General features: G+C 33.3%; 50 protein-coding genes. 10 read left to right on the top strand and 40 right to left on the bottom strand.

The features are described from left to right. Positions 1–244: 244 nt before the first annotated feature. The gene (locus tag ACYQ73_RS27120) at positions 245–595 is read left to right on the top strand and encodes a PadR family transcriptional regulator (protein WP_403007324.1); all 351 of its coding nucleotides are present in this window, start codon (positions 245–247) and stop codon (positions 593–595) included. Continuing rightward, positions 582–1328: a permease prefix domain 1-containing protein gene (locus ACYQ73_RS27115; protein WP_403007322.1), complete on the top strand. Its 747-nt coding sequence runs from the start codon at positions 582–584 to the stop codon at positions 1326–1328. The genes ACYQ73_RS27120 and ACYQ73_RS27115 overlap by 14 nt, the downstream gene beginning before the upstream one ends. A 190-nt stretch (positions 1329–1518) precedes the next feature. Here ACYQ73_RS27115 and ACYQ73_RS27110 read toward each other — a convergent pair whose 3' ends face one another. Together ACYQ73_RS27110 and ACYQ73_RS27105 are read right to left on the bottom strand one after the other, a co-directional pair. Continuing rightward, positions 1519–2979, bottom strand: coding sequence for a serine hydrolase domain-containing protein (locus ACYQ73_RS27110; protein WP_427506590.1), 1461 nt, complete (start codon positions 2977–2979; stop codon positions 1519–1521). A gap of 367 nt (positions 2980–3346) precedes the next feature. Further along, entirely contained in the window at positions 3347–3967 is a 621-nt protein-coding gene (locus ACYQ73_RS27105) for a hypothetical protein (protein ID WP_460015296.1), read from the bottom strand. 270 nt (positions 3968–4237) lie between these two features. On the opposite strand from ACYQ73_RS27105, the gene ACYQ73_RS27100 reads away from it, so the two are divergent. Next, positions 4238–4363: a hypothetical protein gene (locus ACYQ73_RS27100; protein WP_460015295.1), complete on the top strand. Its 126-nt coding sequence runs from the start codon at positions 4238–4240 to the stop codon at positions 4361–4363. A gap of 63 nt (positions 4364–4426) precedes the next feature. Here ACYQ73_RS27100 and ACYQ73_RS27095 read toward each other — a convergent pair whose 3' ends face one another. The 12 genes from ACYQ73_RS27095 to ACYQ73_RS27040 all read right to left on the bottom strand — a co-directional run bounded on the left by ACYQ73_RS27095 (position 4427) and on the right by ACYQ73_RS27040 (position 11668). Continuing rightward, positions 4427–4606 carry a hypothetical protein gene (locus tag ACYQ73_RS27095; RefSeq protein WP_460015294.1) on the bottom strand — a complete coding sequence of 60 codons (180 nt, stop codon included), beginning with the start codon at positions 4604–4606 and terminating at the stop codon, positions 4427–4429. 104 nt (positions 4607–4710) lie between these two features. Continuing rightward, positions 4711–5226 (bottom strand): hypothetical protein, encoded by a 516-nt coding sequence (locus tag ACYQ73_RS27090; RefSeq protein ID WP_460015293.1) that lies wholly within the window; start codon positions 5224–5226, stop codon positions 4711–4713. Between the two features lie 140 nt (positions 5227–5366). Continuing rightward, a complete protein-coding gene (locus ACYQ73_RS27085; RefSeq protein WP_460015292.1) occupies positions 5367–5708 on the bottom strand; it encodes a hypothetical protein in 342 nt (113 codons plus the stop codon). A 97-nt stretch (positions 5709–5805) separates the two neighbouring features. Beyond that, positions 5806–5961, bottom strand: a complete 156-nt coding sequence (locus ACYQ73_RS27080) for a Spo0E family sporulation regulatory protein-aspartic acid phosphatase (protein ID WP_460015291.1) — start codon at positions 5959–5961, stop codon at positions 5806–5808. A gap of 746 nt (positions 5962–6707) precedes the next feature. Next, positions 6708–7415, bottom strand: coding sequence for a Fic/DOC family protein (locus ACYQ73_RS27075; RefSeq protein WP_460015290.1), 708 nt, complete (start codon positions 7413–7415; stop codon positions 6708–6710). 91 nt (positions 7416–7506) lie between these two features. After that, positions 7507–7719, bottom strand: a complete 213-nt coding sequence (locus tag ACYQ73_RS27070) for an antitoxin VbhA family protein (protein ID WP_460015289.1) — start codon at positions 7717–7719, stop codon at positions 7507–7509. A 44-nt stretch (positions 7720–7763) separates the two neighbouring features. After that, positions 7764–8678 (bottom strand): zeta toxin family protein, encoded by a 915-nt coding sequence (locus ACYQ73_RS27065; RefSeq protein ID WP_460015297.1) that lies wholly within the window; start codon positions 8676–8678, stop codon positions 7764–7766. Between the two features lies 1 nt (position 8679). Beyond that, positions 8680–8958, bottom strand: coding sequence for a hypothetical protein (locus tag ACYQ73_RS27060; protein WP_460015288.1), 279 nt, complete (start codon positions 8956–8958; stop codon positions 8680–8682). Positions 8959–9005: 47 nt separating this feature from the next. Continuing rightward, a complete protein-coding gene (locus ACYQ73_RS27055) occupies positions 9006–9242 on the bottom strand; it encodes a DNA-binding protein (protein ID WP_460015287.1) in 237 nt (78 codons plus the stop codon). Positions 9243–9498: 256 nt separating this feature from the next. After that, complete coding sequence (locus ACYQ73_RS27050) at positions 9499–9645, bottom strand: hypothetical protein (RefSeq protein ID WP_460015286.1); 147 nt, start codon at positions 9643–9645, stop codon at positions 9499–9501. Positions 9646–9766: 121 nt separating this feature from the next. Then, complete coding sequence (locus ACYQ73_RS27045) at positions 9767–10135, bottom strand: hypothetical protein (protein WP_460015285.1); 369 nt, start codon at positions 10133–10135, stop codon at positions 9767–9769. A gap of 957 nt (positions 10136–11092) precedes the next feature. After that, positions 11093–11668 (bottom strand): hypothetical protein, encoded by a 576-nt coding sequence (locus ACYQ73_RS27040; RefSeq protein WP_460015284.1) that lies wholly within the window; start codon positions 11666–11668, stop codon positions 11093–11095. 148 nt (positions 11669–11816) lie between these two features. On the opposite strand from ACYQ73_RS27040, the gene ACYQ73_RS27035 reads away from it, so the two are divergent. Further along, positions 11817–11990: a hypothetical protein gene (locus tag ACYQ73_RS27035; RefSeq protein WP_460015283.1), complete on the top strand. Its 174-nt coding sequence runs from the start codon at positions 11817–11819 to the stop codon at positions 11988–11990. A gap of 80 nt (positions 11991–12070) precedes the next feature. Here the strand turns inward: ACYQ73_RS27035 and ACYQ73_RS27030 are convergent, their stop codons facing one another. The 18 genes from ACYQ73_RS27030 to ACYQ73_RS26945 all read right to left on the bottom strand — a co-directional run bounded on the left by ACYQ73_RS27030 (position 12071) and on the right by ACYQ73_RS26945 (position 31027). Next, a complete protein-coding gene (locus ACYQ73_RS27030) occupies positions 12071–12823 on the bottom strand; it encodes a TolB-like translocation protein (protein ID WP_460015282.1) in 753 nt (250 codons plus the stop codon). A 55-nt stretch (positions 12824–12878) separates the two neighbouring features. After that, positions 12879–13154, bottom strand: coding sequence for an AbrB/MazE/SpoVT family DNA-binding domain-containing protein (locus tag ACYQ73_RS27025; protein WP_460015281.1), 276 nt, complete (start codon positions 13152–13154; stop codon positions 12879–12881). 51 nt (positions 13155–13205) lie between these two features. Continuing rightward, the gene (locus ACYQ73_RS27020; protein WP_460015280.1) at positions 13206–13709 is read right to left on the bottom strand and encodes a helix-turn-helix transcriptional regulator; all 504 of its coding nucleotides are present in this window, start codon (positions 13707–13709) and stop codon (positions 13206–13208) included. 45 nt (positions 13710–13754) lie between these two features. Then, positions 13755–15593: a VirD4-like conjugal transfer protein, CD1115 family gene (locus ACYQ73_RS27015; protein WP_460015279.1), complete on the bottom strand. Its 1839-nt coding sequence runs from the start codon at positions 15591–15593 to the stop codon at positions 13755–13757. Positions 15594–15650: 57 nt separating this feature from the next. Next, positions 15651–15866 (bottom strand): Maff2 family mobile element protein, encoded by a 216-nt coding sequence (locus ACYQ73_RS27010; RefSeq protein WP_460015278.1) that lies wholly within the window; start codon positions 15864–15866, stop codon positions 15651–15653. A 182-nt stretch (positions 15867–16048) separates the two neighbouring features. After that, positions 16049–17617: an InlB B-repeat-containing protein gene (locus ACYQ73_RS27005; RefSeq protein ID WP_460015277.1), complete on the bottom strand. Its 1569-nt coding sequence runs from the start codon at positions 17615–17617 to the stop codon at positions 16049–16051. A 4-nt stretch (positions 17618–17621) separates the two neighbouring features. After that, a complete protein-coding gene (locus ACYQ73_RS27000; RefSeq protein ID WP_460015276.1) occupies positions 17622–18137 on the bottom strand; it encodes a hypothetical protein in 516 nt (171 codons plus the stop codon). Further along, positions 18137–18802, bottom strand: a complete 666-nt coding sequence (locus ACYQ73_RS26995; protein ID WP_460015275.1) for a CD1107 family mobile element protein — start codon at positions 18800–18802, stop codon at positions 18137–18139. Before ACYQ73_RS26995 ends, ACYQ73_RS27000 begins: the two co-directional genes overlap by 1 nt. Then, a complete protein-coding gene (locus tag ACYQ73_RS26990; RefSeq protein ID WP_460015274.1) occupies positions 18786–19055 on the bottom strand; it encodes a hypothetical protein in 270 nt (89 codons plus the stop codon). The genes ACYQ73_RS26995 and ACYQ73_RS26990 overlap by 17 nt, the downstream gene beginning before the upstream one ends. Before the next feature lie 27 nt (positions 19056–19082). Beyond that, positions 19083–21845: a bifunctional lytic transglycosylase/C40 family peptidase gene (locus ACYQ73_RS26985; protein WP_460015273.1), complete on the bottom strand. Its 2763-nt coding sequence runs from the start codon at positions 21843–21845 to the stop codon at positions 19083–19085. 3 nt (positions 21846–21848) lie between these two features. Continuing rightward, a complete protein-coding gene (locus tag ACYQ73_RS26980) occupies positions 21849–24263 on the bottom strand; it encodes a VirB4-like conjugal transfer ATPase, CD1110 family (protein ID WP_460015272.1) in 2415 nt (804 codons plus the stop codon). Continuing rightward, positions 24205–24606 (bottom strand): PrgI family protein, encoded by a 402-nt coding sequence (locus ACYQ73_RS26975; protein ID WP_460015271.1) that lies wholly within the window; start codon positions 24604–24606, stop codon positions 24205–24207. Before ACYQ73_RS26975 ends, ACYQ73_RS26980 begins: the two co-directional genes overlap by 59 nt. Then, entirely contained in the window at positions 24599–24961 is a 363-nt protein-coding gene (locus tag ACYQ73_RS26970; RefSeq protein ID WP_460015270.1) for a hypothetical protein, read from the bottom strand. The genes ACYQ73_RS26975 and ACYQ73_RS26970 overlap by 8 nt, the downstream gene beginning before the upstream one ends. Position 24962: 1 nt before the next feature. Next, the gene (locus ACYQ73_RS26965) at positions 24963–25844 is read right to left on the bottom strand and encodes a VirB6/TrbL-like conjugal transfer protein, CD1112 family (RefSeq protein WP_460015269.1); all 882 of its coding nucleotides are present in this window, start codon (positions 25842–25844) and stop codon (positions 24963–24965) included. 14 nt (positions 25845–25858) lie between these two features. Beyond that, positions 25859–26479, bottom strand: a complete 621-nt coding sequence (locus ACYQ73_RS26960) for a hypothetical protein (RefSeq protein ID WP_460015268.1) — start codon at positions 26477–26479, stop codon at positions 25859–25861. 825 nt (positions 26480–27304) lie between these two features. Next, positions 27305–27463: a hypothetical protein gene (locus ACYQ73_RS26955; RefSeq protein WP_460015267.1), complete on the bottom strand. Its 159-nt coding sequence runs from the start codon at positions 27461–27463 to the stop codon at positions 27305–27307. 459 nt (positions 27464–27922) lie between these two features. Beyond that, positions 27923–29062: a hypothetical protein gene (locus tag ACYQ73_RS26950; RefSeq protein WP_460015266.1), complete on the bottom strand. Its 1140-nt coding sequence runs from the start codon at positions 29060–29062 to the stop codon at positions 27923–27925. Positions 29063–29470: 408 nt separating this feature from the next. Further along, the gene (locus ACYQ73_RS26945) at positions 29471–31027 is read right to left on the bottom strand and encodes a primase C-terminal domain-containing protein (protein WP_460015265.1); all 1557 of its coding nucleotides are present in this window, start codon (positions 31025–31027) and stop codon (positions 29471–29473) included. 837 nt (positions 31028–31864) lie between these two features. On the opposite strand from ACYQ73_RS26945, the gene ACYQ73_RS26940 reads away from it, so the two are divergent. Continuing rightward, the gene (locus ACYQ73_RS26940; RefSeq protein ID WP_460015264.1) at positions 31865–33586 is read left to right on the top strand and encodes a helix-turn-helix domain-containing protein; all 1722 of its coding nucleotides are present in this window, start codon (positions 31865–31867) and stop codon (positions 33584–33586) included. A gap of 834 nt (positions 33587–34420) precedes the next feature. Here the strand turns inward: ACYQ73_RS26940 and ACYQ73_RS26935 are convergent. The 3 genes from ACYQ73_RS26935 to ACYQ73_RS26925 all read right to left on the bottom strand — a co-directional run bounded on the left by ACYQ73_RS26935 (position 34421) and on the right by ACYQ73_RS26925 (position 36040). After that, complete coding sequence (locus ACYQ73_RS26935; RefSeq protein WP_460015263.1) at positions 34421–34555, bottom strand: hypothetical protein; 135 nt, start codon at positions 34553–34555, stop codon at positions 34421–34423. Between the two features lie 255 nt (positions 34556–34810). After that, positions 34811–35209, bottom strand: a complete 399-nt coding sequence (locus ACYQ73_RS26930) for a DUF5388 domain-containing protein (RefSeq protein ID WP_460015262.1) — start codon at positions 35207–35209, stop codon at positions 34811–34813. 3 nt (positions 35210–35212) lie between these two features. Then, positions 35213–36040, bottom strand: coding sequence for an AAA family ATPase (locus tag ACYQ73_RS26925; protein WP_427421876.1), 828 nt, complete (start codon positions 36038–36040; stop codon positions 35213–35215). Positions 36041–37571: 1531 nt separating this feature from the next. Between ACYQ73_RS26925 and ACYQ73_RS26920 the strand changes: the two genes are divergently transcribed. Next, the gene (locus tag ACYQ73_RS26920; protein ID WP_460015261.1) at positions 37572–38084 is read left to right on the top strand and encodes a hypothetical protein; all 513 of its coding nucleotides are present in this window, start codon (positions 37572–37574) and stop codon (positions 38082–38084) included. Between the two features lie 305 nt (positions 38085–38389). Further along, the gene (locus tag ACYQ73_RS26915; protein ID WP_460015260.1) at positions 38390–39301 is read left to right on the top strand and encodes a DNA primase; all 912 of its coding nucleotides are present in this window, start codon (positions 38390–38392) and stop codon (positions 39299–39301) included. 331 nt (positions 39302–39632) lie between these two features. Here the strand turns inward: ACYQ73_RS26915 and ACYQ73_RS26910 are convergent, their stop codons facing one another. After that, positions 39633–39818, bottom strand: coding sequence for a hypothetical protein (locus ACYQ73_RS26910; protein ID WP_460015259.1), 186 nt, complete (start codon positions 39816–39818; stop codon positions 39633–39635). A gap of 145 nt (positions 39819–39963) precedes the next feature. Here ACYQ73_RS26910 and ACYQ73_RS26905 point away from each other — a divergent pair, with 145 nt between their 5' ends. After that, positions 39964–40131: a hypothetical protein gene (locus ACYQ73_RS26905; RefSeq protein ID WP_460015258.1), complete on the top strand. Its 168-nt coding sequence runs from the start codon at positions 39964–39966 to the stop codon at positions 40129–40131. 209 nt (positions 40132–40340) lie between these two features. Then, a complete protein-coding gene (locus tag ACYQ73_RS26900) occupies positions 40341–40973 on the top strand; it encodes a hypothetical protein (protein WP_460015257.1) in 633 nt (210 codons plus the stop codon). Positions 40974–41161: 188 nt separating this feature from the next. Here the strand turns inward: ACYQ73_RS26900 and ACYQ73_RS26895 are convergent, their stop codons facing one another. Beyond that, positions 41162–41866: a hypothetical protein gene (locus ACYQ73_RS26895; protein ID WP_460015256.1), complete on the bottom strand. Its 705-nt coding sequence runs from the start codon at positions 41864–41866 to the stop codon at positions 41162–41164. Between the two features lie 227 nt (positions 41867–42093). Between ACYQ73_RS26895 and ACYQ73_RS26890 the strand changes: the two genes are divergently transcribed. Then, a complete protein-coding gene (locus ACYQ73_RS26890) occupies positions 42094–42672 on the top strand; it encodes a recombinase family protein (RefSeq protein ID WP_460015255.1) in 579 nt (192 codons plus the stop codon). A 125-nt stretch (positions 42673–42797) separates the two neighbouring features. Here ACYQ73_RS26890 and ACYQ73_RS26885 read toward each other — a convergent pair whose 3' ends face one another. From ACYQ73_RS26885 to ACYQ73_RS26875, 3 genes are all read right to left on the bottom strand, one after another. Next, positions 42798–43136: a helix-turn-helix domain-containing protein gene (locus ACYQ73_RS26885; RefSeq protein ID WP_460015254.1), complete on the bottom strand. Its 339-nt coding sequence runs from the start codon at positions 43134–43136 to the stop codon at positions 42798–42800. A gap of 340 nt (positions 43137–43476) precedes the next feature. Further along, entirely contained in the window at positions 43477–43797 is a 321-nt protein-coding gene (locus tag ACYQ73_RS26880; RefSeq protein WP_460015253.1) for a type II toxin-antitoxin system RelE/ParE family toxin, read from the bottom strand. A gap of 215 nt (positions 43798–44012) precedes the next feature. Then, complete coding sequence (locus ACYQ73_RS26875; protein WP_460015252.1) at positions 44013–44195, bottom strand: hypothetical protein; 183 nt, start codon at positions 44193–44195, stop codon at positions 44013–44015. Positions 44196–44372 lie beyond the last annotated feature (177 nt).

Here is a 44372-nt window from a genome sequence, read left to right as displayed (position 1 = left end):
GTAGGTCAGTTTTTTTTACGGATTCAAGATCCAAAGAGCTGCCCGACCTATTCTTCACCTCTACTATATAAAAAAATAGTAGTACGAACCAATGCCTTGGTCTGCACTACTAATCTTAGTATGTTTTTTCTTTATTGAACTAACTAAGCAGGTTAATAAAAAAAGAAATAATACCTCTATATAAATTTATACCTTGTATTATAGAGTACCTTGTATTATGTTTAATTTATAGGGGGTGCAAATTTTGGAAATTAACAAAGAGGTTCTTAAAGGGCATATAGATACTCTGATTTTATCTCTATTACATAAAAAGGATATGTATGGGTATGAGCTGGCTAAATTTGTTAGAGATAAAAGTGAAGAACAGTTCGAAATAAAAGAAGGTACACTCTATCTCTCTTTGAAAAGATTAGAAAAAAACGATTGGGTTGAATCGTACTGGGGAGATGAACAAGGACCAGGGGGGAGAAGAAAATATTATAAACTTACCCCACTTGGAAAAGAGTGTTTCGAAGAAAAGCGTTCAGAGTGGCGTTTTGTAAAAAAAATAATGGATTCTTTTTTGGAAGGGGGAGTAGAAATTGAAACAGATTGATGCATTTATAGATTCCGTTTATCAAAAATTCGATGGCAATAAAGACGAGATAAAAGAATTAAAAATGGAAATGAAAAACCATTTAATTGAAGCTGTACACGAATTAAAAATAGAAGGTAAGTCAGAAACGGAAGCAGTTAGGATTGCAATTGAACGCTTCGGTGGAGAAAAAGAAATCCGTACAGTGATTGGTCAATTATTTGAGGTGCAAAAAAAATTTACAAGGTGGCTCCTTTATTTTGCGACATTTTTTCTTGCTTTGGGCCTCCTTACTTTTGGTATCATTATGTCAATTGAAAAAAGCAATCAGAATGAACGGCATAAAATAAATAATGATATTTCTATAATTTTAAGCGATGTTAGTAGTGTCATTTCAAAGGAAAAGCAAAATCAAATTAAGTCTTTGGTTCAAGGTACGAATCAGGTTTCAAAGGTTGAGGTTTACAATATACAGAATGAAAAAGACGTATTTAATTATATCGATACAGCTAAACCAGAGTTCCAGTACGAAAGGAAAATATGGGCCCCCGACATTAGATTCATTGACCTATTTAGAGAAGGTAATGGGGATGGTGAGTGGTTTATCTTTATTACGTATAGGAGTATTGATGATTTAGCTTTTTTATCACTATTATTGGGTATCGCTTTCTCTATTCCTTTATTTTCAATATGGGGAATTATAAAGGTTTATCAAAAAAGGAGCTTAATATTTAAATCTTTAAAGTCCTTGTAGAACTAACGAGTGCAAGAGTTTAAGATCAAGCTGCCAAAGTCAAAGGCAGCTTTTCTTATTGAACTAACGAAGCAGGTTAGTGGAAGAAATAGCAAGTGGGTTTAACTAGGAGAAGTGTCGATGACATTAAAGAAGACACCGAGGTGTCTTATGTTTTTTAAATTAAGAATATTGATAAATTGGAATTTAATTACTTAACATTATACTTATTTTCGGAGCGAGGCATCTTATCGGTGAGTATATACCAAGTAATGCTTGCTGTTAATAATGTTGACGAAATCAAAGCTGTAAGAACACTATATGTTTGCCAAATAAGTATCGTTGACCAATCGAAGGCAAAAAACATTATACACTGGGCAATCGTAGCGATTAGGAAAATAATTGTTACGATTGTTCTCGTTTTTGTCATTGGCTGCTGCTCATTCGTTTTCCTTTTTCTTAACCCTAAGAGAAATAACAGAACGGCCAATAGGCAAAGAATAATTGTGGTAGACGACAAAATGATGTCCAAAAGCTGTGTGCCGCTTATCTCATATGACTGAGTTAGATTGCCGTTTAATATATTTTTAACTTTTAGTACCAGGTTTATATTGGTATTTGCGCCGTTGCTCAGTAAGCAGATGGCTGTTCGTTCATTTGGCAGTATGGCTACTTCGGTTCTAAAATTCGGATTACCCCCAGTGTGTTCTATAAACGTTTGTTCGGCGTTTACCGACCAACCTGCCGCATAATACATATCGTTGACAGCCGAAACAGACATATCACCCCTATGTGATTTTTCGATAACCCTGTGAAATATTTCGGGTATGTCCTGCACGATACCCATCTGTATGCCCATCCAACGCGCCATATCTTTTGTATTAGAAATGATATAGCCGGCAGGTTTATTCCCAGCATAATCCGGAGCGTTAAATGGAGTTGTTATGAAAAAGGAAGAACGGTAGCCCTGCGCTAACTGTCCAGTGGCTTGAGCATCTTCTTTATAAACATACGTCTGGTGAAGACCTAAGGGTAGAAATACCTGTTCCCTCATAAAGTCTTCATAGCTTTGTCGTGATACAATCTCAATAACCAAACCCAATACGTCATAATTAACGGTTCCATAGTTATATTGTTCACCGGGAGAGAACGCCAATTCAGCATCTACCAGCGTTTCCACAGTCTTTTGCAACATATCAGGCGTATTGCCTTGTGGAATATTTTGAGTATGTCTAATATTTGTTAGGCCGCTGGTATGGTGAAGGAAGTTATTTAGTGTAAGGCTTTGCATATCAACAGGTTTACCTTGATACTTTAACGTAAACCAAGGTAAATATTTTTGGATAGGGTCAGTCATTGATAGCAGCCCTTGCTCTTCCAATAGCAGAATCCCCATACCAGTAAAAGCTTTACTCACCGAGGCCAACTCATAGAGTGTATTTTCACTTGCAGACAACCCCTTTTCAAGATCTGCATACCCAGAAGAAAAGTAGAACACTTCATCATTAGCAAGTATTGAGATTGACATTCCAGGCACACCTGATGTACGAGAGGCATCATCTAGCAACGCTTGTATTGCCACAGATTTCGAATCTGACAACGCATAACTTTGTGTTGCGAATCCTGAGAATAATATAAGTATCGTTAATACAAAAACAATAGTCTTTTTCATAAACTCTCCTTTTTGAAGAATTATAAGAGTATAAAAAACTTATTTTTATAATTATAAACTAAATTCTAATTTATATTTCTACTTACCTATATAATATCAAGTAATTGTGAAGAGTTACACTTAAACTAACGGGGTGCTTTAGTTGAACAAGAATTAAACAACTTTATTATTGATTTTTGTCTACAAACACATTTAAATGATTAGAAATTAAACAACTTTAAAGAGCCTTACTACAATATTATTTGTAGCGAGGCTCTTATATTTTTAGATCAGAATTAAATAACTTTATTATCACTTTACAAATAAATCAATATATCCATTTCAAATAAACATTGATATATCAAGTTTTTCAGTATTTACAAATGATTTATTCACGCCAATTTAAATCAACGAAACTACTAATAGCCTCCTTAATCCGATTTACTGGTGAACCTACCTCATCCACTACATGTGCAAGCAAGGATGCCCATGAATGGTGCGACTCACCTGTTCTATTTATATATCTTAATATCTCTTTAAACTCTCTCATTTCTGACTCTGTTAATTCATGCTGTAAGAACTCTTTTATATATGCATTTACAAACTTTGCATGGCTCATGCTGATTTCTAATAGAATTGCCGTTGCTCTTGATACTGTACAATCTAGTGCAAATGCTAATAAAGCAATTGCTGAATATTCTCTTTGAGAAAATCTAATTGTGACTCTTTCTCCCGGTTCATTTATCCGTTTTTCTACTGTTTTATTACTCACATGACCACGAAAAATAGTGGTATCAAACAATAAGTCTCGTTTAAAAAATTGGGACAAGTGTTCAATTATTTTACGATCCTTAAGTACGTACATGCAAAGCGATGGACAAACATCTTTAACTGGTGTGTATGTAATGTGTGATAAACGGTAAATTGCATCTTTTAAATCCAAATTTAGTGTTGGCTTTACATCACGTTTTTTATCTGAGCGTTGACCTCTTTCGCCCTTTTTTTCCACTTCTCTCGGCCCCCAATAGCAAAATATTTTTAGGACAGTGTCCTAGTGTCCCAGGTCCTCTTTTAGTTATAGTCCAATTTATGGCGCTCCGCCCTTGTCCTAGAACATTTATTTTCTTTCTTTTTTCCACTCCCCCACGACCCACAATAGCTTAGTGTCCTAGGTCCTCTTTTAGCTTTATTCCAATTTATGCTCCCCCCTTGTCATGAGGAGTTTAGGGAAAATTTATTTTGGCCATACTCAAAGTAAAAAATAATATGAGGTGGGTACATGAGTACTACAGAAGAAAAAAGACGTAAGATTATCGAAGGTGTAAAAAAACAATCTGAACGTTATGGCTTCCCTACTTATCCTAATAAAAAGAAAAAGAAATCGAAAAAGGATCAAAAGAGTTAATCTCTTGATCCTTTTGGTTTTATATTTAGTAACATACAATATTTAAGTATAAGCAAATTGTACTTAATGTTTTGTTATTTCAACTATATAAGCTTTTGGTATATCTATCTCTCTATCAGGTACATAGTCTAAAATTGTTATACTTTCATGTGATTGACGTACAAAGAAAACTCTATGAAAGTCATATCCTCCACGATTACTAGCGATAGATATTCTGTCATTCACTTTTAAATTATCATACACTCCCTTTACCTCCTTACAAGTATTTTCTTTATATTTAAATCTAGTACATAATACAATTTTAACCCTTCGCTGTTCTAACCGAAAGAAACATAAAATATTCATTTCTATTTACTTTTTATATCATCTCTCCTCTGTTGTCGAATAATCATTGGCTGACGCTTATCTTTTTCCATTTCCGCTAAGTACTTGCCTAAATAAGTATCTGTGATGCGTTGAGGAACATAACCCAATCGCTGACGTATTAGATTTTCAAGTACAAACATTTTGCGTGTGATTTTTTCGTATTCTCTTCCGCTGTATTCTTCAGATTCCTTATACTCCTCAATATTTTGCTGTTTACGAGCATTATAAAAAGTGTTCATAAGTTTATATACATTTGTCCTTTCGGCTCTTGCATATTTCAATAAACTAAGTAACTCAAACGTTGAATATCTCATTAACTCCGGTGTAGTCTTATCCAGATACACATCTAGCGCGAAATCTCTGACACGAACTGAAACACGCTCATGATTTCGTTGCACTCGATCCGCCGGCAATATCATTACACAAAAATCACAATAATACTTCTCACCCTGTTGCTCCATCTCACTTCCACAATATGGACAAGTAATAATACTCATACAAAGCACCCCTTTACATCACCATTTTTATAAATTGTCACCTTCTCGAAAGGAGATGGCGACTGAACCTTTGTCTTTCTAATTGTATATTTGCTTTTTACAGCTGGTCCACAATCAGTTTTTTACTGAATAAAATCTTTCTAAATTAAAGATAAAGTTAATTGCTCGCAGCATATTTGGTTTCCTTTTAAATAATCCCATACACGTTTAGAAAAACTGTCATATGTGCATATTCTTTCGCCTTTAAATTTCCCTGGTATTTCAAAATGAATTTTATTATCCGAACAATGATTAAAACTAACTCTTATCTCATCGCTACAGTGACCATGATAACAATTATAATGAATATTACGCATTTTTGATTTGTAGAGTTCATAATCTTCAAGCTGCAACCAACCCTTTTCTAAGTAATAAAGAATTTCCCCATAAGAATTTACAGCCCAATCAACTAAATAATTTAATTCATGTTCAACCGGTTTCAATAAAATCACTCCTCAAACCCTGTTATGTGTTAAAATAAAGGGACGAGGGGTGTCGCAATCTTTCGTCCCAGTCGGTTGCTTAAAGCAATCGGCTTTTTCACTTTAAATTGGCTTTTTGTGCAAAATACTCATTGATTAAAATATCTAGTTCCTGTGATATAACTAATACTTCCGGAGACTGCAGACCCAATTTTTCAGCTATATTTATCATTTTTTCTCGCTTTTTATTAATTTTTCTACTAAGTTTTTCCATGTTTTGCTCTCCTTTCTTTTAGTTTTTTTGTTCTTTTCGCTTTGCCTGTAGAAGCGAAATCAGTTCCCAAAGGGGATTATTTTTCCCCTTTGACATGGAGAACGAAAAACACGTATAGACAGTTGATCAAGGGGGCTTTCGGTAAAAGTTTTTGCTGTTGCGCAGCGTTCTTAAGCAAAAAGTTTTTCCACCCTTGAACAACTGGCTCGCTGTCTTACTTTCCTGCAGGTGGAGGGCGTAGCCTAGGAGGCTCGACCTGCAGGAAGCTTAGACGGCTTGCGCTGTTTTACGATTCGGAAGGCAAAGGGAAAAAACAAGGAGCATAGCGACGCAATTTTCGGCTTCAGCCGAAAATTTCCTTTCCTTATGTTCTTAAGGTTTTCGGCTCATGGGGTACGGCCGATAGGTAAAAGGATCAGGAACTTAGGGCATGTAGGCGAAGCATGAGCCGTACATACCCTAGTTATCGAACCTTTTAGTGCCACAGTGACACGTACAGAATGTTGATATATGGCTATCTACACGCCCCACCGTAGATGACCATATTTCTACAATCTGTAGTGCTGCCGCCCGAAGTAGATTTTTAATCTTTTAATCAATAAAAAAAGCTCTCAAATGAATGAGAGAAAATAAAAATACGATAATTTATTTCTGGTTGTATCTGAGTGGTCCTTAAGCAGAAGAGCATAAAAGCTTTTTTCTTAAGAAAAAAAGCCCGCCTTAAGGCGAACTTTGCTTATAATCATTTAACGTGATTGGTCTCTTTTCTTTTCTTTAGCTTGGTAATCCTGCTCTTTAATTTTAGCGTCAATCCCTTTAAGACCTTTTAAAGAAAAAATATCTTTGGATGATGATTTAGTTTGTTCGTTTTTTTCTTTAACGCTAACCCTTGCCTTATCCCCACTCTCCATAGCGTCCTTAACAATTCGATTCAAATGTGAGAAGTCAGAGTACTCCCCGATACTCGCCATAACAAGGGCATTTCGAGTAAATGAAGCATTTTGCGCGAATAACTTTTTATCTAAAAATATATTTTGAGTAGCTGCATATTGGACACAAAATTCTGTTACCGTTCGTGTATTACCTTCCCTGAAAGGGTGTACTTGCCATAGTGCGGCCATATTTTTAGAAAATGCTTCAGCTTTCTGTTCATATGTATCTAAATTACTCCAATTCACTTTTTTCAATTCGTTAATGGCTGCTTTAGCTTCAGCAGGAATTTTTTTATTTTGACTATATTGAACACTCATACCTGAAAGCACTGGTTCAGCTTTTTCTATATCCATCAAACGAGGCTGTCCGGCCCACTCATAAATATCACCCAAAATGTGCTTGTGTATATCCATTAAATGCTTATAATCAAAATCCCCTTTAACTTCATTAACTGTAGCTAGTCTAAACTTAGAGATAGCAGATTCAGCTTGATCTAATTCTTCCTGATCAGTAATATTCAATTTGTTTTTTAACACAGAACAATTTGGTATTAAGTACGGATCATTCATAAATATCACGCTCCATATTAATGTATTTCAAAAAGCTCTGAAATTAGTCATTCAGAGCTTTAGGGGATTTTTGGTATTTATTAATCAACATCTGTCCTACTTCCTCAATTTCCAACTCACCATCAATATGCCTCTGGAATAACACCTGATCTTCAGGAGCTACTGGTTTAGCTCCTAAGCTGTTAATTGCTTCTGCTTGGGCCAATCTTTCCGCTCGTTCTTCTCTAGTTGTATTAGCAATACTATATTTACCCATATTCTTCCTCCTTATTTTCATTATGTTATTTGAAATACAGAAATTTAAAGTGATTGTTCTCGTTTTTTATCTTTGGCTTGATCCTGCTGTTGGCCTTTGATATTGGTATCAATTTCTTTCACGCCCCGCAAAGAGAAAATACTTTGTTGGCCTTGATGTTTAAGTTCTTTCTGCCAATTTGAAAGTTCAGGTAGTTGATGATTATTTTGCTTGGCCTGATTAATAATACGCTCAATTTTGTTCAACAAAACATCTCTAGACGGCTTCTCATTTAATGCGTTGGAAATAACCTCTTTAGGGCTAATTGAAGGTGTTTCAACACTGGAATATACTTTAGTTCCCTCTCTTGTAAAAAGACTAATATCAGCGAAGTGATTGCTTTTAAATAGCTCATTTAGATTATCAGGCAAATTAGAAACTATTGTGTCATGAATGGCTTTATCTGTTGATCTAGCAGTTTGCGGATCGGTTAAATACATTGATTCATACCTCTCCAATGTACCTAAATAAGATAAATCTTTCGATACGGCCATAACATAAAGGCTTACTTCATATCCTTTTTCTTTCAAGTCTGTAGCAGTCTTTGTTGGCGTTTCAACAGTTCTCAAAGTACCCTCAATAGTTAAGTTATAACCTCGGTTACTAAAATGTTCAATTAAGGCTTCAGTCATTTTATTTGAAAAAGGTGTAACATGCGCTACATAATCCTTACCATATTTTTCAACCAATAAATCAAAGTTTGGATGCAAAGGTTTAAACGTGTCATTATCAATAGTAATAACATTATTGTTTAATTTATCTTTAATAATTGCATGCAAAGTCGTTTTCCCTGCTCCAGCTTGACCACCTAAAAGGAAAGCAACAGGCTTTTTTTGTGACGTCTTATTTTCACTTAACTTATCTATTGCAAATTTTAAAGTCTCTTTAAATTCATCTTCAGAAAAATATGATAAGCCCATTTTATCCACCTAGATTTCCCCTTTTAATTTCTTTAATGTAACTGTTCATATTTTTCCAATAGCCCTCTAAAGCTTCTAATTCCTCAAATGACATTTTAAAGAGATCTAGATTCAGCATTTTAACAAACTGATCTAACAAGGCAACATAAAAATTATTTTTATCATTTTTATCGATACCACTTTTGATAATAAAATTCACTAAACGAGCATAGACACCATTAGAAAATTCATTTAACAGCTCGATTTTAAAAGTATGCTCATAATTTAAAGGTTTTTCCATTTTTAACACCCCTTTTCCATTTTAAAGAAACTACAACCAGGTATCAATTATTCATATGGTCTATATTTCTTTCGAAGTAATTCGAGCTCATCTTTTTTCTCTAATAACATGCTTTTTAAGAACATTTTAGGTTGTTCTTTCGCAACTATTAATTTTCCATCTTTGACCAATTGTCCCAGTCGGGCCGTTGATATTTCTAATATCAACGCTGCTTCAGCTCCAGACAATAATTCTTCATTTAAAAACCCTAGAAGTTCTTCAGTTGATGCAAATTTATATTCCACAATTTCACCTCACTTTAATTATAAACATAAGCCTTGCAGCGTGGATTGAAATTGTGATCCCATACAGGGCTAGTAATACATTGTCAAAGGTTGAGCGATCTTGAAAATCAACATACTTCAGTATTATAACTGTACTAGCAAATAGCAAGGCCATATTTACATAACCAAATTTTTCGAATACCTTTTTCATATATACAAATAAGTGGATGTGTTATAATTTTATTAAAGAAGGGGGGCTAACCCCCTTCCCGAAATATTAGCGACGGTTCTTCTTAGCGGTGGAACGTCGCTTTTTCTTTTTTCCTTGTTTCATGTCGTGAATGTCTTTAAAGCCTGATGTGAAAGCTTTAAATGCTGTTGCAACAAGTGCGACAAGAGCAAGAACTTTTTCAAATTCATCCACTTATATTCACCTCCTTTATATACTTATTATACAATACCTGTTTACAAATGTAAATAGGTATTGTGTATTTCTTTTACTTTTTTCCATTTTTTCACTTATCCTATAGAAGCCATATCAGTCCTCAAAGAGCTTGTTTTCCACCCACAAAAGATATAGCGTTAGCATCCATAAAATTCGATTGAAAAACCATAACTGCAACAAAATTCTCACCATTTTCAGATACACCATAAAAATAAAAATGTACATTTGGTTGGTCGAAATAATTCTCATGCTCTTGGATTGAACTTTCTTCATCTAAAGAACCGTTATCTGGAATTTCATTTAAAAATTGTTCTTTCATTGTTTTGGCAAATTCAATAGCTTTTTCAAGTTGTAGAAAAATCTCTACTTGTAAATCACCGTAGCTGGCCATATCAAAATTTGCTGTTACTGCGAAAAATCCATTATGAAATACCTCATTTACGCTTAGTGTTTTCGTCATTTCTTTCATTGCTTTTATCCCCATTCTTTTTAGTTTTTTTCGCTTTGCCTGTAGAAGCGAAATTAGTTCCCAAAGGGGATTATTTTTCCCCTTTGACATGGAGAACGAAAAACACGTATAGACAGTTGGTCAAGGGGGCTTTCGGTAAAAGTTTTTGCTGTTGCGCAGCGTTCTTAAGCAAAAAGTTTTTCCGCCCTTGAACGACTGGCTCGCTGTCTTAGCTTCCTGCAGGTGGAGGGCGTAGCCTAGGAGGCTCGACCTGCAGGAAGCTTAGACGGCTTGCGCTGTTTTACGATTCGGAAGGAAAAGGGAAAAAATAAGGAGCATAGCGACGCTATTTTCGGCTTCAGCCGAAAATTTCCTTTTCTTATGGTCTTAAGGTTTTCGGCTCATGGGGTACGTACCGATAGGCTAACGGATCAGGAACTTAGGGCGTGTAGGCGAAGCATGAGCCGTACAGACCCTAGTTATCGAGCCTTTTAGTGCCACAGTGACACGTACAGAATGTTGATATATGGCTAACGGAAAATCACCAACTTGGAAAACCATATTTCTCTGATTGTTTTTTTAGAGCTGCTTGAACAAACGCAAAAAATTGACCAAAATGCATTAAGCAATCTTGGTCATATTATTTTCTCCCTGATATAAACATGCTTACTGCATCTTTAATTCGTCCTACAGGTGTCTTAACTTAGTCCATAATCTGTGATAAAAGGGTGCCCCAAGAGTAGTGTTCACCGTCTAAATTAGCAGTTACAGTGAATTGTTGTTTTAAAGTGCAAAAACGTTGTTTTTGGCTTGATAGGAGATTCCTACGACCTTTACAAATATAGCTGTTATTGTCAAAAAAATAAGCAGCTATATTTGTTGTCGCTTTGCTCGAATTTCAATACAAAAAAAGACCAAGGCTATTTAAATAGCCTTGGTCTTTTTTTGTATATTTTCTTCGTATTATTATTTCAATTTTTAGTCTCTTTTTGGTTTTTCGCATGCGAAATTATATCCACCAATTTTTTTAGCTTCCGTTTCACTAGTTTTTCCTCTTAAACCAGCGTCATCTCTTGAGTCAATTACTGGATTTCCGCCCTGAGCGAAACATTGATCCATATAATTCATTTTTTCTTTATGTGTAAGATATCGATCCCAGAAAAAATACCCAATGAAAGAAACGAGACCAATTCCTGCAAGCCACGCTACAACGGCAAATTCTTGAATTTCACCATTTTCATCTTCTTTATAAATTATGTTGCCATCATAATTTTCCATGTCTATCCCTAATGTTAAAAGTGTGTTATTAACTTCTTCAGGAGTTAATGATTCTAGAGATTCATAATAACTTAATTCTTCATCTGTGAAATTATATATTTCTTTAGCAGCCTCTTCATCAAATTCTAATGTTTGTGTATTAAAGTTATATAATAATGATTCGGCTAAAGCACTCTCTTTACTTTCTAGCTCATTGGCATACGCAAAATTTGGTAAAACTGTAGATACAATTAAAGTAAGTATCAAACTGCAAATAAAAACGTTAAACTTTTTCATTACAACAATTCTCCTTTTTTGTGTATTTTTTTGTAAAAATAATACATTTATAGAAAATTTAATGCATTATTTCCTCCATTATACATAATATCCAAAAGAATGTATACTATATATAGAAAGTGAGGTGTATTGTTTGTATTTCTCGAATATGCAATTATTAATGTTGATATTTGCTTTTATTATTGTGATTTTAAGCTTCATTAAAGTTTATCAAATAAAAAAAGAGTATTTGATTAAGCATAGGGAACTAGAAGTGGAATTGGAAAAAGTCGAATTAGAAAGACAAAAAATAAAAGCTGAGAATATAAATAGCAAAATCTGATGGAGTTACGTTTGGTCTGCATAACTCAATCACCACTCCTTTTCAGCATCGGCAAGACAAAAATAAAAAGAGTAGTTAACCTACTCTTTTCTGTCCTCTTTATTTAGCCAATTGTTAATCCCTTTTTTTTCTGTAATAACTCTTATTGTTCCAGCATATAAGTAGTTATTTGGTAATCTTATTTCTGTCTGATAAAGTTTGTACATATTTATAATTTTATAGTCAATAAGATAATATATTGATCCACCTGTACTATCCCATTTAACCCCATAAACATCCTCATTCTCAAACACTTCAGAAGCATGAGTTGCTTGCATACTTTCTGCCATTTCAAAATGATACATATCTATCCTAGCTGCACCATAATTCCCACATATAAATGCTATTAAATTTTTGTTAGGTGCCCATGCAATTCCAAAAGGTGATTGGTAGCCATCATAATCGGATTGATAACCAATCGTGTCGGACAAATTAATCATTTCACCTGATTCTAAGTTAACAACAAAAATTTTAATTCCACTTTCCACAGCAACATCATATGCTAAAAATCGTTTATCGTAAGAAAGATGAAAACTTTGAATGTTACTATAATTATCAGGCAATGAAACCTCAAATTCTTTATTTTTTGCATTTATAATTAACTTATCATCTACTATTGATAGCTGATAATCACCGATTTCAGTATTATCATTTGTTTCTTGGAATTTAAGGACATGGGGGTTTGAATAATACTTTATTTCACTATGAGTATTTCCTTTTATTAGTAAAATAAAAATAGTCATCATCAATATATATAACTTGATAATATTCCTCACTAATGCTCCTCCAATCACTTATAACAAACATTTCTTAAGAAAAAAGGCCGCCTTAAAGGCGGCTAATTGCTTATTAATGTGTGGCCTGAATTTTCTTAAGCAATTGCAACAAAATTTCCTCTCCTTTAGGACTTAAAACAATGTTTCCATTCGCATATAGCTTGTTTTTGCTTGTTATTTCTCCAGTGACAACACAAGGTATACGATGTTTACTCATTATAATCTGATCATTCTTAACATTTATTTCTATGGGGTCTTTATATTCAATTCTTAGTTTTCTTCGAAGCTCGATTGGAATAGCGATACGCCCTAGCTCATCCACTTTTCTTACTAAACCAGTGCTTCTCATAATGTAACATCTCCTTTAAATTAACTAAAATCGTATATTTGTTTTTTAATTTCATTCGCTACTATCTTGTACACTTATAATTTTTTCAATCTCATTTAGATGATGAACTACTTTTTCTAATCTTTCATAACCTTGTTTTCCTAAAAAAACTCCTTCTTTATCAATTAAGTCCCCGAATGGTTCTAAACTGCCTATTTTAGAAAACAACGTCTTAGCCCTATTCAATAATTCAGTTGGAAAATCACTTAATTCAAGGTAACCAAAATTAGTCTCGCTCACTTTTATATCAGCAAAAATTTCTTCAATTGTTTTATCATTAATGTCTTTCTCTAAACCAGTAAAAATTTCATTATTGAAAAAATCCGAAAGGGTCATATTGAATCCTTTTGCTATTTTAGTGATTGTAATAATTGTTGGAGACTTCGTTTTTCCGCGCATAAACTCTGATACAGTAGGTTGGTGTAAATTCGATCTTCTGATTAATTCGTTTATTGTCCATCCTTCTTCAGACAATAGTTGGTGTATTCTTATTCTTATTGCATCGTTCATGTCCATTAAAATTCTCTCCTTTCAATGGTTCGTCGAAAACAGTTTTTTATTTTACATAGCAACGCTATTTTCATTCCCTGATTCGTCCATAGTTGTAATTGATAATTTCAGTTCTTTTCTTTCTGGAACTACTGCAGCAGCAGCATCATTTTTTGTTGTTTTAGCCTTTCCATTTTCAAGTACGGCCAAATATTTGTCGATGTCAAACCAATATTTATCCCCTATGGAATGGTACTTATATCTAGGGTGTTTTGTTAAATCATATTTTTTGTCTTTGAATGGTCTTTTACCGATGATTTGCACAATGCATGTATCTCGTTCCATTGTTAGTAATTCATCTTGCGTCATTAATTCTCTGCCCAATTTAGAGTAATTTTGACCAAAACTATCGTTATTAGAACGTGTTTTTGATTCGTTATAATCATTAATTGTTTCTTTCCCTAATTCTTCACTTAACGACTTAACCGTTGACTTTTCTTTGCCACCTAAGAATATGGAAGTATCACAGTTACCTATAATCGTGTCTGAATTGTCTTTATAAATCGCTTTAAGTTGAGAGTAGGCTTGTAAGATAATAGTTGCTGAAATATTACGTGAACGGATCGTAGCAATTAATTTTTCAAAGTTCGGGATCAAACCGATATTCGCAAATTCATCTAGCATAAATCGTACATGCGTAGGCAACGATCCTTTGTATTTATCATCAGCAATCGTACAAAGCGTGTTAAACAGTTGGGAGTACATTATAGCGACAATGAAGTTAAATGTTGCGTCAGTATCAGGCACAATAACAAATAATGCTGTCTTGCGCCCTTTATCACCTAACGTTTTTAAATCAAGTTCATCTTTCGACAATAGATCACGAACAGCAGGAATATTTAAAGGTGCTAAACGTGTAGCACATGAAATTAAAATACTCTTGGCCGTTTTCCCTGCTGCTAATTTATAGGCTTTATATTGCTTTACAGCGAAATGGTCACTATCCTCTTCTTCCAGAGCTTCAAATAGATAATCCACCGGATTTTTAAATTCTTCATCATCTTCTTTTACTGTGGAATAAGAAATTAAATCCATCAACGTTGGTAAGTTTTGCTCTTCTTTAGGGAATTTTGCAATGATTAAACTTAAATAAGCTTGATACAGTAGCTTTTCAGCTTTTACCCAAAAATCTTGTTTCTCTGCGCCGTCTGATCCACTTGTATTAGCTATAATCGTTTCTACTAACTTTAATATGTCTTGTTCATTTTCCACGTATTTTAACGGATTGTAACGCATACTTTTTTTGAAATTAACCGTATTCAATATTTTAATTTTGTACTTACCTACATTTTTCAACGCCATTCCAATTTCATTGACGATTGTACCTTTCGGATCGGTGCATACAAAACTTGCGTTCATTTGTAACATGTTTGGTTTAACGAAAAAACGAGTTTTACCACTACCTGAACCACCAATTACACAAACGTTTTTATTACGTCTTACATCAAACGGAGCGTCTTTATCATCTAATAGAATTTTAGTGTTTTGTGAAAACAAAATATTATTATACTCATCTTGTTCATCGTACATATTTTTCAAATCTTTCTGTACGCTGCCCCATTGAGCTGAACCATGTTCAACACCTTTTTTGTATTTCTTTTTGTTATTTTTCTTGTCTATAAGCACTACCATTGCAAAAGCCACCACAAATAACGGCACTAATAAATCAATGCTATCAAAGGACAAAGGGAAGGCGTATAAAAGATATTTTGGCTCTGAAAATAAATAATTGAATCCATCAATCACATTTCCTGAAAACGTCACCCTAAAGTAATAAAAGAGATAGTTAAATAGAATGTACGCGATTACACTTAAAATGATATATATTTTATTTTCTTTTAGTTTTTCCACGTTATCACCACTCCTTATAAGAAAAAGGGCGAGTACATAAACTCGCCCTATTACTTTTTATGCGAATAATTTTGATAAAAGAGGTACAAGTGACACTCCAATTATAACAATGCCCGCGCCTGCCATAAATTGTTTCATACCTTGTGACTTCGCTCCGGGGTTATCATTACCGTAACCTTCTAAAAGGTTAATAACACCCCACACACCTAAGCCGGCACCGATCAAAATAACTAGCTTTTGTAATATTTTTACGCCTTCAGTGAAAAACTCCATTTCATTTCCTCTTTTCTTTATCAGTATTTGATAATTCATTTTTTATAATAAAATAGATAAATTTATCTATGTTGTAATACTTAGTAAGTTTTATAATCCCTTTGAACATAAACACTGTACCTATTACCAGTAAGATTATTTGAATAGCATCAAGGACTATTAACATAGCAGCTTACCGCCTTTTAAATAGTATCTAGTAGAGCTCTTTTTTTTCTTTTTTTGAATAAATAAATGCCTACTCCACCAAAAATAACTAAAGCCACTGTAACTAAGCTGTATATGATAATATTTTTCATTTTGGCATCATTTTTTTCTTCTAGTTCTTTTTGGTAATCATATGGATCATTTGCAGCTGCATTAACATTACTTTTGGTATCAGGATAAACTTCTGTGATTTGTGTAGAGTTCACCTTCACTTCACGTGTTTTAAATCCCAGTAAGAAAGAATCTTCATGAATATATTCTTTCGTATTTAATGTAATCGTTGTATCCTGCCTAACTGCGTATTCGTCATGGAATCGGTCATTTTCGTCATACGTTTTAATTGTTTTACCGTAAGGCAATGTAAGACTAAATAGGAATCTTTCGTTTTCATCAAAGAATTTCACCATATATTGTTCACCTATGTTTTTATTCGCAAAAACATATTTTGTTTCTTTAAACGTATTGCTTTGTGGCTCTACTCCTGAGTCATTAATTTGATTTTTATTTACATCTGCAACAATAGGGTTATTTGCTCCACTATCACTTTTAGATAGAGACTGACTAGGTTTTTGTGCAACGCTGCTATTGTTGTTATTGGATGGCAACTTATCTTTCAGAATCCTTTCGATTTGATCTGAAACATCTTTGTCTGTGATTGGCTTAGTTTGTGCATCTTTAATAACTTTTTCGGCCTTTTCCCATTTGGCATAGAGCGTCTGCGACTCAGTGAAAAAATTGTCAGTAACCTTGTTTTTAAATTCTTCATCTGTGTACCAACCCATAAACACTGAATCATTCTTGTTGAGGACTGGTAACTTAAACTGTTTACCGACTTGAGTTTTGATATCCTTAAATTTTTGATGTGAATTCGTCACGAATTTAAGAGTGATCTCTTCCGTTCGATCATCAATACCGTTGTCGTTAAAATCAGGATAAAATTTAGCGTAGTATTCACCTTTAGAATCCATAATCTTCATATCATCAATCTCTTTTAGTTTTTCCTCATTTCCTGTAATAGCTGTAAACCAACCTGTAAACTTATAGTGACTTTTTGGAATTACTTCGGGTAGAACATCCTTTAAATTTGTACCTTTATTAACACTCTTAACAATTTCTTTTGTCTGTGCATTATTTTCTAATAGTCCACCTCCTTCTGTTGTAGAAAATTTCACTGACAATTCTTTTGCATCTATCAACATCGGATCAATTGTAATTTTGTCTTTTTGTTTTACAATACCCCAGTAACTCAACATTTTGCCTTTCGGGATTTTTGGTGCAGCAAGTTCCATTTCTTTATCGCCTGTCAACACTTCACTTTCAAGTACTTCGCCATTTGTGTTCAGCACTTGAATAATGTTTTTTTGAGGTACTTGTTCATGAAACAAAACTTTATTTTCATACTTTATTTTTAAATAATTTAGAGTAATATTTTCCTTCACTTCGGATTCTACGTTATTTGCTGCTAATGCAACAAAATTCGTTGAACCACATGTTAGAGAAAAAGCAAGCGCACTACTCAATAAAATCGGCTTTGTTTTTTTCCACATTCTGTTACTCCCTTCGATTTAATTCTTTTTGCGCTCCTTTTAGCCAATTAACACTAAATTGAATGTTTTCAAGATATGAAAATCCCTCTTCACTCTTTGTTTCAAATTCACTCTTCGTATCAATTTGTGGCTTATCATCAATTTGCAACTTATCAGAAGTTGGGTTTAAGTAGTTATGAACTTCTTTCTCAACCCCCTCAAAGGGTAGCGCTTTTAAGCTTAATTCTGTTTCTTCTTCTAATTTGGAAATGATAAATGTATCATTGTAATATTCTTGATCCGTAATATCCTTTTCATTGTGATTCAAAACCAGTAATAGCAAGTTGAGAAAGAAAATATTAGTACGTTGCTTTTCAATCAAAATATTTTCATTATCCTCTATTTTCGTAAGAGGGTTTAACTTTGCAACACTTGATTTATCAACATCTTTATTTAAAGCCTGCTCAACTTGCTCCAATAAAGCTTCTTGTTTCATAGGAAGATGAAACATGTGTTTTTTGATGTAAGCTTTGATAAGCATTACTTATCGTCCTTGTTGTCCTTGTCATCTTCATATAACACGTCATCTTCTTCATAATCTTCATTCATTTCATCTTCATCTACTGTATTGCCTTGTTCTTTTTTCTTTTTCATACGGAAGTAATAAACTACTACAATAATTACAGCAACAAGTAATACCATTAATAAGAATGAACTATTCCCACTTTCTTTTGGCTGTTCCTCTTTTTCAGATTCTATCGGTGGTGCTACTGGTGCAGTTTGAACATTTTCTATTGGCTCTACTGTCCCTTCCAGTTGAGACTTGTTAACATCGGATAAGAAATAAACGTTGTTTTCTGTTTTATCGAGATCAACAATTAAGTAAAACACTTTTTGTTCGTTGTCTGTAATCGTATAAAACGCTTTAGAACCACTTGTACTAAAATCAGTTACAGTACCTGTACCTTCTACTTTTTTACCAGTAACACTAGCAGGTGTTTCAATTTCTACTCCTTGTGTTTCGGTATCTATGGTAGTATTTGGCCCAGACGGTGGTTCTGCAATATCTCCGTTATTTCCAACATTTTCTGTAGTTGGTTCTTTGCCTTTTTTATCTTCTGCATACGTGAGATTAGGTAAACTAATGTATAACAACGAACATAACAACACGGTGGTAAGAAATACTCGTTTAAAAGTCATTCCCATTATTTTGCACTCCTCCTTGATTGCCATTTGATTGACTTTTTTCTAATTCATTATCAATCGCTCGCAATGCTTTATCAGGACTAAATCCTGTTTCATGCATACGTTTTAGCACTTCGTCATATTTAAGGTGTTTCAAGGTCTCTTCGTCTTTTTTTAACCTATTTTTCTCTTCCTTTAAGGAAGAATGTAATTTCTCAATACGCTCTTTTCTTTTTCCTATGCGCTCCTCTAATTTTTTTAAACGATCTCCCAAACGAAAACACTCCTTCATTAATTGCCCTTATTTAGTAACAACTCGTCTAATCCCTGCAAAATGTGATTGCCAATATCTATCTTTCCAATTGTGATAACCTATACCACTGCCGTTACTGTCATACATAGTGTTTGCATCTATGTAAAACCCAACATGCGAAATATGGTTCGCCCCACCGTAAGTTCCTCTAAAGAATATCAAGTCGCCCGGTTGAGCTTCGCTCTCAGAAATTGGTACAGTCATGTTATATTGTGTTTCAGCATATGAAGGTAAATTTATTCCAATTTGTTTTAACCCCCATGATGTAAGGCCACTACAATCAAAACCTACACTCGGATTTTTACCACCCCATACATATGGCCAACCCTTATATTTTTCAATTTCTTTTAAAACAATTGCGAAGTCTCCTGTAATATTTGCTGCACCGCCGTAACCACCATTACAACCTCCGTATTGACCAACTAATTCGCCATACAGAAAATTACCACCATTTACATATCTATAAGGTTTACCTAAGCTTACTGAAATATCGTTAATATATGGTACAGTAGCACCAGTATGGTTTCCTAGAGATGGAGCAACTACTTCCCTCGAATAAGCCTCAGCTACTTCAAGGGTATATGAGCCCCCTTGTCTACCAACATATCCGGCAAAAGCTGAACCGAAATTATAGGCTTGTGCTAATAACTTCGTGTTACTTTCATATCCAGAACCAAAACCTTGTAAGATGTTCACAATATTTTTTAGATGTTTTACACCTTGCCTTATTGAAAGTTCTTCTGTAGGCCAATAGTTCACTGGATAGCCCGCTGATTCTGACGATTGCATAATATCTCTTGTGCCTGTACCGCCTGATTCAACCTGAATAATTGATGCTAATAAATCTACATAGGCTTCCATACCTTGCGCTTGTGCTTCTTTCTCTACTAATGAACACCATTTTCTTACCTCTGGCGAGATTGAATCACTACCCATTTGCACTTCATCATGGGCCTTCTTTGAACCTATACCTGCAAATAAACCTGCTATTATTAGACAAAGAACCGCAACAATTAAAAAAGGTAAAATAGTGAGCAAACCACCACCTGCTGCAGCAGCAATTTTTGCACCTATGAATCTCTTAATATCACTCAGCTTGAATTTGCCAATATTTTTAAACATTTGGCTTATGCGATTTGAAAAACTTGACATAGCACCTTTAAACGCATTTACTTTATTTCGTTGTGGCGCATAATATAGCTTTTTCTTGATAGCTCTTTTCTTTAAAGCAGTTTTAGACTGTACCTGCAATTTTTTATTTTTATTTAAATTCGATTTCAATAACTTAGTAGATTGTTTATTTAACCTGCCTGATTTTGCACTAACTTTACTTTTACCTATAAGTAATTTTTTTCTTACCTTTGCTACTGCAGCAGCACCTTGACTAACTAGCTTAACGCCATCGTCGCCTTTTTCTAGCTCTTCTTGATACTTCAAAGTACCTTTTTTAAATGTTACGGCCGGTATCTTTGTTATTTTTTTCAAACTACTTACTTTTGTCTTTTCTTTCGACAAAGGATTTATTCTTGCTTTTTTAAAGTTTTTGTTATTTAAAACTTTTCGTTTTAACTTTAACTTTCTTGGTTTTGCTGAAACTGTATTTTTACTTGGCTGCATCACAAACGTTTTTACTGATACGTTTCCTTTTTTCTGCCGTAACTTTCTATACAATTTCGCTGTTACTTTTATTGTTTTTGCTGTTCCGGTTATTCCCTTACTAGCAACCTTAACGCCTTGGTCGTCTTTTTCTAGTTCTTTTTGGTATTTAGTAACAAGCTTTTTAGTACTATTAGTACCTGACTTAAAAGCAGATTGTGTAACTTTTTTTAGCTTGCCTTTACCATTACTTGATTTTTGATTATTTGCCGATCCATTAAGTACATTGGATGTCTGATTCAATTGTTGCTGGCCACTTGTATTTAAAGTTTTATCAATCTTACTCGCGGTGCTTTTTTGCTGTTGGAAATTCCCCCCACCCTGATTAGAGTGTTGCTTTTTTAACTTACTACCATTGCTACTTGAATTTTGATTATTTGCCGATCCATTAAGTACATTGGATGTCTGATTCAATTGTTGCTGGCCACTTGTATTTAAAGTTTTATCAATCTTACTCGCGGTGCTTTCTTGTTGTCGAAATTCTTCCTTCGACTGATTGGAATATTGCTTTTTTAACTTACTATCATTGCTACTTGAATATTGATTATTTGCCGACCCATTAAGTACGTTAGATGTTTGATTTAATTGTTGCTGTCCACTTGTATCTAAAGTTTTTTCAATCTTACCCGCGGTACTTTCTTGTTGTCGAAATTCTTCCTTCGGCTGATTGGAATATTGCTTTTTTAACTTACTATCATTGCTACTTGAATATTGATTATTTGCCGACCCATTAAGTACGTTAGATGTTTGATTTAATTGTTGCTGTCCACTTGTATCTAAAGTTTTTTCAATCTTACCCGCGGTACTTTCTTGTTGTCGAAATTCTTCCTTCGGTTGATCGGAATATTGCTTTTTTAACTTACTATCATTGCTACTTAAATTTTGATTATCATTTACTGGACGATCAAGCACAGCAGTTACTTGATTTAATTGTTGCTGTCCACCTGTATTTAAAGTTTTTTCAACCTTACTCACGGTACTTTCTTGTTGTCGAAATTCTTTTTTCGGCTGATTGGAGTATTGCTGTTTCAACTTACTATCAGAGCTCTCTTGTTGTTGACTGTTAGATTGATTAGTTGGCTTATCTTTTTTCACTTTTTACATAGCAGCTCCTCTCAATCGTCTAATTTCTTCAGGTTTCGTAGTCATCACTGGATATAGCGAGTTGTCTTTAGGGAATTGATCCTTAAAGGGTAAAATCACTCCCGAATATACAAGTAGACCTTCACCCTCACCTGAGTTAGTAATATAGTTTGCTTGATAATCACTAATTTCAAATTTCATTTGTAAAATCGCTCGGTCACTACTTGCCTGATTTAACAAGTAAACAAAATCTGTATTATCAATGATTGTTTCAATTTTTGGACTTGATAATAAATCTTTAACGTTTTGCGTAATGCCTGTTGGGATACCGCCCCACTTCCTAAATCGCTTCCAGAACTCAACACTATAATTTGATGTCTGTTCTTCTGCTAACAATTTGTGGAATTCGTCCATGTAATACCATGTTTTTTTAGAACGATTACGGTTAGCAGTTACCTTGTTCCAAACATGATCTTGCAATACTAACATGCCTAACTCTCGTAAATTCGAGCCTAACTCTTGAATATTAAAACAGATTAGGCGATTATTGGTATTTATAGTTGTGCGGTTGTTAAACACATTTAAAGAACCTGAAACGTATAATTCTAATGCGTCTGCTAATTCCTGCCCTTCTGCTCGATTTGTTTCGATAAAGGCATTATATAAATCTTCAAGTATCGGAATATTTTCGGGTTTTGGATTTTCAAGATAAGGACGATAAATAAGGCGTGTGCATTTATCGACGATTGTCTTTTCTTTTGCAGTTAAACCCTTTTTCCCCCCGGCAATCAATTCCATTAAGTTAATGACAAAATCACTCTTAAAAGAAATAGGGTTTTCACCCTCACCGTATTCTAGGGATATATCTAAAGGATTAATAAAGTCTTTAGAATTGAGAGAAAGTTTGATTTCTTCGCCTCCCATGCGATTAACAAACGGATAATATTCTCCCTCTGGATCACAGATCAAAATATCATCGGTAGTTCGTAAATACGTATCAATCATTTCTCGTTTTGCTGCGAAAGATTTTCCCGAACCCGGTGTACCTAAGAATAATCCATTAGGGTTTTTGAGCGCCTTACGGCTCACTTGAATCATATTATTACTCAAAGCATTCAAACCGTAATACACAGGTTCTTTTTCTTCTTGATACAACTCTTGGGTTGTAAACGGAACAAAGATAGCCGTTGATGAAGTTGTTAATCCTCGCTCTAAATTAGTTTCATTTAAGTTTTCACCTAAAGGCAATGCACTAATTAACCCTTTTTCTTGTTGAAACTTCATTTTAACTAATGAACAATTTTGTTTTTGAGCAACAGACTGCAATCGAAATACCGCATTGTCTAACTCTTTCCGACTATTTTCAAATACTGTGATCGTAAAAGTAAGATAGAAATATTTTTCATTCTCACGCTGCAAATCTGAAAGTGTTTTTTTAGCTTCTTCAACATGCATGTTAAGGTCAGTAGGTAAAATATCCATATCATAACCTGCACGTAACGCTTTTTTCTGTTCCTCAATTTTTATACTATCAAGATCAGATGCTTTTGTTTTAACCATACGTACAGCTTGTTGCTGTCCTAAAGTTCTTATGTGCATACTTACAAGCATTTCAAGGTCGAGATCAAGGAAATCGGCTAAAACTCGGTCAGATAATTCGGTTGCTTCTATTCTTAGATGTAAAGTTGTTCCGTATTTTTTATTCACCTTAAACTCGTCATTAAAGTTACCGAATTTAATATCTTTAGGTGCTATTAAGTCTTTTGTTGTTCCACTGTTTAACTGTTCAGCAGTTAAATTTTCTAGCTCTAAATAATGGACGCTATTACCATTCAATAAATAGTTGATGATAGATAGACGCTCTATACCATTTAATTCTTCAATGGCTGCACCCATAGTTTTAAAATTGTCTCTGATATTGCTTTCAATACTTTCCAAACGTCTTACAGCACTTTCATATGACCTTTCTTTAATAGAAAAGACTAAGTATTTATTTCTTACAATACCGTTGCTGCCTTTCTGCTTCTGTTCTTCCAAAAAGGAAAAATACTCTTCTTGCAATCGTTCAAAATCTTCAATATCACTATTATGTTTACTGTACTCTAACACTTCTTGTACCTTATCTTCTCTATCCATACGATAATTGATGAAACAAAATTGAATATTAATGGAATTATCAAATGAATTTAACAACGTACTGTGTTGCGCGAAAATCCTTTGTTTCATTTCGTCTTGAGAAAGTTGATAGGATATATCAGAAAATCGGATCATCTTGTTGTAAATCTGCCCACTAACATTACATACTCCATTAGGATACATTTTGTTATAATTTAACGTTTCTTGTGTCGATTTTTCTTTTGGTCTTTTGGAATCAACTAGCTTCTGAAGTGTTTGAAATAGGTTTAGCTTTTCTAACTTTGTTTTTGCCATTTAACACATTCCTTTCCTCCGCTAGTTTTTTATTTCTTTTTGATACTTTAAAGTATCTGTTTTGCGGATTAAGATACTTATATTCTAAATAAAGCTTCACCCACGTTTCCCCAGGAATACCATCCTTAGTAAAAATAGTGGCAAATATTACCGGTAAAGCTGTAAAAAAAAGGCCGTACATCGCAGCATCCAAACTGAATTTTTTTAATAGAAAGAAAACTGGAAGTGCAAGAACTATAGCAATCGAAAATCCAATTAATTGTCTTTTAGTTAAACCAAGAAACAATTTTGATTTTATGCTCTTCAATTCTTTAGGAATAGATACAACAAAGTTGTTATTCATTTCTATCTAACCCCTTTTTCAATTGGTTAGGCATATCTTTTAAAAAACTTAATTCATCTAAAAAAAATGCATTTTTTACTGTTTTTCTATTAGGGAAGATCATTTTTAACAAGATGAAAGTAAAAATAATGGCCCAAAGTGCGATTACCACAATATTAGATAACCCTAATAAACCAATTCTTTTAAGTTCGTTTGAGATAACCCCGGTTGTTGCATATATCTGCAAGTCATTTGTACTCGATAAAATTAAACTCAATTCAATTACTGTTATCACTACAGCAATAAGAGAAATAACTCCAAAAATCATCAATAACTTTTTATTATGAGTAATCCACTTTTGCAAACCCTTTTTCAATTTAAACTACCCCCATTACTGACTTAGCAAGTGAGTGTGTACGAGTTAGTGATACTACCAAAATTGCCATTGAAACAACCATCAACATTAAACCAAATAAACCGCTACCATCCTCTATAAGAGTAGATGTTTTCTCGATTAAGTGTTTATATATGATTAAACAAATTAACATGAAATAACCTTGCAACATTAAAGCTACTAAGTTCTTAACATATGTTTGACCAATTGAACCAATCCAATCTTTATTCATAAATGTTGCAAATGGTAGTGGCGCAACTGAAATATAAAGCATAATCGTAATAATCCTGCTCCAAGCAACTAAATAAATAATACCCGTCATAACAAAAACGATGATAAGAGAAATTATTGCCATTACCCACATTGATAAAGCATAACCAACATCATTTTCAGGAATACTATTAACAATAACATCTGTGACACTTGGCGGTATCATTATTTCCTTATTAGGTACTTGATCAGTTATCCATTTACCTAAATCAAATACCGCTAATGTAATATCAAAGCAGTTACTTAATAACATAATCATGACACCTGTTTTTATAATTAAAAAACCCAATTGCCCGGTTTCAAAATTACCACTTTTATTTTGTTCAACAACTAATTGATACAACTCATAGCAAAAAATATAAGTTAGTATCAACCCTGCTACAGGCAAGATAGCCGATTCAGAAACGGTTCGTAGACTATCGACAAGGGGTTGTGAAAACTCTGTTGGTGTTTCTGAAACCTGTGTTTGAACAGTCTTAACACTACTTTTGAATATTTCGCTTATTAAATCCAACGTCCCTTTTGTACTATCCTTGAATATACCAAAGAGGAATGCCGTGATTTTTTCAATCATGCTTTCTATCCAAGAATCCATAACTTCACCTCTTATTAATTCAAATCAATGTAAACATATTCACTTAAATTATCTAACTTTTGTATAATTTTAAGCTGCAAATTTTTATCATTAGCAAATTCATTTGGTACTGCAAATAATATGTTTCCTGTTTCATCGGAAGTCGAACTAACACTGTACCTATTTGTCATATACTCTTGTTGTTTCATCAAAAATTCATTTTCATTAGCTAAATTATCATCTCCTATTACTAGCCCTGTTCCAGCATTAAATATATAGCTTTCATAAAGCTTTCCTTGAACATCTCCCTGCAGTTCTTGTTTCATAGTAATAACCAATAATTTAAAATCTTTTTGTAAATCAAAATTTTGTCTACGCACAGCATTGTCATAGCGATCTAAAAACTTAAGTTCTGTTGATTCATCAAAATCTTTTAACTCAACATTTGTAATACTGCGAACAAATATTTGATCTTTATATTTATGGTTACTGTTTTTGAAAATAACTACAGGTAAATCTACAGCTTCATGTTTTTTTACAGCTTCTTCTACTGGAGATTTAATTTCACTATCATGATTTGTTTTATCTTCTTCACTACAAGCAGATAAAACAGAAACTGACAAAAATAAAACTAAAAAACCTTTTGTTAATTTCAATTTTTATACCCTCTTTCTTTTTTTAAAATTAGATTTTTTTTTCAAGATTCAGAAGTATAAATTTCAATTAACCTCGCCTAAATCAATTCCAAAATTTTCCTGAACTTGATCATAAAAAGAGAACTCCTTTTCGTATTTTCAATCTCATTTTACAGACCTCAATGTGAAAATAAAATACCCCAATTTACACATATAGTATTAAATGGGAAATATATATTTTTTATACTTTTTTAAGAATCCTAAAAAAGTAACACTTTATAAATATTGGGTGTCCCTATATTTATAAGTTTTTTGTAACAGTCTATAAAACTCATTAGAAAAGAACTTAAAAAAAGTAAAAAAAAACCAAAAGGACAGGGATATTTCTTGGCGAAAAAACAATGTGGAAATATTTTAACGTTGTTTTTCCATGAGAATATACAAGGATGAGAAAATCATCAAATATAAAATACATAGCTATACTTAATTTCATATACTGTAATCTAAAGTATTTTGAACTGGATCAATGTTAAATATTAAATTTATAACTTTTTCATTCTGAGATTCTCTGAAAAAAGAAATACGAACAAAACATGTACCACCTCCCTAAACAAACAAGAACATTTGTTCTCATTTATTATAAAGATAAATATCAAAAAATAAAATCAATCTTTAGTATTATTTTTACTAATATTTCAAAATCCAGGTTAATAGAAAATCAGCAATCAAATGTTTGATCGCTGATTCAAGAAATACCATTTAATTACATATTGCCTAAGTGAAATACGGATACACAAAACTTCAGATATACAATACAGATAAAATAAAGGGACAATAGTAACGAAGCTAAGCATCTGTAATACCGAACCAACTGGATACTTCTAACGTAGATTTATTACTTTTTTGAAAAAAATCGAGCAAATACGTATCTGTATACAATACTTCTTCTAATGCTGTATCTATTATTACCACAATGGATAAGTAATTGTGATATTCATAGTACATGTACCAATTATCTGTATTACACATCGTTCTTCGCCAAACTTCTCTCTTATATTCTTTTCTATACTTCGCATTGCGATACTATCATAGGCTGAACTATTCCTTTTCACTCTATTTATATTCTTTTCAATACAAGGGTTTGTCCTTTGTCATTACTGCCGAATTCTGTTGTTATGTAAACTCATGGTGTATGGATTTGTATAAAGAATTTAAGGCAAATTAGAAGCAACTTGCGGTACTGGATCGTATTCTGTACATAATGCGAAGGTTGGTTCAGATAAATTTGCATTGAAATGTGACGTGTCAATTTGCACTGTTACAAGCGCTGTGAGGGCTTTAAAGCAAACAGGTGAATTCATCATAGCAAGAGAACCAGAGGAAATACATTATCCTCGATAAGAAGCACATTAATTTCCGCAAGTATAAGAGAAGTATTTTATTATTAATTTCTCTCTACTTTAATTAAAACAACAATAAAGTTTTTTGTTGTACTTCTTCGATTTTATTACTACCATCTTCTTCACGATACGGATTCACATAGAAAAAACAATCATTTATATCTGATGATTCATCCATAAATAAATTTCCATTATTCACTTGTTTCTTTAATACCAATAAGACATCACTATAAATATAAAATCTACCCATTATACCTATCGACATCCGATTATCAAAACCAAAATCATTGACCATATTATGACTAATCGCCACTGCACTATGTTCACCGTGTAATACAAGTGAATAAACTATATCATCAAATGTCGCACCATAGCCAAGCTGTATTTTCGTTAATTCTACTCGTTCTGCATTCTTTTCTTTCCATTCTTGCGCTAATTTTTCCTCTCGCTCTATTTCCTTTTGTCGTCTTTTAAATTCTCCTTCAGATTGAACCTTTCTCTCTACTTCCAACATGTCTTCAATTCTTTTCTTTTCCCTTAGTAATTCATTAATCCGTCTTTTTTCTTCCTGGCGTCTTTCAAGTACAGCTTCACTCTGCATTTTTAGTTGCTCTTTCTTTAAATCTTCTATTTGTTTTTCAAAATATTTATTTAACCTAGTTATTTGCCTATCCAATAACGGAACATTTACTTCAATATGCTTTCTAATGCTCTCTGAAATTACTTCTTTATCATGGATTCTTTCATAATATTCATGATAGTACTCATTATTCTTTACTTTCCACAAAAGTTCATCTAATTCATAATCAATTCTATCTAATTCATTTATAACTCCATCTATATCTTTCACTTCTATATTTAAAAATACACTTAAATGATCCTTACCATATTGAATCTTTTTACGAGTTTTCTGATGTTCAACAGTGAACATATATCTTAAACGTCGATTACAAGCACATCGCCCACCTAGATTACCTGGACCAAAATCATCATAATCAGATATCAGCCAGTCTACTACATTCAACTCATCTTCTTGAAGAGTTATGTCTACAGATTTGAGTGCTGTGATTTTTTCATCCCTCATAACATTTTCAAATACTGTCCTTCTGCCACGTTTTACTTCGTTCTTTAAAAAATTACGTTGTTCTTCAGTAAGGAATAAAAGTAATTGTTCTCGTTCATCTACAGAAAATTGTTCATACATAAGCATTCCTCTACTCTCATTAAATATTTTGAAAACAACCAAGATAGTAATTAAATTATAATAAAGCCTTTCATAAAATTGAACAGCATAGAATAGAAAACTACAGAAAAACAATAACCTACCAAATAATAACTAGTTCCTCGTTTTTAGTATTTTTCTATTTAAATAATGAATATACTGATATACACATATATCAGTATATCTTATGTGTTTTACATGTATTAAAGTGTTTAGTTTGCTACATTTGTTTTATGAATCTACTATGCTACTTTTACTTTTTAAAATAAGACTACAGCCACAGCTTATTCTTACGTAAAAACATAGTTATTCCCAAACTATGACCACAAGAACTAAACGCAAGATCGAAAACGTAAATAGAAATATGTAAAGGCAGATTGGAGTATTAAATTAACCTGAGTTACCAAGGGGATTTTCAACAAGTATTTGTTTACTATTGTTAAAGATTAGTTGTTTTAAATAGCGAAATAGTTGAGTGTAGCCAGCTACCTCTTCTAATTCCTCCGTCCATTCTTTTACTACTTGAAGAAGCTGTTTTCGATAGCTCGCCTTCGCTGTCTGAATTAAATCCATGGCATGTTGAATAAACAGTTGGACGGTTGTCCAGCCTGTCTTTGCATAACGTCCCTTACCTGTTACAGTTTTAACAATTTTTGTCGATACCTTTAGCAACTGGTTCAATGTGCTTTGTGGAATACCCACTGCTTTACAAATTTCATTTTGAGAACGCCAAATAAACGGTTCAGAAGGGTTATTTTCTGCCGTAATATAGTTGATTAGATCTTCTTCCCACTCATTGTAATGGCTACGTGTACGATCTTGTCGTTCCTTCTTAAACTTGTACCATACTTGTTTAGCTGTATAAACGGGAATAGATCGGCCATTATGTACATGTATTTCTAGTAAAGCCTCGACATATTCTTTGCTTGCGCCTTTATATTTACCAGAGTAAGCTGAATTTAGAATGCCTTGTAGTGCTGGTCCTTGTAATGGGTTACGAAGACGAGAATTGTACTCATCAATAAAATCGAATGTTCGAGCTTTATCCCAACCTTCACTAAAGCAAACAAGTGCAAGCGTAAAAATCGCATTATTGCGCCCTATTTGTCCCTTCTTTCCCTTTACATCAACTGCCTGTATTAATGCTTGGAACCATTCTGAATCTATCATAGAAGCTTTTGAGAGTTTTGTAGGCACTACAAATAAAGGTCGATCTATATCATCATCCTGCCTCATCGACCAATTAATAAATTCTGCCATACTATATGTATTTTGAAGCTGTGCAAAAACGATATTTGTAGCTTTCGGTAAACGGAAAAAACCAAAGTTATTACAAAATATATCTGCATCTACATCTTTTAAACTACGTTTAAGGTTATCAGCAATACGTTTTGCCACAGCTAGACCTTTAAAATCGTTTTTGTTTGAAATAAATAATGGTTGCTCTAGTACAAAATATACTTGATAGCCTCGCTCTGAAGCTATGATGAGTGTTGGAAGACCAATAGAATGATCCATACATGCTAGCAAAATATCCTGTACAGAGTGCTTTAGAGTATCAATATCGACCACAAATGTATTAATTTGCAGGAGATTGCGCTCCTCAAACCCTCGAATCATACGACGGTTTTCATCTGCATAGCCATACTTACGATAAACATTCGGTGTAAAATGCGTTAATCCTGATGCATCTTCTAGTAGCGTTTCTTTCGATGTTACGATATAGCCTTTGACACCTTTCGTTTGGAAATCAGCTTTTGAACGAACAACAAAGACAGCTCCCTTCTTTGAACGAGCATCTACTTTTGCACCCTTTACCTGAAGTGGAAGTGCTGCATTTGAATGTTTTTTCTTATAGGTTGTCAGTCCTTGATGTACTATTACGTCATATACTTTTTGTAAATCTACATTTACTGATTCATATTTTACGGAAACTGCTTGTGTCATGTGGTTCACCTCTTACCCTAAAAACATTCTTTTTCACTAAGGACAATTATAGTAAATGAACCTCTTGCAAAATGGACCTCTCTAAGCGTTTTTGAACCACTTTTTCAAACCACTTTTTTTCTTAGAGCCACAAGGGATTGCGAGATTTTGAAAAAAAAAGTTTTTATGACGAGTTCCCGAAGAAATGAACCACATTATCGAATATGAACCACCATTTAAAATGAACAATAATCTTCTATAAACCTTGATATAACGATATTTCTAACACTTCTAATAACTTCTCTAAGTACACCTAGTTCCCGAAAAAAAGAGGCTCTGGTTCAATATTTAGTACACCTAGTTCCCGAAGATGCTCTATTTATGAACCACTTGTGAATCACTTTGTTGGTATGACTGCATTTTTAAGTACACCTAGTTCCCGAAAATACTCAAAGTACACCTAGTTCTCGAAAAAAGACTAAAAATGAACCACTTTAGCACACTTAGTTCCCGAAAATCGGTTCATTTTATACTTCACCATCATCACATGGTTCATTTCAATTTAAATCCTTTATATGTGATTGATTCTTATCGAAAGACACACATCTTATGACCAATACTACCTAGTTCATTATTTAGTACACTTAGTTCTCGAAACATGAACCACTTTCCCTGTTTTTGAACCAATATTACCTCCTAACCATACCTAGTTCCCGAAAAATGTCGATTTTTATCATATTCTGAACCAATAGCGGTTCATTTCATCATTCTAACTATGAAAATGGTTCATAAATCATTGGTTATTAGTTTAACTTTGTTATACTAAGGGTAATGTTAGAATGTATGAGGTGAACCAGAATGTCTTATAAAGATCTACCTGAACGTATGATTATTAAAAACGAATGGGTACCGCTAGTCATATTGGAAGAGGCATTACCTATATTCCAATCAGATACACGCTATATAGAGTCTTTAGAACGCTGGATACACGATGCTTCATTAATGAGCGTTAATGCCACGCATACGCCTTCACAGAGCTTTCAAATGCTTTGTAATTTCTTTAAGGATTCTTTATACCCTAACCAACCATTAACGAAATTGATGATTCGTAGTGCGATTCACAACTATACGGATTCCATCCTTGCTGAAGTAGACTCTTATCTACAAAATGAAATCTCTTCTAATGAAAATGAACCATATCATGTTGAAATAGTAGAGCAAGCATTCGATAACGATTATATGTACAGTACCATGCACTCTGATTATCAGTTGATGCGTGATCTAGTCACAAAGAAGAAGCAATTTGTTGAAAATGAAGAGGGTTTATACGGAGCTGAGATTCAGGACAATAAGGGGATTGTACGTGGAAAAGCTGAAGTACGTCCAATTGACCTGGGGATTGCCGGTTCTGAAAAGCAACAAATGTGGTTATCACTCATGGAATCTACGCTTAGTTCACTAGATGAATGGACGGCCGATTTATTCGACTTAATTTCTTATTTGTGGATTGTGCAGCCTAAAGATGCAGATGGTTACATTAAATTTCATAGTGATGAAGCTTTAAAACTTCGTTTTGCTGATGCTATGAAGGAAGATTTCTATATACGTGAAAAAGAACGCTTTAGCATTATGAAGCGTGTCGCTGCCCTTTCAAGTATTTGGGTATCAATGCGTGGTGACAATATCACCGTTATTGATACGGAAAAGATTTCAGATGAACAGCAATATGATTTTACGACATTTAATCGCATGTTTGACATTGGTAGTTTGGATATGGCTTACGATAAAAAGACTGGGAAGGCAAAAGGGATTTACTCCTTACAAATTCGTCCCGCCCCTATTCTTTCGTATTATTTAAACAATGAACAGCAATCCTTTGGAGCACTTGATTTAAAGGTCTTTCAATATAGCCATTATACACAACGTGAACATAAACGTTTAACACGCTATTTAAATTACCAATGGAAAATACGAGCGTTAAAACGTACTTTACATCAGCCGTTTAAGATTAAAACCTTATTGGATGTTGTTGCTTTCCCTAAAAGCTATAACGGTGTACAAATACGTGATCGCCTTGAATCTGTACTAGATGATCTTCAACGTGATCAAGTTATCAAGAACTGGTATTACACAGAACCAATTGATGAAGAACGTATAGGGAAGCGTTTCTGGGTACAAAAATATTGGAGTCCACTTACTTTGGTAATCGTACCACCAGATGAAATTATTGCGGAGAATTTGAAAAAAATTAATATCGCAGCTTTGACTACACCAGTTGCGAATGAAGTTGCTGCTTCTGTCGTGATCTCACCTATTTCAGATCGGCTGTTAGATACATCCGAACAAATTTCAATGAGTTTAGATGAAAACCAACCTATTGAAATCTCACCAGAATATATAGCTGACTTAATAGAACAGGAAAAATTAAGTATCCGTAAAGCTGCTACGGAAATGGGGCTTTCCCATAGTACTCTACTTCGCTACTTGAACAAACAAAACAAACGTTACAACAAAGCAAATATTGCAAAATTAGAGCAATGGGCTGAGCAAAAACAGCAAAAAAAAAAGATGAAAATGTAGGGCTAGCAAATTGTTTGTTAGCTCTTTTTATTTACATAGAATTATAGAGCCTAGAAAACGCTGATGTAATAGCGTTTTTTCAATTAAATATATACATATATGAATATATGCATACACTAATATACAAGTATATTAATATATGCATATGTCATCTTTAAACCTTGGTGTAAAGCGAATCCTGTAGCTTTTTTAATAGAAGAAATTCATCAAGAGTATTTACAATCTGATCAATGGGACGATGACTTATATCAACGTTCAAGAATGGATGAGTTTTACTACCAATACAGCTGCTAAATTAAAATCTTAACTCCCCACTCTTCTGTAAAAATAGTATTGATTTTCCAATAGAGTAATATATACTTAAATAAGTAGTGGTTCTAAGGAGATTGAGCTATGGCTTAAATCCTACCCTCTTTAAAGGGTGAGACCCGTAGAGGTAATACTAGCCTATCTTTAGTGGTGAATTTGTCCCCTGCGGCAGTAGCACTACTGCTAAAACTGTTCGGTCTTTATACCGTTCAGTTTTTTTATTGTCTTAATGTCATCCTCAGCTCTAATTATCCCTCCAATCACGTAAACTTGTACGGCTATACATTTGTGCATATTTCAAAGCCATACGAACTGATAAGGCTTCGACTTTCCAGTATGAAGACTGTTTTGATAAGTGCTGGTTTATAAGCATTAAAAAGTTTAAATCAAAATTACATCACAGTTTTAGCGAAACCGGAATTAGCACATTACTCTTACTTGTTCTGATGAGTCTACAACCTTATATTCATTAAATATCTTTATTCACACTTTTCCTTAGGTCACCACGAATTTATTCCCAAATTTTTATAATACTTTTTTACCATCTCCCCAGTCTTGTATTAATTCAATAGCCTTATCAGGATTTACTTTGGAAAGTTCGCTAAGTTTCCTAGGTAAATTTGAGACTATCATTACAACCTCCATATCAATAGGTAACACGATGGCGCTCGACTCCTTTTAATTCTTTTTTATTGATTTTGCCCACCAAAAACATGTTTTTATATGACACTTTATACTTTAAAACAGAAGTACTAATAAAAAACAAAAGGACTCTCCAGATATGAAGAGTTCTCCTGTTTATAGCTCCCACTGTCCCTTAAGTTTAGTCAAAAACTTCATCTTACTACCATCATCCCCTAAAAAAAGCAACGAACTATCCTAAATGTAAGGATGATTCGTTGCTTTTTCTATTTTCTAACGGTCTCGCTTTTGAATAATGTCCAAAACTAGATTGAAGGTTTTCTCTTCATCTTTTACTAGGTTGGTTTCGATATATTCATCAAGAAGAATATCGATTAGGGAGTCGACATTATCAGCTTTACCTAATTGAATGAGAGCATTTAGCTTGTTACGTGTTGTTTTTGTGACACGTACACTTGTAATCTGTGCTGCTTCACGTTTTTTGTTTGTTTTTGGTGAATCTGTTGCCTCTGTTTGTCGGGGTGTAGGAGCTGGTTGTTGCTCCTGAACAAGGACCTCTTCAACTGTTACTTCTTCTGTTGGTTTCAATTTGAACTCTTGGGATGGGACGATCTTAGGGCCACGCTCTAGCAGTCTTTTTTTAGGCTTTCCATTGTTTAATAGATTACTCATTCGTTATACCTCCATTAGCTCGGCTTGAACGCGAGTGATGAATTCTTCAGCAATCGTATCGTAGCTTTTGTGTACTTTACGATCATGCATATCTTCATTTGTAATCCCTGTTATATCGAAGCGTTTTAGGCGCTCCATGTTATTCACAACATTTGCGAATAGGTTCTCTTCACCAAAGATTTCACGTGCGCTTTCAAGTGTGGCTAAATCAACGGCCGCACCATTTTTCAAAAGCACTGGTAAAATACCGACAATATCTAATTCAGCGTCATAATCGTCAATTAATGATTGCAGGTATCCAGTGAACACTTCTGCCCCCTGTAAACTACGCTCTTGTGTTTGCAGTACAACCACTACAAAATCAGAAGCATAAAGCGCTGCATCTGTAATGATTGAAATTGTTGGTGGTACATCAATAAAGATAAAATCATAATCTTTTTTTAATGGTTCGATTAACGAAGAGAAGTATTGAACACGGGCTGTTGTATCATTTGGGAACTTCTTCTCTAAGAAGCGAGGGTATAATGCGAAATCACTGAAACTTGGCAGTAGGTATAGATTTTCTTTTACCTCTGTCACGATTTGTGAAAGATCCTCTTCTTGAATAGCAGTCATTAGTGTTTTGTTAAATGAAACGATTTCATTTGTTCCTAATGCCTTTGTTTTTAAATAAAGTGATGTCGCATTGGCTTGTGGATCCTGATCACATAAAAGCACTTTATATCCTTTCAACGATAGTGCATGCGCTATCATTGTACTGTTCGTCGTCTTGCCTGTCCCACCTTTAAAATTACCAAACGTTACGATAATTGCTTCTTTATTTTCTGACACACTTTTCTCCTCCAATCAATTGGAATTAAATGTTTTCCACTTACATATATGTATATATTTTAATTTAAAAGATTTGGACGTGCAATGGTATTTGAGATTAATAGTGGTAAGGGAGAATTGCTTGTGTAGGTTTATATGGGATTTTAATATGAAATATGCATATACTCATATATGAATATATGTATATACTAGTATACGGATATATGCGTATACTAAGTTTTATTAACGAAATTTCCTGAAAGAATAACTGGCCTCACAGGATATGCAAGCCTATAATCGATGGGATATAATGCGAAAAACACATGGTGTCATGGAAGATGGTGCAATTTAGATTCGATTTAAAGGCGAAACCCTCACGAATCGGGATATCTGCTTACAAAAGGATCTATACTATCCTAAGGAACAGAATTTCTAGAATTTCAATAAGTTTACAGGTGATTCTCCTTCTCGATTCGTCTGGGAGCTCTTTAAGAAAACTAGCATAAAACAGAATAGAGAAGGAAAATAATATGTGCCCTAGCATAGAAAAGAATTGAAAATTTCTGCGAAGAACAGGGGAGGGTATGAAACAAATGATTTAAATAGTTAGGCTTATACAAGAGGTTGCGGTAGCACATCATTAAGCTAATGTGCATTGTGTCCAATAATTTTATAGTGTTTTTATCTAAGTTTATAATAAACAAAAATTACACGTTTTATTTATAATTGGGGAGTTCCTAAAAAGTAGCATTTTGCTTGCTCTCAAAGTTACTTCTGAACTCTTTTCTACTATTTTCTTTTCTACACTTCGCAAAACTCCTCTGAATACTTAACAGCTGTGTTTGCCATCATCACTAGACATATGAAAGAATTATTCTTTCAAAACTGGATAAACGTTATTGAATGTTTCAAACATTTTGGTTAAGTCCTCAATCGATTAGTATTCGTCAGCTCCATGTGTCACCACACTCCCACCTCGAACTTTTATTTAAAGCGTCTGTTTGACCGTTGGGCGATCTATTTACAGCTAGTGGTTATAGGAGAGTCACTTGCTTATGGTGAAAAGAATGAGTGGTTAAAATACGATATTTTTTTGCTTCTACTTTCATATTTTTGATTTTTGAAATTTCAAAATTGAAAACATTTGTTCTATTTAGTATAGTAATTAATTACCGAGGAGAGTGAGGGATTTAACCAATAAGATATTGATTGTTTAGTAGAAAATGTATCAAAAGCAATAAAGTTTGTTAAACAAAATAAAAGCAAAATAGGAGATAAAATGCAAAGCACTTCTTATAGTAATTTGAAAAAATTTTTATATTTTAACGATATGAATAGATATGATTTTTCTTTACAGTTCATCTCGTTATTTACGCCTGTATTATATTTCATTAATTTTAATAAAAAAATCACATTTATCACAGTTATGTTATTATTTTGGTATTTTTATATACTTGCATTGAAGAAACAATTTAGTAACAAAAAAAACATACAATATCAACTCATAATTCTTTCATTAGTTCTTTCAAATATTCTTTTACAAGTTTTTATTATGATTAAATGGAAGAATGAAACAGAAGGATTTTTATTTTCTGTACTAATGATAACTTTTGCAATTTCACTACTGTTATATTCTGTCGGTTTACTTCTAAGTATAAAGATGCTAATTACCTATATCTATTATGTCTTTTTAAAATTAATGTTCCCTAAAGAATCCACGAGAATAGTTAACTTAAAAAGTATACGAACTTTATCTCAACATTTAAATATTAATGATCAAAAAGCCTATATTAACACTATTGCAATTAATTTAATTGTATATTTTTCAGGAGTTATATATTTATTTATCTGGTTTTTCAAAAATTACAAATATAAAGGAGAAGATACATTTATTAAAGTCTTGATAGAATATTGCCAAAAAATAGAGTTTGCTAACTTTGGTAATTCTATTGGAATTCTTTCAATTACTATAGCTGTATATACCTTGACTTATTCAACCCTAAATAAAATCTATGAAAAAGCACACGCTTTATCTGAAAATAAAACTAAAGATTTAGAAGTTTAAGTGAATCAAGTTTTATCTAATGTGCCCCAGTTCACGCTAGAATTGTTAAAACGTCCGCTACTTTTTATATAAGAGGATTTACTTTGCTTATTATCTAGATTTACCGTACTTAGTTAAAAGTGTGAGTTTCAATTAGACTCACTGCAATACCCCAGTCTAAATTAATCTAAGCATTTTCTCGAAGAGATGACATAAATTTGGCCAGCGAAGAATAGAAAACTATAGAAAAGTAATAATTTCCTAAGCAATAAACTAGCGTAGAAAACAATAGCGTAGATTTCCATAGAATAGGAGGCAATAGAGAGATGGAACAAACAATTTCAATAAAACAGCGAATCTCCGAAGTACTGGCTGGTGATCCATTATTTCAGGTGATTCAAGACACACCAACTGAACATATCTTGTTGTCCGAGTCATACTTAGACGAATTAATTGAGAAGAAATACTATTCAACGCCTGAAGTAGCAGGTTGGTTTGAGGTAACAGATGCCCAGCTACGTTATTACATTAAGCCATTTGAAGAATATCTATTTGATGGGGTAACTACTAATCCCTCAACGTCGACCATTATTAGGCTAAATTTCAAAGCTATTTTGAAGCTTCGAATGATTTTACTATTGAAAGACGAGTACCGAGTGAAAGGTTTAAAAAGATTATTGTGTATTAATGAGGATGGACACGTTATCAAACAGACAACCAGTGAAATTACTAGACCGAATGACCTTGAAAATAGAATGGATACCTTAAGCCAAGCACTTGCACAGATTATGCAAACAGGACTTTTTCAAATCGAACAAGATGAAACAACACAACAAACACAAATAATATTAAACGAAAACCTCCTTCAGCAAAAATTCATAGCAATCCCTCCCGAAACTTCGCAAAAAATCGCTGATATTCAAGTCGTTACGGAGCAACTACAAAAGGAAAATCAGGAGTTAAAAGAAAAAATAGATGAGGTTATTACATCGAATAAAAACGACATCGCGATCAGAATTAGGGAAAAACACCTTGAACAAGCCGTACTAAATCGCTTAGAAAATGAAGCTTTAGAGCGCTACGCAGCAGAAAAAAAGTGGCGACTCTTCGGAAAACTTTTTCGTTCTACCCAAATTGAAATTGAAAAGCAACAATTCATTACTGACTATATCGAAGAACATTTCTCAAAACAATTGACGCAGGTGTTACATGAATACCATGAACATCTGGTTGAATAGAAACAGATCGTTAAAAACTAAATGACAAAGAAGTTGCTCAAAAAAAAGAGCAACTTTTTTATTTATAAAAAAGAAAAAATTATCAAAGCTTAGGCGTTTTCTCCGTTATTAGATTAATAGAATTCCTACAGCAGCCTTTGCTAAGGTTTCTTTATTTTACATCACAGTAAACAGCTAGGACACTACTGGCCTTACACGCTTTTTTTTCTCTTAGAGAATAAAGGGCAAGCAATAGGAGTGTATGCACACTCCCCAAAAACGAAGTTTTTGACTTGGTAGAAGATTCCTACGACCTTTACAAATATAGCTACACCAGTACCAGCAAATAATTCTATTGTTTGTTACTGAACGGAGCGAGCATTGTGATGATAGTGATAATTCCGCCTAATACTAAAATTTCGAATAGGTTTTCTTTAATAATAGGTGCGATTATATTAATCTCGCTGCTGTAAATCTGGAGCACTAAACCTACCAATACAGTGAGTATAAGAATAATGGTTATATCTTTTTTTGTCATAGTATCGACCTCCTTTGATTTAATTGTGGCATATATTACGTGCATTGTTACGAAAGTCAAAAATGCCTTATACTGAATTATTAAGCACCACAAATCGCTATATAGCTAATGTTATCAAGTTTTTTGAGGCCGAGTAGTTGATTCTATGGCGGATTTAAAAGTTAAGATGAAACTTAGTAAGAAGAAAGAAACTAACAAACAAGTAACGGTTTATCTAACACCAAAAAATTATAAACGTTTCAATGCTTTAAAAGAGAAAGACCAGAAACCAGAATTAATTAATCAGTTGCTTAATTTATATTTTGAAAATTAACTGAAAATATGAATGTTATAAAAAGACGAGCTCAATATTATGGGTTCGCTTTTTTATGTATCTTCTATTTTTTTCAAATAAAAAGGAATTTAATTATATTAAAGACTTAGTTATTTTAAATTAATTCGTAGTTAATTTAAAATTAATTTGCAAAAGAGTTGATTAAATGTTACTATTTAATTAACTTATTAGAGAGGGGCAATGTTAACATGTTATGGATGGTGAGAGCATATCCAGGTCAGACTGATCGTATGGAGAAATTTTTAGAAGATAATATCATTGCAGTACACTGGGGAATTAGTGATTTAACCGGATGTTTAACTAAAGAAGATGTTAAAGCAGTAGTAGCACAAGCAGGATTAGAGCCAAGAGACGCGAGTTTGAAAACGGGATTATTAGATCGCTTTGTCAATAAGATGAAGATTGGGCATATCTGTATTATTCCGTATAACGATATTTTTTACGTAGCTATAATAAAAGGTGACTATTATTACGATCCGAATTCTCAAAAATTTGAACATCAACGAAAAGTAGAATGGCTATTTGATGGAGAACCATTCAGTCGGGTAGAACTTCCCGATGAATTACAAGCATCACTAAAGACACAATTAGGATTAGCTGATATCTCTCAACATGAAGCAATTTTTAAGAAATACGTAAATAAAAAACAAGGCGTCAATAATCCCTTAGATGATGAACTTGATAATCATCTCTCAATTGATAATGAATTAAATACACTGTTACATGATGCAATGAAAATAATTAAAGATGAAATAAATAGTGATGATCCCGATAGACGTTTAAAAGCGGCCATCGCTATAATGGAATTAAATAACAAATGATTTAAAAAAGATCAAAGGATAAATGATATACCTTTGATCTTTTTTTCACTGTGATCGTTACGATGTATTTTCACAAATTGTTATAGATAATCTTAGAATTGAATAAGTGATACATGATTGCAACCTTACATAGATAAATATACAAACAGAACAGCATGACCACTTAAAGTAGTCATGCTGTATGCTTTTTATAAAGGTTTTGAGTGCCACCAATAAGACAAGTCAGATACGTATTTTGATTTTTTTAGCATTTCTAATGTTGTAAATCGATGTTTACGTACACCCATACGGCTATGTGGAGATAATCCAATCGGATGTTCTAATAAAATGGGCTCTCCTAAGTTAAACTTATAGTTTCCATTCTCCAATACTTCGAAACCAATAATTTCGGAATAACCAAGAATTTTGGAGATTGGTTTTCCTACATATATACAAAGGTATTTAAGATAACGGATTCGCCATGCTGCCATAGAGACCTCATACCACTCACGATTTTTTAAAAACACTTCTTCATAACTCTCATAAGAATTAGATGCAACAATTATTGTATCTGCTACTCTAGGCGCATTTTCATCATGATTTTGTTCATCATCTTTAGTGAATTCTTCTGATTCGAGCTTTATGTTTAAAGCATCTAAACCAGTAAAATACGCTTCATAATATGCTTCAATAGCGTTAGATAAAATATCTGATTTTGTAGTAGGTAACCCTGAAACTCGATATTTTTCTTCTAACATTTTGTTGCTATCACTGATATCATTTATCTTCTCGGTTATTTCATTAGACAAAGCAAAAGTGACGTTCTTAGTAATGACTCCTTCTTCCGAAAATGTCTGACGTAATTGGCTTGTAAGATACTGATTAATTGAAACCTGAATTTCATTTTCTTTCATAAGACCATCTCCTTTCGGTATAAGAATATATTACCAGTAATATATAAATAAAACAATATAAAAAACAATATTCGTAAAAATAAATATTGTTTTTATAAATATTGTTTTTTTGTTGGTGCCGAAACTTAATAGTATTGACACCCATCAATCAATGCAGTAATATCAAGGGTTCAAACGGTGTCACAACTTAGATTCATAAGTGTGGTGTAGAAATGAGGGGTTTTTCAATGATTTACGGTTATGCGAGGGTATCGACGGTGTCACAGGAATTAGAGGTTCAGCTTCAAGCCTTGGAAAGTGAAGGAGCAACAGTTATTTATAAAGAGAAATTCACGGGGACGAAAACAGACCGTCCTCAATTGAATGAGCTAATGGGGCAATTACAAGAAGGTGACAAATTGATAGTAACCAAATTGGATAGATTGGCTCGTAACACGAAAGAAGGTATTGAGATTATTGAACAGCTATTCGCAAAGGGCGTGAAGGTACATGTCTTGAATGTCGGCTTACTTGAAGATACGACAATGGGACGATTCTTTTTACAGACACTACTCGCTGTAGCTGAGATGGAACGTAATCTAATCGTTGAACGTACCCAGGAAGGGAAAGCTATTGCCAAGCAACAGGAAGGGTTTCGCGAAGGTAGGCCGAATAAATACACTAAGAAGCAATTAGATCATGCTATGAGTTTACGAAACACTCATTCATTTAAACAAATAGCTGAAATCACAGGTATTTCTATTAGTACATTAAAAAGAGAAAGTAAAAAGCGAAAAGAATTAATAAAAAACCTTTCACTACAATAGTGAAAGGTTTTTTATTTTTAAGAATCTAAAAAATTCTAAATAAATCTAAATAAATTTAAACAATTTAGCTAAATTTTTTAAATTTGTTTCTTATTTTGCTTATTATAGTTATATAAAAAATCTTATTATCTAGGTAAAATATTAATTTCCATCTTTAAATCTAATGCTTTAAGAAGTTTAAATAAAGTTGAAAATTTAGGCAGATCTTTACCGTTTTCTAAACGTGAAATAGTCTTTTGTGGTACCCCTGATATTTGAGAAAGGTTTTTTTGTGTAATATTTCTTTCTTCTCTTACAAATGAAATTTCAGATACTAACTCTAAAATAATATATTTTTCCAAATTAATTTCTTGTTGCATCTCTTGGATTTCTTTAAATGTAGTTCCTTCAATTTCTGCAATTCCTTCAATTCCTTCAATTCCTTCTATTTTCATTGACTCCTCTTTCTGATTTTTGTTGTTCATAAAATGTCTCTCCTCTTAATTAAAAAGATTGCACCGACAATCATCTGATATTTACTTGTAATAGGCCGATTAAGTTTTTTGATTGAACGTTGGAATAATTAATTAATCTTTTCACGTTTAATTGTATTACATTCACTGATTTTCACCTCAACTTTCGCCTTAGTTTGGACTAATAGTTTTGCAAGTACACGCACTTGCTGCGTAAAGGGATTTTTTATTTAGGATTACCAATGTTAATTTTTCATTCAACATGTGATTTATAGGATTTATTTCCGGCGCACTTAGCACCGGAATCCTATTATTTTGTCAATCTTCTTTCCAAGGTAGCGAATTTAATCTTTTACACTCTACGTTTTTTTGCTATTTTGTAGTATCTCTGTGGAGTCGATTTAGACTTTTTCTCAAAGAGTAATAAGTAAAAAATTATTGCGTTATTTTTTATATCAAATAGAATTCGATGGTCATCAATTGTGAATTGGTATAAGTTGTTCACTTTTTTTAGACCAGGATACTGCTTACCTTTTTGAATAAACGCTGTACGTTTCTCCAATTTACGTAATTCGATATAAATCTTGTTGTACTGTTCTGGATGTTTCTTTTCGAGCTTCGCTAACTCTTTTTTGAAAGAAGAATGACCATCATGGTTGAATGATTTATTCACTTGATGATCCTCCTGTTTATATTAGTGTTATATTACATCGGTAGAATATAACCCGCATGTTATATTATGATCTGAAAATATTTTAAAGTCAAATAAAATGATAGAGTAGTATATTTTAGAATTGTTATTTCCATAGACTCCTACAACCTTTACATTACAGAGAAAGGTTTCTTATCTCGTTTATTTACAGCAAAAAAAGATCAATAGGCAAAGACTTAATTGCCCATTGATCTTTTATCTACTATAGCCTTTAAATGTTCATAACCTTCTTGTGTGATAAGAAGTGTGTCTTTCATTTCAACACTACCTTTTAACAAATGCTTAGATTCTCTTTTCCATAGAAGATATACATACTTAGGATTTTTCCCAAGCTTTATACTTGCTTCACGAGCTGTCATGAAGTTATCCCATATCGACAACAATTTTCACTCCCTCATATTTAATACCCTATAAATGTCAACACCAATATGTACATTTTTGCTCGTTTAAGGGTGTACAAAATTACTCGTTTTCCGAGGTTAAATGATGCTTTAATCGGTATGAATCACCGACGATTGTGACAACGCTTGCGTGAT

Source organism: Lysinibacillus sp. CTST325 (assembly GCF_054665055.1).
This window is presented reverse-complemented; position numbering and strand designations above follow the sequence as displayed.

What these genes read in the sequence shown, in the direction of transcription:
- ACYQ73_RS27110 (WP_427506590.1), bottom strand. Translation starts at nt 2,979, where the DNA reads ATGAAAAAGACTATTGTTTTTGTATTAACGATACTTATATTATTCTCA.
- ACYQ73_RS27100 (WP_460015295.1), top strand. Translation starts at nt 4,238, where the DNA reads ATGAGTACTACAGAAGAAAAAAGACGTAAGATTATCGAAGGTGTAAAA.
- ACYQ73_RS27090 (WP_460015293.1), bottom strand. Translation starts at nt 5,226, where the DNA reads ATGAGTATTATTACTTGTCCATATTGTGGAAGTGAGATGGAGCAACAG.
- ACYQ73_RS27080 (WP_460015291.1), bottom strand. Translation starts at nt 5,961, where the DNA reads ATGGAAAAACTTAGTAGAAAAATTAATAAAAAGCGAGAAAAAATGATA.
- ACYQ73_RS27070 (WP_460015289.1), bottom strand. Translation starts at nt 7,719, where the DNA reads ATGGGTAAATATAGTATTGCTAATACAACTAGAGAAGAACGAGCGGAA.
- ACYQ73_RS27065 (WP_460015297.1), bottom strand. Translation starts at nt 8,678, where the DNA reads ATGGGCTTATCATATTTTTCTGAAGATGAATTTAAAGAGACTTTAAAA.
- ACYQ73_RS27060 (WP_460015288.1), bottom strand. Translation starts at nt 8,958, where the DNA reads ATGGAAAAACCTTTAAATTATGAGCATACTTTTAAAATCGAGCTGTTA.
- ACYQ73_RS27045 (WP_460015285.1), bottom strand. Translation starts at nt 10,135, where the DNA reads ATGAAAGAAATGACGAAAACACTAAGCGTAAATGAGGTATTTCATAAT.
- ACYQ73_RS27040 (WP_460015284.1), bottom strand. Translation starts at nt 11,668, where the DNA reads ATGAAAAAGTTTAACGTTTTTATTTGCAGTTTGATACTTACTTTAATT.
- ACYQ73_RS27035 (WP_460015283.1), top strand. Translation starts at nt 11,817, where the DNA reads ATGCAATTATTAATGTTGATATTTGCTTTTATTATTGTGATTTTAAGC.
- ACYQ73_RS27025 (WP_460015281.1), bottom strand. Translation starts at nt 13,154, where the DNA reads ATGAGAAGCACTGGTTTAGTAAGAAAAGTGGATGAGCTAGGGCGTATC.
- ACYQ73_RS27020 (WP_460015280.1), bottom strand. Translation starts at nt 13,709, where the DNA reads ATGGACATGAACGATGCAATAAGAATAAGAATACACCAACTATTGTCT.
- ACYQ73_RS27010 (WP_460015278.1), bottom strand. Translation starts at nt 15,866, where the DNA reads ATGGAGTTTTTCACTGAAGGCGTAAAAATATTACAAAAGCTAGTTATT.
- ACYQ73_RS27005 (WP_460015277.1), bottom strand. Translation starts at nt 17,617, where the DNA reads ATGTGGAAAAAAACAAAGCCGATTTTATTGAGTAGTGCGCTTGCTTTT.
- ACYQ73_RS27000 (WP_460015276.1), bottom strand. Translation starts at nt 18,137, where the DNA reads ATGCTTATCAAAGCTTACATCAAAAAACACATGTTTCATCTTCCTATG.
- ACYQ73_RS26995 (WP_460015275.1), bottom strand. Translation starts at nt 18,802, where the DNA reads ATGGGAATGACTTTTAAACGAGTATTTCTTACCACCGTGTTGTTATGT.
- ACYQ73_RS26980 (WP_460015272.1), bottom strand. Translation starts at nt 24,263, where the DNA reads ATGGCAAAAACAAAGTTAGAAAAGCTAAACCTATTTCAAACACTTCAG.
- ACYQ73_RS26975 (WP_460015271.1), bottom strand. Translation starts at nt 24,606, where the DNA reads ATGAATAACAACTTTGTTGTATCTATTCCTAAAGAATTGAAGAGCATA.
- ACYQ73_RS26965 (WP_460015269.1), bottom strand. Translation starts at nt 25,844, where the DNA reads ATGGATTCTTGGATAGAAAGCATGATTGAAAAAATCACGGCATTCCTC.
- ACYQ73_RS26955 (WP_460015267.1), bottom strand. Translation starts at nt 27,463, where the DNA reads ATGTACTATGAATATCACAATTACTTATCCATTGTGGTAATAATAGAT.
- ACYQ73_RS26950 (WP_460015266.1), bottom strand. Translation starts at nt 29,062, where the DNA reads ATGTATGAACAATTTTCTGTAGATGAACGAGAACAATTACTTTTATTC.
- ACYQ73_RS26945 (WP_460015265.1), bottom strand. Translation starts at nt 31,027, where the DNA reads ATGACACAAGCAGTTTCCGTAAAATATGAATCAGTAAATGTAGATTTA.
- ACYQ73_RS26940 (WP_460015264.1), top strand. Translation starts at nt 31,865, where the DNA reads ATGTCTTATAAAGATCTACCTGAACGTATGATTATTAAAAACGAATGG.
- ACYQ73_RS26930 (WP_460015262.1), bottom strand. Translation starts at nt 35,209, where the DNA reads ATGAGTAATCTATTAAACAATGGAAAGCCTAAAAAAAGACTGCTAGAG.
- ACYQ73_RS26920 (WP_460015261.1), top strand. Translation starts at nt 37,572, where the DNA reads ATGATTAAATGGAAGAATGAAACAGAAGGATTTTTATTTTCTGTACTA.
- ACYQ73_RS26915 (WP_460015260.1), top strand. Translation starts at nt 38,390, where the DNA reads ATGGAACAAACAATTTCAATAAAACAGCGAATCTCCGAAGTACTGGCT.
- ACYQ73_RS26910 (WP_460015259.1), bottom strand. Translation starts at nt 39,818, where the DNA reads ATGACAAAAAAAGATATAACCATTATTCTTATACTCACTGTATTGGTA.
- ACYQ73_RS26905 (WP_460015258.1), top strand. Translation starts at nt 39,964, where the DNA reads ATGGCGGATTTAAAAGTTAAGATGAAACTTAGTAAGAAGAAAGAAACT.
- ACYQ73_RS26900 (WP_460015257.1), top strand. Translation starts at nt 40,341, where the DNA reads ATGTTATGGATGGTGAGAGCATATCCAGGTCAGACTGATCGTATGGAG.
- ACYQ73_RS26895 (WP_460015256.1), bottom strand. Translation starts at nt 41,866, where the DNA reads ATGAAAGAAAATGAAATTCAGGTTTCAATTAATCAGTATCTTACAAGC.
- ACYQ73_RS26890 (WP_460015255.1), top strand. Translation starts at nt 42,094, where the DNA reads ATGATTTACGGTTATGCGAGGGTATCGACGGTGTCACAGGAATTAGAG.
- ACYQ73_RS26885 (WP_460015254.1), bottom strand. Translation starts at nt 43,136, where the DNA reads ATGAACAACAAAAATCAGAAAGAGGAGTCAATGAAAATAGAAGGAATT.
- ACYQ73_RS26875 (WP_460015252.1), bottom strand. Translation starts at nt 44,195, where the DNA reads ATGACAGCTCGTGAAGCAAGTATAAAGCTTGGGAAAAATCCTAAGTAT.